General features: G+C 44.6%; 63 protein-coding genes, 4 tRNA genes and 1 other RNA gene (2 of these 68 running past the window's edge). 3 read left to right on the forward strand and 65 right to left on the reverse strand.

All coding sequences use genetic code 11. The annotated features are described in order from the left end of the window. Together EV212_RS00595 and EV212_RS00600 are read right to left on the reverse strand one after the other, a co-directional pair. Positions 1 to 88, reverse strand: the beginning of a protein-coding gene (locus EV212_RS00595; protein WP_132087301.1) for a YbjQ family protein. The gene continues 224 nt to the left of window position 1, outside the view; the window shows 88 of its 312 coding nt (coding positions 1-88); its start codon is at positions 86 to 88; its stop codon lies beyond the left edge, outside the window. Beyond that, complete coding sequence (locus EV212_RS00600; RefSeq protein WP_132087304.1) at positions 69 to 719, reverse strand: MerR family transcriptional regulator; 651 nt, start codon at positions 717 to 719, stop codon at positions 69 to 71. Before EV212_RS00600 ends, EV212_RS00595 begins: the two co-directional genes overlap by 20 nt. 149 nt (positions 720 to 868) lie before the next feature. On the opposite strand from EV212_RS00600, the gene EV212_RS00605 reads away from it, so the two are divergent. Continuing rightward, positions 869 to 951: transfer RNA gene (locus EV212_RS00605), tRNA-Leu, on the forward strand. A gap of 189 nt (positions 952 to 1,140) precedes the next feature. Here the strand turns inward: EV212_RS00605 and EV212_RS00610 are convergent. The 17 genes from EV212_RS00610 to gap form a co-directional block, all read right to left on the reverse strand. Then, positions 1,141 to 1,213, reverse strand: a tRNA-Ala gene (locus EV212_RS00610). Between the two features lie 61 nt (positions 1,214 to 1,274). Further along, a complete protein-coding gene (locus EV212_RS00615; RefSeq protein ID WP_132087307.1) occupies positions 1,275 to 2,108 on the reverse strand; it encodes a DUF6076 domain-containing protein in 834 nt (277 codons plus the stop codon). Positions 2,109 to 2,125: 17 nt separating this feature from the next. Further along, positions 2,126 to 2,386 carry a hypothetical protein gene (locus tag EV212_RS00620; RefSeq protein ID WP_132087310.1) on the reverse strand — a complete coding sequence of 87 codons (261 nt, stop codon included), beginning with the start codon at positions 2,384 to 2,386 and terminating at the stop codon, positions 2,126 to 2,128. An 11-nt stretch (positions 2,387 to 2,397) separates the two neighbouring features. Continuing rightward, positions 2,398 to 2,676: a NifU family protein gene (locus EV212_RS00625; RefSeq protein ID WP_132087313.1), complete on the reverse strand. Its 279-nt coding sequence runs from the start codon at positions 2,674 to 2,676 to the stop codon at positions 2,398 to 2,400. Between the two features lie 239 nt (positions 2,677 to 2,915). Further along, a tRNA-Glu gene (locus EV212_RS00630) sits at positions 2,916 to 2,987 on the reverse strand. A gap of 75 nt (positions 2,988 to 3,062) precedes the next feature. Next, positions 3,063 to 4,220: an SAM-dependent methyltransferase gene (locus tag EV212_RS00635; RefSeq protein ID WP_132087316.1), complete on the reverse strand. Its 1,158-nt coding sequence runs from the start codon at positions 4,218 to 4,220 to the stop codon at positions 3,063 to 3,065. Positions 4,221 to 4,237: 17 nt separating this feature from the next. Then, the gene (locus EV212_RS00640) at positions 4,238 to 6,277 is read right to left on the reverse strand and encodes a thioredoxin domain-containing protein (RefSeq protein ID WP_132087319.1); all 2,040 of its coding nucleotides are present in this window, start codon (positions 6,275 to 6,277) and stop codon (positions 4,238 to 4,240) included. Positions 6,278 to 6,429: 152 nt separating this feature from the next. Further along, positions 6,430 to 6,778, reverse strand: a transfer-messenger RNA (tmRNA) gene (ssrA, locus tag EV212_RS00645). 62 nt (positions 6,779 to 6,840) lie between these two features. Further along, on the reverse strand, positions 6,841 to 7,308 hold the full coding sequence (gene smpB, locus EV212_RS00650; RefSeq protein WP_132087322.1) for an SsrA-binding protein SmpB: 468 nt from the start codon (positions 7,306 to 7,308) through the stop codon (positions 6,841 to 6,843). A gap of 34 nt (positions 7,309 to 7,342) precedes the next feature. Continuing rightward, a complete protein-coding gene (gene rnr / locus EV212_RS00655; RefSeq protein ID WP_132088267.1) occupies positions 7,343 to 9,445 on the reverse strand; it encodes a ribonuclease R in 2,103 nt (700 codons plus the stop codon). A 105-nt stretch (positions 9,446 to 9,550) separates the two neighbouring features. Further along, positions 9,551 to 9,784 (reverse strand): preprotein translocase subunit SecG, encoded by a 234-nt coding sequence (secG, locus tag EV212_RS00660; RefSeq protein ID WP_132087325.1) that lies wholly within the window; start codon positions 9,782 to 9,784, stop codon positions 9,551 to 9,553. A 76-nt stretch (positions 9,785 to 9,860) separates the two neighbouring features. Further along, on the reverse strand, positions 9,861 to 11,399 hold the full coding sequence (gpmI, locus tag EV212_RS00665) for a 2,3-bisphosphoglycerate-independent phosphoglycerate mutase (RefSeq protein ID WP_132087328.1): 1,539 nt from the start codon (positions 11,397 to 11,399) through the stop codon (positions 9,861 to 9,863). 75 nt (positions 11,400 to 11,474) lie between these two features. Beyond that, positions 11,475 to 13,343 (reverse strand): heavy metal translocating P-type ATPase, encoded by a 1,869-nt coding sequence (locus EV212_RS00670; protein WP_132087331.1) that lies wholly within the window; start codon positions 13,341 to 13,343, stop codon positions 11,475 to 11,477. 12 nt (positions 13,344 to 13,355) lie between these two features. Continuing rightward, the gene (locus EV212_RS00675) at positions 13,356 to 13,574 is read right to left on the reverse strand and encodes a cation transporter (RefSeq protein WP_132087334.1); all 219 of its coding nucleotides are present in this window, start codon (positions 13,572 to 13,574) and stop codon (positions 13,356 to 13,358) included. Between the two features lie 172 nt (positions 13,575 to 13,746). Continuing rightward, entirely contained in the window at positions 13,747 to 14,493 is a 747-nt protein-coding gene (gene tpiA / locus EV212_RS00680; protein ID WP_207669044.1) for a triose-phosphate isomerase, read from the reverse strand. A 16-nt stretch (positions 14,494 to 14,509) separates the two neighbouring features. Continuing rightward, positions 14,510 to 15,718, reverse strand: a complete 1,209-nt coding sequence (locus EV212_RS00685; protein WP_132087339.1) for a phosphoglycerate kinase — start codon at positions 15,716 to 15,718, stop codon at positions 14,510 to 14,512. Positions 15,719 to 15,788: 70 nt separating this feature from the next. Beyond that, positions 15,789 to 16,805 carry a type I glyceraldehyde-3-phosphate dehydrogenase gene (gene gap, locus EV212_RS00690; RefSeq protein WP_132087342.1) on the reverse strand — a complete coding sequence of 339 codons (1,017 nt, stop codon included), beginning with the start codon at positions 16,803 to 16,805 and terminating at the stop codon, positions 15,789 to 15,791. Between the two features lie 164 nt (positions 16,806 to 16,969). On the opposite strand from gap, the gene EV212_RS00695 reads away from it, so the two are divergent. Further along, positions 16,970 to 17,845 carry a histidinol-phosphatase HisJ family protein gene (locus EV212_RS00695; protein WP_306812224.1) on the forward strand — a complete coding sequence of 292 codons (876 nt, stop codon included), beginning with the start codon at positions 16,970 to 16,972 and terminating at the stop codon, positions 17,843 to 17,845. On the opposite strand, the gene EV212_RS00700 is transcribed toward EV212_RS00695, so the two are convergent. The 8 genes from EV212_RS00700 to EV212_RS00735 form a co-directional block, all read right to left on the reverse strand. Next, a complete protein-coding gene (locus tag EV212_RS00700; protein ID WP_132087345.1) occupies positions 17,811 to 18,629 on the reverse strand; it encodes a DUF975 family protein in 819 nt (272 codons plus the stop codon). The two genes, EV212_RS00695 and EV212_RS00700, sit on opposite strands and share 35 nt — an antisense overlap. A 22-nt stretch (positions 18,630 to 18,651) precedes the next feature. After that, complete coding sequence (gene mnmA / locus EV212_RS00705) at positions 18,652 to 19,743, reverse strand: tRNA 2-thiouridine(34) synthase MnmA (RefSeq protein WP_132087348.1); 1,092 nt, start codon at positions 19,741 to 19,743, stop codon at positions 18,652 to 18,654. A 3-nt stretch (positions 19,744 to 19,746) separates the two neighbouring features. Next, positions 19,747 to 20,184: a Fe-S cluster assembly scaffold protein NifU gene (gene nifU, locus EV212_RS00710; protein ID WP_132087351.1), complete on the reverse strand. Its 438-nt coding sequence runs from the start codon at positions 20,182 to 20,184 to the stop codon at positions 19,747 to 19,749. Positions 20,185 to 20,195: 11 nt separating this feature from the next. Further along, positions 20,196 to 21,383: a cysteine desulfurase NifS gene (nifS, locus tag EV212_RS00715; RefSeq protein ID WP_132087354.1), complete on the reverse strand. Its 1,188-nt coding sequence runs from the start codon at positions 21,381 to 21,383 to the stop codon at positions 20,196 to 20,198. Between the two features lie 25 nt (positions 21,384 to 21,408). Next, on the reverse strand, positions 21,409 to 21,858 hold the full coding sequence (locus tag EV212_RS00720) for an RrF2 family transcriptional regulator (protein ID WP_132087357.1): 450 nt from the start codon (positions 21,856 to 21,858) through the stop codon (positions 21,409 to 21,411). Positions 21,859 to 21,922: 64 nt separating this feature from the next. Then, on the reverse strand, positions 21,923 to 23,896 hold the full coding sequence (gene ligA, locus EV212_RS00725) for an NAD-dependent DNA ligase LigA (RefSeq protein ID WP_132087361.1): 1,974 nt from the start codon (positions 23,894 to 23,896) through the stop codon (positions 21,923 to 21,925). After that, complete coding sequence (locus EV212_RS00730; protein WP_132087365.1) at positions 23,889 to 24,596, reverse strand: pseudouridine synthase; 708 nt, start codon at positions 24,594 to 24,596, stop codon at positions 23,889 to 23,891. Before EV212_RS00730 ends, ligA begins: the two co-directional genes overlap by 8 nt. Before the next feature lie 78 nt (positions 24,597 to 24,674). Further along, positions 24,675 to 25,469 carry a hypothetical protein gene (locus EV212_RS00735; RefSeq protein ID WP_132087368.1) on the reverse strand — a complete coding sequence of 265 codons (795 nt, stop codon included), beginning with the start codon at positions 25,467 to 25,469 and terminating at the stop codon, positions 24,675 to 24,677. 139 nt (positions 25,470 to 25,608) lie between these two features. Between EV212_RS00735 and EV212_RS00740 the strand changes: the two genes are divergently transcribed. Then, positions 25,609 to 25,680 (forward strand) — tRNA-Arg (locus EV212_RS00740). A 222-nt stretch (positions 25,681 to 25,902) separates the two neighbouring features. On the opposite strand, the gene EV212_RS00745 is transcribed toward EV212_RS00740, so the two are convergent. The 38 genes from EV212_RS00745 to EV212_RS00925 all read right to left on the reverse strand — a co-directional run. Beyond that, positions 25,903 to 26,931: an N-acetylmuramoyl-L-alanine amidase family protein gene (locus tag EV212_RS00745; protein ID WP_165873255.1), complete on the reverse strand. Its 1,029-nt coding sequence runs from the start codon at positions 26,929 to 26,931 to the stop codon at positions 25,903 to 25,905. 2 nt (positions 26,932 to 26,933) lie between these two features. Continuing rightward, on the reverse strand, positions 26,934 to 27,227 hold the full coding sequence (locus tag EV212_RS00750) for a phage holin family protein (RefSeq protein ID WP_132087374.1): 294 nt from the start codon (positions 27,225 to 27,227) through the stop codon (positions 26,934 to 26,936). Between the two features lie 4 nt (positions 27,228 to 27,231). Then, positions 27,232 to 27,492 carry a branched-chain amino acid ABC transporter permease gene (locus EV212_RS00755; protein ID WP_306812225.1) on the reverse strand — a complete coding sequence of 87 codons (261 nt, stop codon included), beginning with the start codon at positions 27,490 to 27,492 and terminating at the stop codon, positions 27,232 to 27,234. Between the two features lie 121 nt (positions 27,493 to 27,613). Then, positions 27,614 to 28,717: a hypothetical protein gene (locus EV212_RS00760; protein WP_132087380.1), complete on the reverse strand. Its 1,104-nt coding sequence runs from the start codon at positions 28,715 to 28,717 to the stop codon at positions 27,614 to 27,616. 16 nt (positions 28,718 to 28,733) lie between these two features. After that, positions 28,734 to 29,429, reverse strand: a complete 696-nt coding sequence (locus EV212_RS00765) for a phage baseplate protein (RefSeq protein ID WP_132087383.1) — start codon at positions 29,427 to 29,429, stop codon at positions 28,734 to 28,736. 12 nt (positions 29,430 to 29,441) lie between these two features. Continuing rightward, a complete protein-coding gene (locus tag EV212_RS00770) occupies positions 29,442 to 30,506 on the reverse strand; it encodes a hypothetical protein (protein ID WP_132087386.1) in 1,065 nt (354 codons plus the stop codon). A gap of 3 nt (positions 30,507 to 30,509) precedes the next feature. Then, complete coding sequence (locus tag EV212_RS00775; RefSeq protein WP_132087389.1) at positions 30,510 to 31,349, reverse strand: hypothetical protein; 840 nt, start codon at positions 31,347 to 31,349, stop codon at positions 30,510 to 30,512. After that, the gene (locus EV212_RS00780) at positions 31,346 to 35,263 is read right to left on the reverse strand and encodes a phage tail tape measure protein (protein ID WP_243115418.1); all 3,918 of its coding nucleotides are present in this window, start codon (positions 35,261 to 35,263) and stop codon (positions 31,346 to 31,348) included. Before EV212_RS00780 ends, EV212_RS00775 begins: the two co-directional genes overlap by 4 nt. A 192-nt stretch (positions 35,264 to 35,455) precedes the next feature. Next, a complete protein-coding gene (locus EV212_RS00785) occupies positions 35,456 to 36,043 on the reverse strand; it encodes a bacteriophage Gp15 family protein (RefSeq protein ID WP_132087395.1) in 588 nt (195 codons plus the stop codon). A gap of 5 nt (positions 36,044 to 36,048) precedes the next feature. Further along, positions 36,049 to 36,402, reverse strand: coding sequence for a DUF6673 family protein (locus EV212_RS00790; protein ID WP_132087398.1), 354 nt, complete (start codon positions 36,400 to 36,402; stop codon positions 36,049 to 36,051). A gap of 12 nt (positions 36,403 to 36,414) precedes the next feature. Then, positions 36,415 to 36,903 (reverse strand): hypothetical protein, encoded by a 489-nt coding sequence (locus EV212_RS00795; RefSeq protein WP_132087401.1) that lies wholly within the window; start codon positions 36,901 to 36,903, stop codon positions 36,415 to 36,417. Position 36,904: 1 nt separating this feature from the next. Next, the gene (locus EV212_RS00800; RefSeq protein WP_132087404.1) at positions 36,905 to 37,336 is read right to left on the reverse strand and encodes a chloramphenicol resistance protein; all 432 of its coding nucleotides are present in this window, start codon (positions 37,334 to 37,336) and stop codon (positions 36,905 to 36,907) included. Beyond that, positions 37,333 to 37,662 (reverse strand): minor capsid protein, encoded by a 330-nt coding sequence (locus EV212_RS00805; protein WP_132087407.1) that lies wholly within the window; start codon positions 37,660 to 37,662, stop codon positions 37,333 to 37,335. Before EV212_RS00805 ends, EV212_RS00800 begins: the two co-directional genes overlap by 4 nt. Beyond that, positions 37,662 to 38,069, reverse strand: a complete 408-nt coding sequence (locus EV212_RS00810; RefSeq protein ID WP_132087409.1) for a DUF6751 family protein — start codon at positions 38,067 to 38,069, stop codon at positions 37,662 to 37,664. The genes EV212_RS00805 and EV212_RS00810 overlap by 1 nt, the downstream gene beginning before the upstream one ends. After that, positions 38,059 to 38,430, reverse strand: a complete 372-nt coding sequence (locus EV212_RS00815) for a head-tail connector protein (RefSeq protein ID WP_132087412.1) — start codon at positions 38,428 to 38,430, stop codon at positions 38,059 to 38,061. The genes EV212_RS00810 and EV212_RS00815 overlap by 11 nt, the downstream gene beginning before the upstream one ends. A gap of 15 nt (positions 38,431 to 38,445) precedes the next feature. After that, positions 38,446 to 39,639 (reverse strand): phage major capsid protein, encoded by a 1,194-nt coding sequence (locus tag EV212_RS00820; protein ID WP_132087417.1) that lies wholly within the window; start codon positions 39,637 to 39,639, stop codon positions 38,446 to 38,448. Between the two features lie 14 nt (positions 39,640 to 39,653). Next, the gene (locus EV212_RS00825) at positions 39,654 to 40,187 is read right to left on the reverse strand and encodes a phage scaffolding protein (protein WP_132087420.1); all 534 of its coding nucleotides are present in this window, start codon (positions 40,185 to 40,187) and stop codon (positions 39,654 to 39,656) included. Positions 40,188 to 40,355: 168 nt separating this feature from the next. Further along, positions 40,356 to 40,634: a hypothetical protein gene (locus EV212_RS00830; protein WP_132087423.1), complete on the reverse strand. Its 279-nt coding sequence runs from the start codon at positions 40,632 to 40,634 to the stop codon at positions 40,356 to 40,358. Between the two features lie 57 nt (positions 40,635 to 40,691). Next, complete coding sequence (locus tag EV212_RS00835) at positions 40,692 to 40,991, reverse strand: hypothetical protein (RefSeq protein ID WP_132087426.1); 300 nt, start codon at positions 40,989 to 40,991, stop codon at positions 40,692 to 40,694. After that, the gene (locus tag EV212_RS00840; protein ID WP_132087429.1) at positions 40,954 to 42,492 is read right to left on the reverse strand and encodes a phage minor capsid protein; all 1,539 of its coding nucleotides are present in this window, start codon (positions 42,490 to 42,492) and stop codon (positions 40,954 to 40,956) included. The genes EV212_RS00835 and EV212_RS00840 overlap by 38 nt, the downstream gene beginning before the upstream one ends. Positions 42,493 to 42,503: 11 nt before the next feature. Further along, on the reverse strand, positions 42,504 to 43,886 hold the full coding sequence (locus EV212_RS00845) for a phage portal protein (protein WP_132087433.1): 1,383 nt from the start codon (positions 43,884 to 43,886) through the stop codon (positions 42,504 to 42,506). 11 nt (positions 43,887 to 43,897) lie between these two features. Then, complete coding sequence (locus EV212_RS00850; RefSeq protein ID WP_132087437.1) at positions 43,898 to 45,271, reverse strand: PBSX family phage terminase large subunit; 1,374 nt, start codon at positions 45,269 to 45,271, stop codon at positions 43,898 to 43,900. Next, complete coding sequence (gene terS / locus EV212_RS00855; RefSeq protein ID WP_132087440.1) at positions 45,255 to 45,953, reverse strand: phage terminase small subunit; 699 nt, start codon at positions 45,951 to 45,953, stop codon at positions 45,255 to 45,257. Before terS ends, EV212_RS00850 begins: the two co-directional genes overlap by 17 nt. 93 nt (positions 45,954 to 46,046) lie before the next feature. Next, positions 46,047 to 46,604 (reverse strand): hypothetical protein, encoded by a 558-nt coding sequence (locus tag EV212_RS00860; protein WP_132087443.1) that lies wholly within the window; start codon positions 46,602 to 46,604, stop codon positions 46,047 to 46,049. A gap of 11 nt (positions 46,605 to 46,615) precedes the next feature. Continuing rightward, positions 46,616 to 47,035 carry a hypothetical protein gene (locus EV212_RS00865; protein ID WP_132087446.1) on the reverse strand — a complete coding sequence of 140 codons (420 nt, stop codon included), beginning with the start codon at positions 47,033 to 47,035 and terminating at the stop codon, positions 46,616 to 46,618. A gap of 336 nt (positions 47,036 to 47,371) precedes the next feature. Further along, a complete protein-coding gene (locus tag EV212_RS00870; protein WP_243115419.1) occupies positions 47,372 to 47,854 on the reverse strand; it encodes a hypothetical protein in 483 nt (160 codons plus the stop codon). Positions 47,855 to 47,858: 4 nt separating this feature from the next. Next, a complete protein-coding gene (locus tag EV212_RS00875; protein ID WP_243115420.1) occupies positions 47,859 to 48,215 on the reverse strand; it encodes a hypothetical protein in 357 nt (118 codons plus the stop codon). A gap of 16 nt (positions 48,216 to 48,231) precedes the next feature. Beyond that, complete coding sequence (locus EV212_RS13385) at positions 48,232 to 48,402, reverse strand: hypothetical protein (RefSeq protein WP_165873256.1); 171 nt, start codon at positions 48,400 to 48,402, stop codon at positions 48,232 to 48,234. Between the two features lie 5 nt (positions 48,403 to 48,407). Next, positions 48,408 to 48,803, reverse strand: coding sequence for a DUF551 domain-containing protein (locus EV212_RS00880; RefSeq protein ID WP_132087452.1), 396 nt, complete (start codon positions 48,801 to 48,803; stop codon positions 48,408 to 48,410). A 15-nt stretch (positions 48,804 to 48,818) separates the two neighbouring features. Next, positions 48,819 to 49,004, reverse strand: coding sequence for a hypothetical protein (locus EV212_RS00885; protein WP_132087455.1), 186 nt, complete (start codon positions 49,002 to 49,004; stop codon positions 48,819 to 48,821). After that, positions 49,001 to 50,383, reverse strand: a complete 1,383-nt coding sequence (locus EV212_RS00890) for an SNF2-related protein (RefSeq protein ID WP_132087458.1) — start codon at positions 50,381 to 50,383, stop codon at positions 49,001 to 49,003. Before EV212_RS00890 ends, EV212_RS00885 begins: the two co-directional genes overlap by 4 nt. Before the next feature lie 13 nt (positions 50,384 to 50,396). Then, entirely contained in the window at positions 50,397 to 50,714 is a 318-nt protein-coding gene (locus EV212_RS00895; protein WP_132087459.1) for a VRR-NUC domain-containing protein, read from the reverse strand. A 239-nt stretch (positions 50,715 to 50,953) separates the two neighbouring features. After that, positions 50,954 to 53,395, reverse strand: a complete 2,442-nt coding sequence (locus tag EV212_RS00900) for a virulence-associated E family protein (RefSeq protein ID WP_132087460.1) — start codon at positions 53,393 to 53,395, stop codon at positions 50,954 to 50,956. A gap of 14 nt (positions 53,396 to 53,409) precedes the next feature. Next, positions 53,410 to 55,386, reverse strand: a complete 1,977-nt coding sequence (locus EV212_RS00905) for a DNA polymerase (RefSeq protein WP_132087461.1) — start codon at positions 55,384 to 55,386, stop codon at positions 53,410 to 53,412. Between the two features lie 43 nt (positions 55,387 to 55,429). Further along, positions 55,430 to 56,065, reverse strand: a complete 636-nt coding sequence (locus EV212_RS00910) for a DUF2815 family protein (protein ID WP_132087463.1) — start codon at positions 56,063 to 56,065, stop codon at positions 55,430 to 55,432. A gap of 19 nt (positions 56,066 to 56,084) precedes the next feature. After that, positions 56,085 to 57,266, reverse strand: coding sequence for a DUF2800 domain-containing protein (locus tag EV212_RS00915; RefSeq protein ID WP_132087465.1), 1,182 nt, complete (start codon positions 57,264 to 57,266; stop codon positions 56,085 to 56,087). After that, the gene (locus EV212_RS00920) at positions 57,263 to 57,655 is read right to left on the reverse strand and encodes a hypothetical protein (protein ID WP_132087467.1); all 393 of its coding nucleotides are present in this window, start codon (positions 57,653 to 57,655) and stop codon (positions 57,263 to 57,265) included. Before EV212_RS00920 ends, EV212_RS00915 begins: the two co-directional genes overlap by 4 nt. 1 nt (position 57,656) lies before the next feature. Next, on the reverse strand, positions 57,657 to 57,671 hold the 3' portion of the coding sequence (locus tag EV212_RS00925; RefSeq protein ID WP_132087469.1) for a hypothetical protein. It continues 231 nt past the right edge of the window; 15 of the gene's 246 nt are visible here — the last part of the coding sequence; the start codon falls outside the window, past its right edge — the gene reads right to left on this strand; the stop codon is at positions 57,657 to 57,659.

A 57,671-nucleotide genomic window follows, 5' to 3' on the forward strand; every position in this document is an offset into this window, starting at 1 on the left:
GGTGACTTGACTGAACCACGTTTCCCTTAACCAGGCCAAGGGCCTCAATTTTCTTTTCCGGTACATAATTAATACTTAGCAGCAGCATCTTCTTCTCCTCCTTCAATTTCCTGATAACGTTTCCATAAATTCCATAAAACTCCTAAAATGACCAACAATGAAATAGCTGTCATAAATACTACAAAGAATATCGGCGGCCGGTCAACCGGATCTGCGATATACATCCACACAGAAAGTACACTGACCGACACCATAAGCACAATCATCAAAAGCGACATCATTAATGGTGCAAAAAGCTTATGTTTGCGGTCTTTCATCCGTACATTCATAAAACGGGTCCCCTCCTTTTCCATATGCTCCATTTTCTCCAAATATTCCGAAGCGTTCATTGATGAAAAGTGTTCTTTACGTTCCATGAGCATCTGGCAGAAAACCTGCATTTCTTCGATATTCTTTTCCTCTCTTTCCAGAAAGATGTGATGCCTGCGAAGAGCATCCTCCATCGTCAGAACTCCAGTTTTTATTTTTCGAATTTCCTCAATCGGAATGGAAAGCTTGCGAAGCAGTTTGATTTTCTGAAGTAAAAGCAAATCCTCTTCTGAATATTCCCGATAGCCGTTCTGAGCATTTCTGTCCGGTTTCAGCAATCCCTCCTGCTCATAAAAGCGGATATTTTTTTTCGTGATTCCTACTTTTTGCTCCACTTCATTGATTTTCATTCCAATACCTCCTTGCGATGTAAAAAGCATACACCTTCTACCTTGTGGAAGGTCAACCCTTAATGTAAGTTTTTTAAAAAATAAAGAAAATATATAATTTTGTTGACAAATCAAAAAATATCCCGTATAATATCATTTGTGTTTAACGTGCCGGCGTGTCGGAATGGCAGACGAGGCAGACTCAAAATCTGTTGTGGGCAACCACGTGCGGGTTCAAGTCCCGCTGCCGGCATTCTTTAGATATCCTTGAAGCCTTGATTTTATCGGGTTTCAGGGTTTTTTTCTTTTTCAGGTTTGGAAACTCTAATCACTTCATAATTCATATGTAGTATATCCCAACATTTGTTTTAGAACCCAAAAAAAGCAGGGTGAAAGGAATTAAAATATTTTCTTAAAACTCCCTTCAGCCTGCTTTATTTTATGGAGCATACGGGATTCGAACCCGTGGCCTCAACAATGCGAATGTTGCGCGCTCCCAACTGCGCTAATGCCCCGCTGAATCAATTATAGCACCTATTTTTCCAATTGACAATGAATTTACATTATACATTTTATTTATTTTTTCAGCCAGACCTTATAGTCTTCCGGATCTAATTTCCCCTGACGGGCCAGTTCAAGTCCTTCTTTTGCTTCTTTGTACCATGCTTCAAACTCTTCACGACTCATATTTGCTGCCTTTTTTCTGGGTTTCGTCATGCGGGCATAATGGGCTTTATAGGCACGGGTATAGGCCTGGAGAAGTTCGTCTTTTTTAACAGTTTTTTCGAATGTCTTTGTATAACCCACATCGGCGCAGGTCTTTCCATCGCTTGAAAACACGCGGGTACAATAATCCACATTACTCCGCCGCGGTATGAAAAACCGTCCGCAGTTTTTGCAGACCTTAATATTCTGATGCCGCCGCATCATCTCGATCAGCTCACACATAAGACAGTCTTCAAATCCCATAAGAAAATAGTCAATCATCCACCGGTTTTCATTTTTTACTGTTTGATTGACCAATGTCCCACTGGAATAAAACGGATGGCGTAGAAAATAATGGGCAGCCTCTTCGTTCATCTCCGACGGTCCATGTACGAGAGCATCCAAAAGCTTTTTATAGATTCCCTGAAGCTCCTCAAGCTTTCCCAATGTCAAATCTGTGGACGCATCGTCATCACAGTCCTTTATGGTCAATGTCTGTATCCGCTCATCATTCCATGAGGAAAAGTAGGGATGCATTTCCTGCACCTGTTCAGTTTCAAGACAAACCTTTTTTAAATCCATATAAATAAAATCCAAAAGGCTTTTTCCGAGGCGGCACGGAGCAGATGTCGTATGAAAATAAATAATCTCATCCGTCAGATCCATATAAACATGTATATAATTTTTTTTCGTTTCCTTTAACATCCGCTCTGCCTCCAATATTATCTCTGTTTTATCTCTGTAATCAATTGTTCCATCTGACTTTCCTCTGAAACTTTAAATGTATCACCGATTACCTGAATCTTTGATATGTCTGCGCAACGTGACGGACATCCGCAGACTACAAGCAGATGATCGTAAGTCACTTCCGGCTGAACATATTGAAATTCTGCCTCCGGGCAACGTTTTTTTACGGTGTCAAAAAATGTGGTGCGATCATATCTGGGATTACATCCACCGCAATATTTTACTCCAAAAACCATAAGTCACCTCGTCAATGTCTCAACAGACTTTTGGCAAAATCAATCATCTCGTCACTAACGCCGGCTTCCAGCCGTACTTCCTTGACTTCTTTTACCTGTTCCATAACTTCTTTTTTAACAATATCTTCTGTCGTAAATAAAGAAGAAGGACAGTTTGAACACATACCGGTCAATTTAAATTTAAGCACGCCGTCAGTAAAATCCAAAATCTGGATATCGCCTCCATGGCCCTGGAGATAAGGGCGTACCGACACATCAATCACCTGACGAATTTGTTCAAGAACTTCCATTATTTCTACTCCTATCAATCTTTAAATTCTTTACTATCATTTTAATATAATCCCGACGAAAATACCAGTGGGATTGAGCATTTTTCTATCTCTGCAACATAATTTCTTTTTCACTGTACATAGTCATATCACTTTTACAAAGGGACTCACCGGTTTCTGAATAAAAAAATAGCCAGATAAAATCTGACTATCTTTTAATCACAATATTCTGCAAAACAAGCCTTTTAACAAGTCTGTAACAGCCTGTAGGGGAATCGAACCCCTGTTTCCGCCGTGAGAGGGCGGCGTCTTAACCGCTTGACCAACAGGCCTTAGTCATACCGACTTGTATATTCTATACCATGTTGGAAAAGAAATCAAGCTTTTTTTACAAATAATTTAGTATATTATTCTTTTCTGCACATCGGAAGTGTATTATTAATCCCCTTTGACATAAGAATCTGATGAATATCGATCACACCGTTGTCAAAACTTGCCGCACAGGAAGCCAAATAAAGTTCCCACATTCTGGCAAAGACTTCACCTTTTGTATCAGCAACTTCCGAACGACACTTTTTAAAATTTTCAATCCAGCAGAGCAGCGTGCGATTATAGTGTCTGCGAAGACTTTCCACATCCAGAGTATGAAAATCAAATTCAGGAAGCATATTGATCATTTCTCGAAGGCTAGGAAGCATGCCTCCCGGAAAAATATATTTTTTCATCCAGGCGTCTCCTGAATATTCCTTTTGCCCGCTGATGAAGTGTAAAAGAAATAGTCCGCCAGGCTGCAGGACCTGATGAACATTTTTCATAAATAGTTCGTAATTTCCGCGTCCCACATGTTCCAGCATACCAACACTGACCACACGGTCAAAAAGCATCCCACATTTTTCCAGTTCCCGGTAATCCATCAATCGGACATCCAGCAAGTCTTTTAAACCTTCCTTCTGAATATCCTGCCGAAATTTCTCATATTGTTCACGACTCAGTGTAATTCCCACGCCCCGGACACCATATTCCTTTGCCGCCCGCTTAAGCAAAAACCCCCATCCACACCCAATATCTAATAGGCTCATCCCTTTTTCCAGATGAAGTTTCTCCAGGATGTGGTCTACTTTATTCACCTGAGCCTGGTAAAGACTATCTGTTTCCGACTTAAAATAACCACAGGAATAACTCATCGTCTCATCCAGCCACTTTTGATAAAAGTCATTTCCAATGTCATAATGGTAGGACACTTCTTTTTTCTGATTTGTTTTACTTTTGGAAGAATCCATCAGTTTTTTTAATGCTTTTCTGTCTGTCGTAAATTTCCCCAGTTGTCCCATAAAAACATCCAGGACTTCATACAGGTCATGATCCACATTCAGATTTCCCTGCATATAAGCTTCTCCAAGAGCCAGCGACGTACTTGTCAAAAGACTTTTCTTGTCCGGCATCTGCGTCATAGTCACTGTAAATTGTGGATCTCCCTGACCGAGCTTCATTCGTTCCGTGCCGGTCTCGAGAATAAAGGATACAGGAATAATATTTTCAAAATAGGATTTTACAAATCCATTCATCCAAAAACCTCTTTTCTTTAAAGGATATTTGAATTATTCCCTATAATCCACGTTTTAACCACTTCTTCCGATGTCACAGGCATCTTACACATTCCATTTTCACAAAGATAATAGGTCGGTCCTGCCTCAGGCATCGGGTATGCCGCCGTAAATGGCGCACATTTTAAAAGTTCTTCTTCATTTCTCTCCGTCTTAACAATGACGCTGATTTCATCTGATGCACACAGATTCACATATTGTTTTAATTCTTCAGGAATATCTTTTTTAACCACACAGACAAGCTCTCTGTGAGAATAGAATGCTATAGACAAAGCCATCAAAGCAAAACTATAGCCCACCGGATACCTGCGGATTTCACCGGTACAAAATCGAATCTGACGCTCTGCGGCCTCCTGCCATACTTTTTCTGCCGTCAACAGTGCCAGTTTCTGCAGAACCATCGCTGCAACCGAATTTCCGGAAGGAATGGCGCCATCATAAGTCTCTTTTGGCCGGGAGATTAATGCTTCTCCATCGAAGGCTGTCATATAATATCCGCCCTTCTCCCGGTCTTCAAATAATTCCTGCATCTGCTTTGCACGCAAAACAGCCAACGATAAATAATCCATTTCGAATGTAGCCTGATAAAGTTCAAGCAATGCAAGAGCATAAACTGCATAATCATCCAACTGACCTGCATTGGCAGCTTCTCCGTCCCGAAATCGAATATACAATCGCCGCTTTTCATCGGTCATCTTCTCTTCGATAAATTCCTTTGTCCGGACTGCCGTTTCGAGATAAGAAGGCTCCCTTAGAATATTTCCGGCCCTTACAAGGGCAATGATAGCCCAGGCGTTCCACGATAATAATATTTTATCATCCTTATGAAGCCTGGTCCGTCCCAGACGATAATCATATAATTGTTTTCTCCATATTCCATATCGCCTGAAATCCGTAATATCTGCCGCTGGATTTCCAATTGTATTCGGGATACTTTTTCCTTCAAAATTTCCCCTGTCCGTAATATGATAATAACGGCAGAATTTCTCTCCATCCTCACCACCAAGAACCGACTTTACCTCTTCCGGTGTGAAAACATAATATTTTCCTTCCACACCTTCACTGTCCGCATCCTGACCGCAGTAAAATCCACCGTCCCACAATTCTCTGAGCATATAATCGGCTGTATTCCGCGCCACTTCCCCATAAATTTCTTTCCTGGTCCTACGGTAAGCTTCCGCATAGGTCCACAAAAGCAATGCATTATCATAGAGCATTTTTTCAAAGTGAGGAACCAGCCATTGTTTGTCTGTCGAATATCTTGAAAATCCTCCGCCGATATGGTCGTGGATTCCGCCCCTGGCCATAGCCTCCAGCGTAATTTCTGTCATTTCAAGAGCTTCAGGAACCTTTTCCAACTCAGCATACCGCATCAGGAAAAGCAAATGATGAGGAGTCGGAAATTTCGGTGCTGTGCCAAAACCGCCCCATTCCCTGTCGAACTGTTTCTGAAACATATCATAGGCTTCCGCTAAAATAGTTTTATCCGGTGTTCCGGATACACCGTTTTCGTCCTGGCGTCCCTGAAGCATAACATCCATAATCTTTTCTGCGTTATCTTCCAACTCTTTTCTGCGCGTTTGCCACAAAACGGCCACCTGCCTGAGTATATCCGTCAGTCCTGGCTGGCCATAACGGCTGTCTTTCGGAAAATAAGTCCCGCAAAAAAAAGGTTTCTGCTCCGGTGTCATGATAATTGTCAATGGCCATCCTCCAGAGCCGGTCAGAGCCTGACAGACCGACATATAAACCGCATCGATATCCGGCCGTTCCTCCCGATCCACTTTTATAGAAACAAAATTTTTGTTGAGCAGCTCCGCTACCTTTTCATCTTCAAAAGATTCATGGGCCATCACGTGACACCAGTGACAGGTCGAATACCCAATGCTGAGAAAAATCGGCTTGTTTTCCTCCTCTGCCTTTTTAAAGGCCTCATCACCCCATGGATACCAGTTTACCGGATTGTCCCCGTGCTGCAGAAGATAGGGCGATTTTTCATTTTTTAATCGATTTGCCATAAAGGGCCTCCTCATTTTATTGGAAAAGCGATACCACTTAACAGTATCGCTTATAATATGTCCAGAACTATTCTTCTACATTCTCAAAAATTACTATAAAAAATCCTTATATTCAAAATGAAAATGCCTGGAAATTTTACATTTTCAGGCATTTATGGAGCTGCGGGGAGTCGAACCCCGGTCCGAAGGCACATCCGTCCAGGCATCTTCCATCACAGTCATTCTATGAACATTCCCTCAGTCAGACGCCGAATGACAGGCTTCCGACCTTAGTAGCTTCATATATCTTCCGATGCCTCAAAGCTTTGGCAGCGGAGGGCCTCACAAGTTCGATGCCAGATTCTCAGACAGTGAGCGATCTGAGACTGACAAGCTGCAATTAGGCAGCTAAAGCGTAATCTTCGTTAGCTTTTATATTTAAGTTCCAGGTTATTACGCAGTCCCGGAGTCTGCAAATGGCTTCCCAAACTTCCACACCCCCGTCGAAACCAGTACAACCCCTTATAAAGTTGATGGCTAAGACTAACGATGTCTTTTTATCATAATCAAAAACCATGCAAATGTCAATAGAGATTTTTTACCTTAAAATCTCTCTCGGCCTCTCTTCTCTGGTCTTTTTTCGCAATGCTGTCTCGCTTGTCATAAAGCTTTTTACCCCTTGCCAGGCCGATCTCCATTTTTACCAGACTGTCCTTAAAATAAACTTTCAACGGTACGATCGTATACCCCTTCTGGGCCACCTGGCCGAGTATCTTTCGTATTTCATACTTATGAAGCAGGAGCTTCCGAACACGGAGCGGGTCTTTATTAAATATATTGCCCTTTTCATAAGGGCTGATATTCATCTGATAGACAAAAAGCTCTTCGCCTTCCGGACGGACAAAGGCTTCTTTCACGCTGCACCTGCCCATTCGGAGCGACTTGACTTCTGTCCCATGCAAAGATATTCCTGCTTCATAGGTGTCTTCAATAAAATAATCATAGTATGCTTTTTTGTTGTTGGCTATTAATTTAATTCCTGCTTTGCCCATATGCTACCTCATTTCCGCACCTTACGCACATTATCTATTGTACATCATCTGCCAGTAAAAAATCAACGGTTCGTGTGACTTTATCTGCATTTGCGATACAGATTTTCAATTTCTGTCCAAGGCGGAAAGTCTGACGGCTCATTTCGCCCTGCAGTTCATATTTATTTTCATCAAAAATATAATAGTCATCCAGGTCCTGGAGACGAATCATGCCCTCGCAGGTGTTCGGCAGTTCCACATACATCCCCCAGTTGGTAATGCCAGAAATGACGCCTTCATGGATCTCCCCCAAATGTCTGGACATGTATTCTACCTTTTTAAGTTTATCTACTTCCCGTTCCGCCTCATCGGCCCGCCGTTCCGTCGTGCTTGTATCCGTCGCCACAGTCGGAAGCAGTTTTCTGTAATGCTCCAGCCGTCGTTCACTCAGTCGGCCATCAATCTGCTCCTTAATGATCCGGTGAATCTGCAGATCCGGATAACGGCGGATTGGTGATGTAAAGTGGGTATAAAACTTAACTGCAAGACCAAAATGTCCTGTATTTTCTGTCGTATATTTGGCCCGCATCATGGAACGCAGTACCAGACGGCTGATCATCGCTTCTTCCGGCGTATCCTCAATCTTTCCAAGAAGCTTCTGAAACTCCTTTGGATGGACTTCTCCTGATTTAATCTTCAGGTAATAGCCAAAGTTTTTAAGAAACACGGTCAGTTTACGAATTCTCTCCATATCCGGCGTTTCATGGGTCCGGTAAAGGAATGGCACTTCCTGCCAATAAAAATCTTCAGCAATGGTTTCATTAGCTGCCAACATGAAATCTTCAATAATCTTTGTGGCCGAATTTCTGTCATAAGGCTTTACATCCACTGCCCTGCCGCGCTTATCCAGAATAATTTTGGATTCGGGAAAATCAAAGTCAATGCCGCCGCGCACCCGCCGCTTTTCCCGAAGTTTTTCCGCTGCTTCAGCCATTGTCTCAAACATCGGAACCAGTTCCTGATACTCCCGCATGACTGCTTCATTTTTATCCTCTAAAATCTGTTTTACCGCCGTATAAGTCATTCTCCGGTCTACATTAATAACTGTCTTTGCAATTTCATGATTTAAAATATTACCTTTATCATCCAACTCCATAATACAGCTTAATGCCAGCCGGTCCACGCCCGCATTCAGTGAACAGATACCATTGGAAAGCTTATGGGGCAGCATGGGAATGACCCGGTCTGTCAGATAAACACTTGTCCCCCGTTTTAAAGCCTCTCTATCCAACGGTGAACCTTCTTTCACATAGTGGCTCACATCGGCAATATGAACACCGAGAATATAATGTCCATCGGAATTTTTCCGGATAGTTATGGCATCATCCAGATCCTTCGCTTCCTCTCCGTCAATAGTGACTGTCTGCCAGTTTCGTATATCCTTACGGCCATCGTATTCCTCCGGAAGAACCTGTTCCGGAATGGCCGCCACCTGTTCCATTACTTCCTCCGGAAACTGTTCCGGCAAATGATAAGCCCGGACAATTGAAAGAATGTCAACGCCCGGGTCATTGACGTGCCCGAGAATCTCTATAATTTCACCTTCCGGATTTTTATTCTTTTTACCAAAACCTGTCAGCCGGACAACAACTTTATGACCGTTGACCGCACCCATCGTATGATTTTTATCAACAAATACATCTTTGGCAATTTTCTGATTATCCGGCACGACGAAGCCGTAATTTTTACTTTTCTGGAATATACCGACCATCGTTTCATTGGCCCGATTTAATACTTTAACAATAATGGCTTCACTCCGCCGTCCGTCGCCTTCCTCAGATATTTTTTTAATGGCCACCTCATCACCGTGAAGGGCATCCAGTGTATTTTCCTCCGAAACATAAAAGTCCCCTTCAATTCCTTCCACATGAACAAAGCCAAAGCCTTTTGTATTTCCTGAAAAAATGCCTTTCAGCAATTCCGGGTCTGCGATTTTATAACGCCCCTTCGCATCAATATCAATCTTCCGTTCGGAGATCAATTGATCCAATACAAGCTTCAACTCATCTCTTTCCCGGCGCGGCACTCCCAGAGTGCTGCACATTTCTTTTAATTTCATCGGATGATAGTTGGAATCCTTCATAAATTCCAGTATGATTTCTTTTCGCGCTTCATATATTTCTGTGTGCACAGGCACACCTCCTCTCAAAAAAATAACACCCTTCCTTTAGAAAGAGTGTTATCCTTAAATATCAATTCTATTCTACCAATTCATATTCAAAACGACGGTTAAAACAAAGAATACAACGGTTAAAATGGTTGTCCACTTTACAAGTTTACCTTCCATAGAACGACCTTTATTCTTTCCCCAATAGCTGTCTGCCATACCGCCGACAGTCCCTGTAAATCCACTGGACTTGCTTTCCTGGAGCATAACCAATATAACTAACGCAATACAAATCGCAATGAAAACGACTGTTACGATTGTTCTCAGCATCGCCTCGATACACCTCCTAAATCACTCATAACAGTTTATCATGTTTTTGACAAATAGTAAAGAACTATTTTGGAAACTATTTGATCAAAAGTGATTTTCCAGTCATTTCCTTTGGCTGTTCCATATCCATTAAATCAATCAATGTCGGAACGATATCCGCCAGGCATCCGCCGTCACGAAGTTTGTAAGATGGGTCCGCATTCACCAGAATAAACGGTACCGGATTGGTCGTATGGGCCGTAAATGGTTCGCCGGTTTCCTCATCGATCAACTGTTCACAGTTTCCGTGATCCGCACAAATAAACATTACGCCGTCTTCTTCTTTGAGTGCTTCTACCGCCCGGCCGACACAGCTATCCACTGCTTCCACCGCTTTAATAGCCGCACTTTCCACGCCTGTATGTCCAACCATATCCGGGTTGGCAAAATTAATGATAATGACATCATATTTCCCGGAATGAATGGCTTCCACAAGGCGGTCACACACTTCATATGCGCTCATCTCCGGCTGGAGATCATAGGTCGCCACCTTCGGAGAGTTGACAAGAATCCTGTCTTCGCCAGGATTTGGCGCTTCCACACCGCCGTTAAAGAAAAATGTCACATGGGCATATTTTTCCGTCTCGGCAATACGAGCCTGAGTCATACCGTGTTCTGCCAGATATTCACCAAAGGTTTCATCGATAGAAACTTTGTGGAAGGCAATGAATTTGTTCGGAATCGTCACATCATATTCGGTAAAGCAGACATAGACCACATCTGCCCGTTCTCCCCGGTCAAAGCCGGTAAAATCATCGCTGCAGAAGGCACGGGTCAATTCTCTCGCCCGGTCCGGCCGGAAGTTAAAGAAGATAATGGAATCTTTGTCATTGACCGCAGCCACCGGTGCCCCATTCTTCATAATGACTGTCGGAACCATAAATTCATCGGTAATGCCCTTTGCATAGGAATCTGCCACCGCCTGCACTGCATTTTCAGCCGTCTCACCGACACCGCGGCGAATCGCATCATAAGCCTTCTCTACCCGTTCCCAGCGGTTATCTCTGTCCATCGCATAATAACGTCCGGAAATGGAAGCAATCTCACCAACACCGATTTCTTTCATTTTTTCTGCAAGCTCTGCCACATAATCTTTACCGGAAGCCGGAGGTGTGTCACGTCCGTCCAGAAAAGAATGTACATAAACCTTTTTCAGGCCTTCGCGTTTTGCCAGCTCTAAAAGGCCGTAGAGATGGGTATTATGGCTGTGAACACCGCCGTCGGACAGCAGACCAAATAAATGGAGCGCCGAATCATTTTCCTGACAATTTTGCACTGCGGCTAAAAGGGCTTCATTCTTAAAGAAATCTCCATCCTGAATCTCCTTGGTTATCCGGGTCAGCTCCTGATAAACAATGCGGCCTGCGCCAATATTCAGATGTCCTACCTCTGAATTTCCCATCTGTCCCTCCGGCAGACCTACAGCCATACCGCTGGCATAGCCTTTAACAAAAGGGTAATCCCTTTTAAGACCATCAAGTACCGGGCTGTCTGCCTCCACAGCAGCATTTCCCTCTGATTTATCTCTCAGACCATATCCGTCGAGAATCATTAACACTGTTGGTTTTTTTCTCATATCTTTCACCTGTTTTCTTTCTGATAATGATATAATATTACCAAAGGCCCTGCAAAAATACAAGGCCCTTACAATTTATTTCATTTTCATTACCCGCATGGAATTTAAGATGGCGATAACTGCAACGCCCACATCGGCAAATACAGCCCCCCACATATTGGCAATGCCAACTGCACCCAGAACAAGGATAATGGCTTTTACTGCCAGTGCAAACACAATATTTTGTGTCACAATTTTTAAAGTATGCCGGGCAATCCGGATGATAGACGCAATTTTTAACGGATTATCATCCATCAGGACAATGTCTGCTGCTTCGATGGCCGCATCAGAACCCATGTTTCCCATAGCGATGCCAATATCTGCTCTGGACAAAACCGGTGCATCATTAATTCCGTCGCCGACAAAAGCCAGCTTTTCTTTCCCAGAAAGATCACCCAGAAGTTCCTCCACCTTGGCTACCTTATCAGCCGGAAGCAGGTCTGCGTAAACGATATCAATACCAAGCTCCCCGGCCACTGCTTCTCCCACTTCAGCTTTGTCTCCGGTCAGCATGACTGTCCGACGGACACCGCTGGCTTTCAGGGCTGCAACAGCTTCTTTTGCCTCCGGTTTTACCCTGTCGGCAATGACAATCGAACCGATATATGTTCCGTCCACGGCCATATAAATGACGGTTCCTATATCGTCATTGGTTTCATAGACAATGTGTTCTGCTTTCATCAACTTGGCATTCCCTGCCAGGACAAGCCTTCCGTCAATCCTGGTGCGGATACCATGGCCCGGGATTTCTTCTGTATCAGTCACTTTTTCCATAGACAAAGTCTTTGAATAAGCTTTTTTCACCGCATTGGCAATCGGATGTTCCGAATAACTCTCTGCCAATGCCGCCATTTCCAGAAGTTCCCTTTCGGTCACTGCCGTCGGATAAATACCTGTTACTGTAAATTCGCCCTTTGTTAAAGTTCCTGTTTTATCAAAAACAATGGTCTCCATCCGGGCCAGAGCTTCCAGATAATTACTTCCTTTAACAAGAACGCCAACTCTCGATGCCGCACCGATACCGCCGAAAAAACCAAGAGGCACAGAAATGACAAGGGCACATGGACAGGAAATGACGAGAAAACTGCAGGCCCTCAGGGTCCAGTCACTCCAGCCTCCACCGAGGATCAGTGGAGGTATTACCGCAAGAACTACTGCAGCCACTACCACGATCGGCGTATAGTACCGGGCAAATTTCGTAATAAAGTTTTCGACTTTTGCCTTTTTACTGCTGGCATTTTCCACCAGTTCAAGAATCTTTGCCACAGTAGAATCATCAAATTCTTTTGTTACCCGTACCTGTAAAAGCCCGCCGCCGTTGACACAACCACTGATGATTTCCGCACCTTCAGAAACCTGACGCGGTACGGATTCTCCTGTCAGCGCGGATGTGTCTATAAAAGAACTTCCCGATGTAACGATACCATCCAGAGGAATCCTTTCTCCCGGTTTGACAACGATAATGTCGCCCACTTCCACATCATCCGGGTCCACCTTCTTCAATTCACCGTTTTCCTCAATGTTCGCATATTCCGGGCAAATATCCATCAACTCAGTAATCGACTGTCTGGAACGATTGACCGCATAATTCTGGAACAATTCGCCTACCTGATAAAACAACATAACAGCCACGGCCTCTTCATATTCCCGAACACCGAAGGCTCCAAAGGTCGCCACACACATAAGAAAGTTTTCATCAAATACCTGCCCATGGGAAATATTGCGTATCGCCTTATAGACAATATCCCATCCAACAATAATATAGGCAATGAGATACAAAAGGAAGCTCACCGGCAGTTGGGACTGAAAGTTAAGCTTCCCCATGTGTTCGGCAACGAAAAGCGGCACAAAAATCACGGCGGCCACGATGATACGGGCCAGCATATTTTTTTGTTTTTTCGTCATAGCCTGCCTCCATTATAAAACGATCTGGCAGTCCGGCTCAACCTTATTGCAAACCTTGACAACTTCCTGCATAATCCGGTCAAACTGATCCTCTTCGGCAATAATGGTCATCTTTTGTGTCATAAAGCTTACATTCGCATCTTCCACACCGTCAATCTTTTTGATGGCGTCTTCCATCTTTGCAGCACAATTAGCACAATCCAGATCGATTAATTTAAATTTCTTTTTCATAATATTCACTCCTTAAAATAATTTCATATGATTAATTGTTCATATATTTATATTATATCCTCTATGCTCATATAGTCAATAGCTTTTTCAATATTTGATTAATAAAATTTAAAAACGGCTCTCCTGCAAAACATACAGAAGAGCCGCTCTCCCTGAATCAAATACGACTTATTTATTTGTAGTTTACGATAGCCCCGAAATCTTTTTTAAGGCTGGCGCCGCCCACAAGACCGCCGTCGATATCGGCCTGAGCAAAAAGCTCCGGTGCGCTGGAGGCAGATACGCTGCCGCCGTACTGAATACGGATAGCTTCTGCCGCTGCATCTCCGTAAAGTTCTTTAATGCATGCACGAATTGCAGAGCAAACTTCCTGAGCCTGTTCTGTGGTAGCTACTTTACCTGTTCCGATGGCCCAGATTGGTTCGTATGCAATAACAGCTTTAGATGCCTGTTCTGCAGTAACATTTAAGAAGGCAATCTTAATCTGCTGACGAATCCAGTCGATGGTAATCCCCTGTTCTCTCTGAGTAAGGGATTCACCACAGCAGATGATTGGTGTCAGACCATGCTCAAAAGCTTTTAATACTTTTTTATTGACAGTCTCATCGGTTTCTGCAAAATATTCGCGGCGCTCCGAATGACCGATGATCACATAGTCCACACCGGCGTCGGTAAGCATATCCGGCGCAATTTCACCGGTAAAAGCGCCCTTTTCTTCAAAATACATATTTTCCGCGCCAATATGAATGTTCGTACCCTTCACAGCTTCTACTGCCGGAATGATATCGATGGCCGGTACACAGAATACCACGTCCACATCTTCGCTGACAACCAGTGGTTTTAATTCTTCAATTAAAGCGACAGCCTGAGAAGGTGTCATATTCATTTTCCAGTTTCCTGCAACAATTTTTCTACGCATGACTTCCAATCCTCTCTTATTTATCATCTGCAGCAACAACGCCCGGTAAATCCTTGCCTTCCAGGAATTCAAGAGAAGCACCGCCGCCGGTGGAAATATGGGTCATCTTATCACCAAATCCAAGCTGATTTACAGCCGCTGCCGAATCACCGCCGCCGATAATGGTCGTTGCGTCGGTTTCTGCCAGCGCTTTTGCCACAGCGATCGTTCCCTTGGCAAGGATTGGATTTTCAAATACACCCATCGGTCCGTTCCATACAACGGTTTTTGCCGTCTTAACCGCTTCTGCATATTTTTCAGCAGTCGCCGTTCCGATATCCAGCCCCATCATATCAGCCGGAATTGCATCGGAAGGAACAACCGTTACAGAGACTTCCGCATCGATTGGATTTGGAAAATCCTTTGTGATCGTCGTATCAATCGGAAGGTAAAGATTTTTGCCGAGTTTTTCAGCTTTTTCCATCATTTCTTTACAGTAATCCAATTTTGAATCATCCACCAGGGATGTACCGATCTCATAACCTTTAGCTTTAAGGAATGTATAAGCCATACCACCGCCGATGATCAATGTATCACATTTTTCCAGAAGATTGGAAATAACATTTAATTTATCCGCAACCTTAGCTCCGCCAAGGATAGCAACAAACGGACGTACAGGATTGTTGACTGCATTGCCAAGAAAATCGATTTCTTTCTGCATGAGATATCCGACGACGCTTGTCTCCACATATTCAGTCACACCTACATTAGAACAATGTGCCCGGTGCGCCGTACCAAAAGCATCATTTACAAAAACATCGCAGAGAGAAGCAAGTTCCTTGCTGAAAGCTTCGCCGTTCTTTGTCTCTTCGATACGATAACGGGTATTTTCAAGAAGGATAACGTCTCCATCCTTCATTGCTTCAACAGCGGCTTTCGCGTTTGGTCCGACAACTTCATTATCCGCTGCAAATTTTACTTCCTGTCCAAGAAGCTCAGAGAGTTTCACAGCTACCGGAGCCAGAGAAAGTTCTGGTTTCGGCTCACCCTTCGGTTTTCCTAGATGGGAACATAAAATAACCTTTCCGCCATCATTGATCAATTTTTTGATCGTCGGAAGTGCTGCTGTCAGACGGTTTGTATCTGTGATCACACCATCTTTTAAAGGTACATTAAAATCACAGCGGCACAGCACCCGCTTTCCTTTTACATTAATATCATCTACTGATTTTTTGTTTAATCCCATGTTCATCGCCTCCATAATTATAAAGAAGGTCCGGTCCAAAAGGCCGGACCTTTTAAGGTCTCACTGAATCTTATGCTAATTCAGAGAAATATTTGATTGTACGAACCATCTGGCTTGTGTAGCTGTTTTCATTATCATACCAGGACACAACCTGAACTTCGTATAAATCATCGGAAATCTGGCAAACCATTGTCTGTGTTGCATCAAACAAAGAACCATAAGTCATACCTACGATATCGGACGAAACGATTTCGTCTGTATTATATCCGAAGGATTCATTCGCCGCAGCTTTCATCGCTTCGTTGATACCTTCTTTTGTAACGCCTGCCTTTTTAACAACAGCTGTCAGGATGGTTGTGGACCCTGTTGGTGTAGGAACACGCTGAGCGGAACCGATGAGTTTGCCGTTCAGTTCAGGAATAACAAGACCAATAGCTTTTGCTGCACCTGTGGAGTTCGGAACAATATTCACTGCTGCTGCACGGGAACGTCTTAAATCGCCTTTTCTCTGAGGTCCGTCCAGAGTCATCTGATCACCTGTGTAAGCATGAATCGTGCACATGATACCGGACTGGATCGGTGCATATTTGTTCAAAGCATCTGCCATAGGTGCCAGACAGTTGGTCGTGCAGGATGCTGCGGAAATAATGGTATCTTCTGCTTTTAATGTTTCATGGTTTGTATTATAAACAATTGTTGGCAGATCATTTCCTGCTGGAGCAGAGATAACAACTTTACGGGCTCCGGCATTAATATGAGCCTGTGCTTTGTCCTTGGATGTATAGAAGCCAGAGCATTCAAGAACAACATCGACTTTTAATTCTCCCCATGGGCAGTTATTTGCATCCGGGAACGCATAAATACGGATTTCTTTACCGTCAACTGTGATTGAATCTTCACCTGCTGTCACTTTATCAGCCAGTGCATATCTACCCTGTGAAGAATCATATTTTAATAAATGGGCCAGCATAGCAGGGCTTGTCAAATCGTTAATAGCTACAACTTCATACCCCTCAGCGCCAAACATCTGACGAAATGCCAGACGACCAATACGACCAAAACCATTAATTGCTACTCTTACTGCCATAATTTTAGTTCCTCCTAAATTAGATTATATTATTATTATGATTCTATTTTACCCAATTACGGAATAAAATTCAAGTTAATTTCGGATAATATTTGTTATTTATTTGACAAATAAAGAAAATTTTATTATATTTAGCTTAAACAAAGAATACTGGAGGCTTTATTATGATCACAAGCGATATACATATGCATTCATCTTTTTCGACCGACTCGGAATCATCGATGGAAAACATGATCCAGGGCGCCATCGATAAAGGATTGACAACCATCTGCTTTACGGAACATCTGGATTATGAATATCCTTCCCCGGACGGCACAATTTTATTTGAGGTGGATATGGACACCTACGAAAAAAAATTATATGAATTAAAGGATAAATATAAAAAGAACATCGAAGTGCTGTTCGGCATAGAATTCGGGCTTCTTCCCCACCTGGCCGGCCGCTATGAGGCTGTGGCCAAAGCCCATGATTTTGATTTTATCATTGGTTCTTCCCATCTGATCCCGGCGCCATGGTATAAAAAAGACCTCGATCATATCCACAAATATGGCACCGCTCCAAAAGATATGATTCACGGCGACCCCTATGAAAAGGAATTCTGGGAAGACCGGACTGTTGAAACCATCTGTGAAAAATATTTCCAGACAATCATTGATAACACGGCTGCTTATCAGAATTTTGACACTTACGCCCATATCGACTATTTGATTCGTTATGCCCCGGAAAAAAATAAAGGCTATACTTATGAGAAGTATGCCTCTATTATTGACAAAGCATTAAATACGATCATTGAACATGACCTGGCACTGGAGATCAATACAGCCGGTTATAAATATGGCCTTGGTCAGCCCAATCCCCAGGCGGATATTCTGTCCCGTTATCTGGAGCTGGGCGGTGAAAAAATCACCATCGGAGCCGATGCCCATAAGCCCGAACATATTGCCTATGATTTTAAAAAAGCCGAAGAGCTTTTAAAAACCCTCGGCTTTAAATATTATACCGTATTTAAAAAACGTCAGCCTGTGATGTTCCCGTTGTAATCTGGTTTTTAAGCACCTCATACAGCTCGGCTTCGGTGGCTCTCATGTATGGATTTGTCCAGAGAACATTCAATACGCCCCAGGTCAATGCTCCCAGCAGAGCCCAACCGAAAAAGGACATATCCAAAACAAAGGTATTCCATTTATGCCCCATCATCATCTGACGGCTTAAGTTTAAAACTTCCCTGGTCGGCATATCCGGATGTTCTGCAAGAATATAATCTACCATCCGGTATTCATAAGTTTTAATAATACCCGGAATCACAAGCAACAGCGTCCAGAGAAACACATAAAATCCCCGAAGGAACATGGTTTTCACTACCGGGAGAAAATCATTTCGATTAAATGCAAAGGCCAGCTCGCCAACGCTGGTCTTTTCTGTTCTGTTCCGATAGAAAAAACTGGCCATTCCAACCTGAATCGGATTGACAATAAAATAATTCAGACACATACGCACGATTGCCAATACTATTCCATAAAACAGCACGGCAGAAGTCACAACACTGGTGAACATCCCCGCTCCGGTTTCAGAATAGACAAAGCTTTCGACATAGTCCCGAATCTGCGGCAGTGCATATTCCTGCACATCAAAGGACATATCATTATCTCCCATGTTGCCTGTCGTCTCCTCTGTACTCGAATTGGACGATGAAGCTGACGAACTGCCATTCGTTCCCAATGCATACTGAAGCACAAGGAATATAAGACAGACAGCTACTGCCGCCCAATAATAACCGCGCAAGTTCTTCTTTGCTCTCTGCTTTAAATCTGCTCTTATCCACATAGGCTTACCTCCTTGACCGCTTTCAGTCTTTAACCGCCTCAATCACGCCGCCACCGACAACATATTCCCCATCATACATGACAAGGGCCTGTCCCGGCGTAATGGCACGCTGAGGCTCGTCGAATTCACAGACAAGAATTCCGTCTTCCGCCCTGTGAACAGTCGCCATGGCTCCCCCATGGGCATAGCGGACTTTTGCATGGACACGGACTTTTTCTCCTGCTTTGGGCTCTGGAATGGACATCCAGTTCACATGAGAAGCGGTCAGTACGGACTTAAATAGATCTCTGCTTTCACCAATGACCACTTCATTTGTCTCCGGGCGAATCTCCGTAACAAATACCGGATATCCCATGGAAAGGTTCAGTCCCTTTCTCTGACCTATCGTATAATGGGTAATTCCCTCATGCGTACCGAGGATCTTTCCGGACGAATCAACAAAATTTCCCTTCGGCAATTTCCGTCCTGTATATTCGTAGAGAAATTTTTGATAATTACCATCAGGAATAAAACAGATATCCTGACTGTCCGGCTTGGATGCCACGAGAAGGCCCATTGCTTCCGCCATCTGACGAATTTCTTCTTTCGTATAATCTCCATCCGGCATCAGCGTTTTGGAAAGCTGTTCCTGGGTCAGATTATAGAGCGCATAGGTCTGGTCCTTTCTGGAAGGCGCTTTTTTCAGAGTATATCTGCCATTTTCCAGCCGGACCACTTTGGCATAATGTCCCGTGGCAATGTAGTCTCCTCCAATGGACATGGCTCGATGTAAAAGCGCTTCCCATTTGACATACCGATTGCACCGGATACACGGATTTGGCGTTCTTCCCCGAAAATATTCCCCGGCAAAGTCATCCATCACCCACTCTTTGAATTCTTTTTTAAAGTTCATCACATAGTAGGGGATGTCCAACTGACTGGCCACCCGTCGTGCGTCATCCACCGCGCTCAAGCCGCAGCAACCGCCATTTTCTTCCTGGATGGCTGTTTCTTCATCCTGCCATATCTGCATCGTCACGCCGACGACATCATAGCCCTGCTTCTTCAGAAGCATGGCGGCCACAGAAGAGTCCACACCGCCGGACATCCCGACAATGACTTTTTTATTTTTCATGGACTAATAATCCTCTTCAACTTCTTCTTCACCAATATCCGACTTCGGTTTGGAAAGTCCGTCAATTTTAATGCCATTTTTCTCTGCATAATCCCAGAGAGCCGCATGAATAGCTTCCTCAGCCAGAAGAGAACAATGAACTTTAACCGGAGGCAGACCGTCAAGCGCTTCCATAACAGCCTTATTTGTAACTTCCAGAGCTTCGTAGATGGTTTTTCCCTTAACGAGTTCTGTAGCCATACTGCTTGTCGCTACGGCAGCACCGCAGCCGAATGTCTTAAATTTCACATCCTGAATAACCTGATTTTCATCAATATCAAAATAAATACGCATGATATCGCCGCATTTTGCATTTCCAACCGTACCTACACCGCTGGCATTTTCAATTTCTCCTACGTTCCTCGGATTCTGAAAATGATCCATTACTTTTTCACTGTACATAAAAACTCCTCCTATTTGTTCTTTTTTACAAAATCTTCGTATAACGGAGACATCGCTCTGAGACGTTCTACAATGCCTTTCACTTTATCAACTACATAATCCATCTCTTCCATCGTATTATCTTCACCCAGGGTCAGACGCAGTGAACCATGCGCGATTTCATGGGGCAGACCGATTGCCAGAAGTACATGAGACGGGTCCAGTGAGCCGGACGTACAGGCAGAACCGCTGGAACCACAAATTCCCGCCATATCCAACATGATCAGAAGAGATTCTCCTTCAATAAACTGGAAACTGAAGTTGGCGTTATTCGGCAGTCGTCGGTCTTTGTCACCATTCAAACGTGTATAAGGAATTTCCGCCAGAATCCGGTCGATCAAATGATTTCTCAGTTCAGTTTCTTTCTTAGTCCGATCGTCCATGGTGGCTACAGCAATTTCTACCGCTTTGCCCAATCCGACAATGCCCGGTACATTTTCTGTCCCGGCCCGGCGCTTCCGCTCCTGAGCGCCGCCATGAACAAAGGAACGAATCTTCACGCCCTTGCGGATATACAGGAAGCCAATCCCCTTTGGTCCATTCAGTTTATGGCCGCTGGCGCTGAGCATATCAATATTCAGCTCATCAACGTTGATCGGAATCTGCCCAAATGCCTGAACCGCATCTGTATGGAACAGGATGCCATGTTCACGGGCAATGGCTCCGATTTCTTTAATCGGCTGAATCGTTCCAATTTCATTATTTGCAAACATAACAGAAATCAAAATTGTTGTCGGACGAATGGCTGTTTTTAATTCGTCCAGTTTAATGATGCCGTTTTCATCCACATCCACATAAGTCACTTCATATCCGCGCTCTTTTTCAAGATACTCGCATGTATGAAGAATCGCATGGTGCTCGATTTTGGATGTAATAATGTGATTGCCTTTATTTTTATAAGCCTCGGCTGTTGCTACAAGAGCCCAGTTATCAGATTCGGACCCGCCAGCTGTAAAATAAATGTTGGCAGCGTCTGTCCCAAGGGCTTTGGCTATAATCTCGCGGCTTTCTGTAACTACTGTTTTATTTTTGGCTCCCAGATCATAGACCGTGGAAGGATTTCCGTAATTTTCAGTAAAATACGGCAGCATAGCTTCTACGACTTCAGGTCGTGTCGCCGTCGTTGCTGCATGATCCAGATAAATAATCCTCTTATCCATCTTATCTTCTCTCCATTCATATATATTATTTTGAGCAATATGCTTTTTGACCGGTTTCGTCTTTAATTTCCGGGCTGTTCGCAACGATCTCCTCCAATGTCATAGAGTCCATCGTATCATTAATACTATTATTTATACGCTTCCAGACATATTTGGTGACACAGGAATCAAATTTGGCGCATTTGTTTTCACTGTCCGGACAATCGACCACGACCATCTCTCCTTCCAGAGCCCTTAAAACATCCCCTACGGAAATCTCTCCCGCTGGTTTTGCCAGCTGATAACCGCCATTAGTTCCCCGGATACTCGAAATCAGTCCAGCTTTTTTCAGTTTGGCAAACAACTGTTCCAGATAGCTTTCAGATAACCCTTCCCGGTTGGCAATAGTGCTGATCGATATGGGTTCTTCCTTTGAAAACAAAGCCAGATCTACCGCTGCTCTCAGACCGTATCGGCCTTTTGTTGAAAGTTTCATACTCTCACCTCTTATATCCGAGTAATTTACTCGGATTTATGTTCATAGGATATCACCGAACTCTTTAACTGTCAATACGATTTTTCTCAATAAGCTCTAAAAATTCGTCTTCTGTGATGATCGGAACGCCAAGTTCCTTCGCTTTTTTGTTTTTTGATGAAGCTGAAGCTGCATCGTTATTGATGAGATAGTTCGTCTTTGAAGAAACGGAACCTGCCACTTTACCACCTCTCGACTCAATCAGCGCTTTGACTTCATTCCGATTGGCAAAATGATGGACGCTTCCCGTAATAACAAAGGTCATATCCTTTAATATCATCTCATCTTCTGAAAGAAATTCTTTCTCAAGATGTACTTCTGAAAGAAGTTCCTCGACGCGTCCCCGTATTTTTGAATCCGCGAAAAAACTTTCCACATTTTTTGCAATGATCGGTCCAATGCCTTCAATGGTCGTTATCTCTTCCGCATCTGCCGACATCAAAGCAGCTATATCATCTTTAAAATACCGGCACAGCAGTTTTGCGTTCGAAAGTCCCACGTTCGGAATCCCAAGGCTGTATATGAACCGGGCCGTCGGTATATTGCGTGATTTCTCTATGGCCTGGATAAGATTTGCATAGGACTTCTCTCCCATCCCCTCCATTTCGATAATTTCTTCTTTATGATCTTGCAGGTGAAATACATCTCTCAAGCCGTGAATAAACCCCTTCTGAACAAATTTTTCTAACGTGGCTTCCGACAGGCCCTCGATATTGAAAGCATCCCGGGAAACAAAAAGGGATAACCCCTTGATATGCTTTGCCTCACAGTCCGGATTTGGGCAGGTCAGCACTTTTACATCATTTTCCTGTAAAATTTTCGTGGGCTGATGGCAAACCGGACAAACTTTCGGAATTTCCAGTGTGCCACTCCGAGTCAGATTTTCGCTGATCTGTGGAATGATCATATTGGCTTTATACACCATCAATTCATCACCAAGTCCCAGTTCCAGACTCTCCACAATACTGACATTATGGATACTGGCCCGGGAAACCGTCGTTCCTTCCAACTGAACCGGTTCAAAAATAGCCACCGGGTTAATAAGTCCTGTTCGCGACGCACTCCATTCCACCTCAAGGAGCTGTGTTTTTTCTGTCTCATCGGCCCACTTAAAGGCAATGGAATCTCTCGGAAATTTCGCCGTTGTTCCCAGAGAACGACTGTAGGCAATATCGTCCAGCGTCAGTACCAACCCGTCCGACGGCAGATTGCTGGATTTTACATGCTCTGAAAACCACTGAATTTCTGCCTCAATATTTGCGGCATCTACCTTCTTATATTCCACCGTTTCAAAGCCGAGATGGCTCAGCCACTCCATCTGCTCTCTTCGGGAGTTATGAAAATCCACGTCTTCCGCTTTTACCAACGTAAAAGCATAAAAATAGACGCTTCTCTGCGCTGTGATCTCGTTATTTAACTGACGTACCGAACCACTGCACAGATTGCGGGGATTTTTATATTTTGCCTCCACATCTTCAATACTCTCGTTCAATTTTCTGAAATCCGAATATTTGATCAGAGCCTCGCCCCGAAGTACCAATTCGCCTTCATAAGAAATCTTATGGGGCAAATTTCGGAACACTCTTGCATTATTTGTAATAACCTCGCCGGTGATACCGTTACCCCGGGTGACCGCTTTGTAGAGCTCCCCCTTCCGGTAAGTCAGTACGATGGTCAGACCATCCAGCTTCCATGAGAGCAGCCCTTCATGGTTCCCAATCCATGTACGGAGCGCTCCCGCATCTTTCGTCTTATCCAGCGAAAGCATTGGAGAATCGTGATTCTCCTTTGGCAGCTCGCTGAGCACTTCATAACCCACATGGATAGACGGACTGTCAGCCAGCACCGTTCCTGTTTCTTTTTCGAGAGTGAGGAGCCGGTCGTAGAGCGCATCATATTCATAATTACTCATAATTTCACGGGCATCCTGATAATAGGCTTTGGAAGCTTCATTCAATCTCTGAATTAATTCCCGCATCTCTTTCAACAAATCATTCATGGACGATTCCTCCCCGCAGTTCTCTCAGCTCACGGCCTTTAATCTCCCGCCACTCGCCTTCTTTAAGGTCTCCCAACTGAATATTCATAATCCGTATACGTTTTAATGTAACCACGCGGAAATTAAAATATGCGCACATGCGCCGTATCTGGCGATTCAACCCCTGAGTCAGGATAATACGAAACGTATAGGCGTCCACCTTTTTGACTTTGCATGGTCGTGTCTTTACGCCTAATTCGGAAAGCCATACCCCCTCACTCATTCCCCGGATAAAGTCTGCTGTAATCCGTTCCCGCACACGAACTTCATACTCCTTTTCGTGGTAATTTCTGGCTTTTAAAATTTCATTCATCAGTTCACCATCATTGGTCAGCAAAATCAACCCCGTGGAATCTTTGTCCAGTCGGCCCACCGGATACACCCGCTTCGGATATTTCAAATAGTCAATGATATTATCTTTTTCTTTGCTGGAGCAGACAATTCCTGCCGGTTTATTCATGGCAAGCACAATCTTTTCTTCTCTGGCCGCACTGACCAGCCTTCCGTCAAAAAGGATTTCCTCTGTACCGTCTACCTTTTCGCCCATTCCGGCAATATGTCCATTGATCGTCACTTTCCCGGCCTCAATATGCTTATCGGCTTCTCTCCGGGAACAGATTCCCTGACCACTTAAATATTTATTTAATCTCACTTTTTCCATAATTATCTTCCTTTATCCCAATAAAAGGTTTCTACTACCTCTGGTAATAGAAACCTTTTATCTCAAATCTTAAAGTGTTTATTCAGCAGCTTCTGTCTCCACCGGCTGAGTCTCTTCAGCTGAACTATCTGTTTCTCCGGTTTCAGCCCCTTCACCTTCAACACTTTCGCCCGTTGTTTCGTCGATCACATCGGAGGTCGGAGAGGATAATCCGTCAATAAAATTCCTGAGAGTTTCATCCTTCGCACAGGCAGCTTCTTTTTCCTGATATACCGTTGCCATCAGATCTTTGACTTCATCATCTTCATAAAGCTTTGCAATATAAGCCTGAGTCTCCGAATCATATTCATAGGTTGCCGTGGCCCCGTTCAGCTCTCCACGATAGATGTAGTATGTACCATCTGCGGTACTCTTTACATAAACCATCGTCAGGTTCGGTGCCGGTGTGTTGATACCGCTGATTTTCAGCTTATCATAAATAAATACAAAATAGGAATTCGCTTCCAGGCCTTTCTTCGTATAACATACTGTATCCGAATAACTTTCGATGATCTTGGATGTCGATGAAAGAACGTCACCGCTGATCTCATCCTTTGTATTATAAATCCCCTTTAAAGCGTCCACATCACCGTTGGTCAGTGCTGTACGATATCTTTTGATCAGATCGTTGACTTCCGGATACTTATCTTTTAAAAGACGATCCTTGGAAACCTCATCCTCATTAACAACAACACTTTCCGAAGCCTTTACTGCGGATGTCTGTTTCTCTTCCGATTTATTCTTCATAGATAAAACGACACCGGCAATTGCTGCTGCGATCACAACAATTGACAACAGAATAATGAGTATTAATTTACTACGGCTTGTCTTCATAGTAATCCTCCTTTTCAATTCTCTTTATTGTACCAAAAAAAGGCGTTTCCGTCAACCATCTTGGCTTTTTGATAAAACAATATGAGATTTTTTCAAAAAAACATTGCAAATTTTTTTCAATTATAGTAGAATACTATTTGCACCCGTAGCTCAGTGGATAGAGCAATGGCCTCCGGAGCCATGTGCGTGGGTTCAATTCCCGTCGGGTGCATTTTTTAATTTTATCAGAAAAACCAACAGACACCGATAAACACTGGTTTTGTCGGTGTTTTGTTTTTGCGAAAAATGTTATTCGAATGCTCGTTTTTACGGAATTATGCAACACAATGCAACACGAAATGCAACACGACTTTCTACTATATAACATGTCAAATTCTTTCATTCATTTTCCTTACAAAATAAGGCCCCCGGAATCCCGGGAGCCAAAGATACATTATTCAATCCAGGCTTTAAACTTATCCACTGGTATATCCATTGCGCCGGCGTAACCGTCCATTGTATCACTCACCTCGTCATCATACTGCACGGGGTAAAATTCATCACCCTCCAATGATGATACGCAATACACGGCTTTCTTGTATTTATATCCGTCTGGTGTGATGTAATATAATTCGATGGCATCAATTGGGCTTCCGTCACCAATGACTCCATTCTCCAGATCATTGATGTTATAGGATTTTCCAAATGTGATCGCCGGCAACCATCCGCTATTCAGCGTGTGTGCCCGTGCCCGGATACTGCCCTTATCCACGCAAATACCGAGATACCGGATAGGTACACCATCACCTTCTCCGGCCCAGTCTTCATAATTCTTAACCCTTGGCCACCACCGGTCTGTAAAAACCTGATAATAACAATTGACCTGTCCGAGGTCTTTTTTAACCGGTGTCTTGTTCGGCTCGGCCGGCTTTGATGGTGTTGTATTTCCGGCAGTCTGTGATAAGCCTAAGGCCTTTAGGATGCCGTTTGCGATACATTTTACAATGTCATTATAACGATTCGCAAAAAGAGCATTGTCGGCCGGATTGTCGATAAATCCCACCTCAGCCAGCAAAGCATCCATGGTCGTTGAATTTAACACAGCAAGGTCCGGACGAATCTTGCTGCCACGATTCTCAAATCCAATGGCGGCCATTCCAGCATTGAGAGCATCCGCCAAAATCTTCGTTCTTCCAGTGTTGGCATAGATACATGATTCATATCCGCTCGCGCTTCCATTGAAAGAATTCCTGTGAATGGATAAGCAGATATCGGCGCCAAAATTGTTGCAATCATTAATGTAACCATAATAGTCGGTATCTACATCCGATGTCCGATTATACCGGATTGAGTGCCCTAATTTGCTGAGTGCAGCGCCGACATCCAATGTCAATCTCAATACATCATCTTTTTCTTTTCTTCCATAACCACATGCTCCTGGGTCACTTCCGCCGTGACCTGCTACCAAATAAATTTTTGCCATTACTATTCCTCCTTCGTTGCCTGTTTGATTACCTGATTTACATATGTACTGAGACCGGCCACAAGAATGCCCTGCGTGATGGCCGTAAATGCCGCCATTGCAATGTCCTGTAGTGTGCCGCATAAACATGTCGCAAATACCCAAATGGTACATAATACAATCCCGATAGCTCCGTTGATCAGTGGGATATATTTGTCCTTCACCGCCTCAGCCTTTTTCAGCCCAACACCGGCAAAATACAACACCATTGCTACGATCAATAATTCTGGTTTTACATAATTAACAATCTGCTCCATAAAATCATCCTTCCTGGTCATGTGCCTGTTTATTTATATGTTTTTCAATCTTGTCGATTGCTTCCGTTACCGGCCCGTTGCACCCCTGCTCCTTCAATCCCTTCAAACACGCGAGGATGCCATAGGTCAACAGGCACTGCTCACTCTTCATCTTCTCAATTTCTTCATCCTGTCGATTCTGTTTCAGATACCAACGGTACACTGCAAAAACGACAGAAAAAATGGCCGTAACTGCGGTAAGCAGACTTGCGGCCGTAATAATCATATGAGTGTCTATGTACACTGGATATTACCTCATTTCATGATTTTTCCTACAAAATAAAAAGACCATGTCTGGTCCCGCTCTGATCTCCATATATATCCTTCTTTGCAGTGATCGATATTTCCTAGCTGCTAAATGCAAAAGATGCGTTGATGATCAAATATCTTTCACCTTCCAAATTTCTCGCTTTGACAACGATACTTCCATCTGTTTTTATCCTTCCGAGCATAAGCGCTTTTTCGGCATCGTCATGTATTGAAATAAGTGTCTCATTGATCGGGGCAACACTCAATACACCAACTAAAAGGTCATTATTATTAGCCATTACATTGCTTCCAGATTTTATATACATATTGATCGTGGCGATATTTGCACAACTATAAGATATATTTGACGTAGCGACAAATGAAGCTGGATTTGTTGTAAAATTGACCTTTGCGGGAATAAACTTCTTATCAACATCCGCTTTTTTATAATAAAGGGAATCATGATTATGGCTTGAATTTGCTTTTCCATTCAGCTTTGCGTCTATTTCAGATTCTGTATAATACCTTCCGTCATGATCACTGCTGCTCTTATGCGCTGATATGCTGTTGATGACCTCCGTCAGCTTCGAATACAAGGTCGTTGTCCCGGACCACAGGACGGTCCTGGCATGGGCGTGGGCAAAAACCCTTCCGCCAAGCTTTTTCAGCCACCCGGCCTTTTTGCCATCATAACTCCCGTCCAATTCGACCATATCTGCCACACTGCAGAGGGTTTCCAACTGCCCTTCCACCGATGTGATCGCTGCATCCGATATCGTGACCACATACAATGCTTCCTGGTGCAGCATACCGCCGCTATTGATATCTGCGAATGTAAGCTCTGGAAGCGCCGGTGTATCCGTTGCTGGTGTGCCTTTCACAACCACAAGATCAAAGCTTTCGATTCCTGTATCGGATGTTTTGGAGTACTGGATCGCAATGATATCCTTTCGGTATTCACCCTGACTGCCGTTTTCAATCACCAACTCTTCATAAAACCCGGGTTCGATACATCCTCTCCGCCCCTGAACGACAATGATCCCATCCAGGATCCGTATCTTATTTCCGGAAATTATCTGATAACTCAGATTGTTTCCATTGTTCAATATATAACTGTCCGGACCGATCAGACCCTGATGATGCAATCCGACCTGGCTGGCCTTCACATGGGCCACCCCTTTATAACCATCGATTATCTCCATTCTATTACGCCCCTTTCTATGCTGTTCGCTTCCACATGTAGCAGGTTATGTATGGTTGCATGATTGATTGTGATGCACTTAATTTACTATCTGTTGCAGGGGATGATTTTCCTGTATCGCCGTGAGAGTGGGAATTACCGCCCCCCAAGTTTCCAGTGTTGCCGCTTACCGAATGTGTATGGTTTGGAGCAGTATTAACAGCCCCGGCCACTGTTTGTGCATCCACATAACTGCCAGCTGTCGAAGACGCTGCTGATGGGTATGCACCTTCGCCATGATGATGTGTTATAGAGCTTAACAAAGCCTTTACTACCAAAACGTGGGAATGTGCTCCACCATTACCGCTTGTTATATCTACACTATGACGGTGAGATGGTATTTCATTCACGGTCAACGTGTGGCCGGATGTAGTATGAGAATGTGAATTTACTGTGTGACTATGAGCCAAATTCACCGTTTTGGCTCCTCCGATCTTTTCTGCTGTTTGAAAGTCCGTATCTGATGTATCTACACCTATTGGTACGCGGCCACCTCCCCATGCTATCCATGTCCCTCCAAACAAAGTGCCAGGATTGACATTGTTCACGCTCATATAGATGCTCCCAACTGGATAAACCTTATCAAATGTCAGGTTACTGCCAGTTTTTGAAGCCACATAAGCTTTCATTTTCTGCCACAGCCGTTCGACGCCTGCATCATCTAAAAATCCCATAGGCCCACTCCTTTACACGCAGATGGCATCGATCTCCGCCTCTGTGATCGCTTCTATCACGCTCCCCGTGTTCCCACCGCCGACTCGGGGAGTTTCCTTCATTTTCCCACCAACTTTATACTGAGTCTTAATGCGGCCCCGTTCGATCTTGATGATCTTCTGGGTGATCTCCCGGCGGATAAGGAATCCTGTCGTATACTCCCGGCCGCCAACGATATCTCCGATATCTGCAACCACATCCGCGACCTCCACGGTCATCTCTTTATAGTCTTTTAAGCTTTCCAGCCGTTCTGTCCCGCCTTTGATAAGCTCTGCTTCCGTCTCAGCATTTCCGTAATCATACACAGCCACCCGCTCATCCATGCCGAAAAAGGCCTGTGTCCGGCCGATATTGCCGTCCGCATCGGTATAGAGATGGACGACCAGCCGATCCGTCAATTCACCCTGGCCAAGGCAGATCAGATGGTTGATGCCACGGGTGTGATCCTTCGTAGTGAACCGTACCCTGCTGTCCTCGCTAAATTCCAGGCTGTCTGAATGATCCACGATGGGCATGGCCTGGACCTCAACGGTAAATCCATGCCGTTCCCCCTGCCGGAGCTTGATGTCCAACCTGGCTCCAAATTTACTCAGCATCTTTATGAGCCCGGTCAAAAGGTCCGTGTACCGGTCAAACTGGTAAGACGTTATCTGTATGCCGCTGTCTGTTTCCGGAACAGCAAAAAGGCCCGGGAACATCCCGTCCACAAGGTCTTTCATGATGGCATTCGCTTCACCAGCCACCATCCGGTAAGCGCTGCCTTCCGGCGGCTCAATGATCTTTTGAGATAACATCTTCCGCCAGACATCCCCGGTGATCCTGACGGTATTACTGGCTGGAACCGTCTCCGGTGTGGAGACCGGGCCGCCATATTCCGTATCGGGGATATAGATGTAAGCTACCCGGCTGTATATGTCTTCCCATTGCCCCAATGACACCGAAAACTGATAATCGTTGGTGCCGCCGATATCCATGTCCATATCCAGTTCAACCTGGCCCAGTTCTTTTTTATCTTTGTCCGCAAGCATGAAATCCATGACCTACCTCCATTCCGGTTCGGACCGCTCGATAAACAGTGTCAGGTCAAAACCAAAGGCGTTGTTCCAGGTGATCTCGTTCATTCCCGGTATTATCGGCTCGAAAATAGATTTCGTTCCTCGGCGCCGGTTGTCAAACTCACTCAGGACAGCGCCATCGTTTAATACACGCTTCACAGTCTTATCACGACTGTCGATCAAAAGATATTGTCCAGCTTCCAGCGTGGTATACACCTGGCGGACGATGCCGCCTATCGTCACCGCCGGATTGATAGCCGGACCGTAAATCTTTAAAAGGTATTTACACGGCGCATAATGGTCAAGATTGATATGACCGACAGAAATGATATCTGGAGCATAATCATAATCATAGTCGTATGGATAATCCAAATATGGATAACCTGTATCGCTGCCAACAGGATGGAAGGCCTTGATAGATTCAGTGACCCACTGGGGATTGCCGCTTACAATAAAAATGGTATTGTCCAAGAAATTGCATCCATATTCCCACTCTGTCTTTTCACTCCCGAAAATATAACACCTCATATATTGCCCATTAACATACAGACGACCCGGTGTTAAATTGACCACGTCTGAATCAACGACACTATAAAAATGATTAAGCGAGTTATAGTATTCATCCATTGTTCGTGCAGCGACAGTAAGAACAACATTTCTCTCGGACACCTCTGAATTAAATCCTTGAATCACCCCTCCATGGGATGCATTAAAAAATGTATAAGACTTTTTATAATTAAGGATATCCCCCGTCTGAATTCGATATGGCCACTCTACAAGATTGAGTTTTTCTCCCCGAGCATTTAAATAGTATATCTCCATCATACGCCTACAATCTCTCCTATCAAACGGCCAAAGTCCCGACCGTCAACTTCCACCTTGACCCCCGCCCGGATCAGGGCTGCCACAATATAACTGGCCATTTTTTCATAATTTATCAACTCCTGATTGTTTTCGAGTTCCACATTTTTATAAATTTTATTAACAAATTCAGAGGATAAACTTTCACCAATCGCATGATTTTCAGCTGCAACTGTATCACGCATACGCTTAACAAGCCCAGAAGCATCAATCCCAGTAAAATCTAACGCACCAAGTGCCGTCTCGGAAATCTGCTCTGCAGCCGCTTCAACTTCATCCTCTTTATCCAGAATTCCACCGATATAGCCATCATCAAAGTCGTGTGCCAGCTTACGAGTCTTTTTGGACGGTGAAGCAGATGCTTGTGTTGCCTGGACAGCCGCAATAGCTTGTGCTGCCATTGAAGCCGCCGCCGCTACTGCTGCACTGAGACCGCCGTAAATACCATTGGCATAGCCGTTTGCAAAATCAATTCCAAGTCCATATGTTCCGTCAGAACCGATCCTAAGTCCGTTGACTGAATTGTCCCCAATTTCCTGACCGGTTGACCGAGACAAATCCTTCAGTGCTGCCATCGCTCGAATAAATTCATATACGGCCAGATTTGCTATTACACTGAAATGGCTATCTACTTCTGACGCATCCACACCACTATTCGCACCATCGCCAATAGATGAACCGGCTGCATTTGCCGCACCAGTCTGCGCATTCATACTACTTGCAAGGTTGCTTCCAGCCGCTCCACCAGTGCTCTCAAAATGTCCTTCAACGCCCTGTGAATCCAGCCCTTCGTTCAAGTTCCTTCCAGTTCCGGCACCAGCCGCATATTCTTCTCTCCAGTGGGCCGTTGTCTCTTGAATAGCCGCATTCGCTGCATCACCGGCAGCCTTCTCATGGTGTCCTGGAACATCGGCAGAATCAAATCCTTGCTTGCCGTTCTCAGCAAAATCCTTGTTTGCCGCATTATACGAAGGGGTATGACCAGCCGTAGTCGTGACAGCTGCTTGACCGGCGGTATCTGCCGCTCCTTGAAACGTCGGGGCCAGTTGATCCAGTTCCCCTTTGGCCGCAAATACCATCTGGTTACACTGATCGACCATCTCCTGTGTAACTCCCGGCATTCCCGCTTGAAGGGCTGCAAGCATCATCGCCACATTATTTTCCAAATCGCTTACCTGCTGTGTCAGCTGTTCCCGGTTCGCATTTGTTGCCGTCAACATTCCCTCAGAAACTGTCGCCAAAGCCTGCTGAATCTGATCAGCGCTCTCTGAATGTACTGCTGCCAACAGCTGTTCACTGGCACCCATCTCATCGATGGACACCTTTGCCTGATTTGTTGTTGCCGAATACTCAGCAACCTTCCCTTGCATAAAATCATACTTTGCATTGGCATCATCCAGTGTCTGGTTACATTCATCAATGGTAGTATCTAATTCGCTCACAACAGACTGGGCAGCTTCCATTTCACCCCGACATTTATTGAGAGCCTCTTCTGTTTCGCTGGTGGCCGATCCAGAATTTAATAATTCCTTTTCATACTGAGCAACCACTGTGTTATAGGCCGACTGTTTCTCATTCAAAACTTCCATCGCATCATTCCGCGCTTGTTCAGCCTCGGCAAGATTCATCTCAGCTTCCCAGATACTCTGGGCAATCGGAACAAGGCTTTCCTGCGCCGCTTTGGCCATGATCATATCTTTACTAGCCTCGGTAACCGCCACGATTGCATCTTTATTCATATTAAGATACCCGGTCTCTTCATCTATCACCAGATTTAATCCAGGAATCTTACCATTGAGTTCGTCTACGATGGCCGCCATCGCCGCCTTGTCTTCAGCGCTTTTATTTTCTTTGTCCGATAATTCAAACAGCTTCTGTGTGAGAATATCGATCGCACCAGCTTCCGACATAGCACCGTCGTAAGACTGCTGACGCTGTTCGATACTTCTCTGAACGGACTCGTTAGTCTTACTTAAGCTCTCCATAAGAGTTTCATTCTCTTCCACCCAAGCGGTCGTCTCTAAAGTTGCTTCTTCCTGAGTCGCACAGTAAGCAATGATACCAGCTGTCAGAACGCCCACTGCTGTCAAAGCAAGTCCCAAAGGTCCCCCAAGAATAGACAGTGCAGCATTCCAAGCGGTCGTAGCCGCAGTGGCCAACGTAATCTTTCCGGTAATAACACCAACAATAACCTCTTTTGCCGATAATGCGCCTGAAGCAGCCAGTATTTGCGCCGCATTTGCAGCTTCTGCAGCTGTGAGCATTGTCAACGCCGTATCAAAGGCCGTAATCAATGGTGTTATTGATCCTACAATCTTATAAGCGCCAAAAGCCGTAGCTCCTGCCGCTACTAGCGGCACGACGATTTCTGCGTGTTCTCCAAGAATGTCCAAAATATCAACTGCCAGTTCAATAGCCGGCACAAAGATCTTTCCAGCTGTTGTAGCCAGATTTTCAAACATTGTGACCGTCGTACCAATGGCATTTTTTATACCGCCAGAGGTCAAAGACTTTGCCATCTTATCAATCGCATCTTTTACCGGCTTTTGGACCGACTTCGGAAGCATGTCTGCCAGACCATCACCAAGTGCTTTTGAAATCTCAACGGCAGCATTCCATATTTCATTCTTATTTGCTGAAATACCTTTGGTAAAGGCTTTAATAAATTGGATAGCCGATTTGATCATCTTCGGCGCCTGTTTTGTGGCTTCCGTTGCCATGTCGGCAAATATAGTTCCCGCCTCTTTGACAGCCCCTTTTAAGCCGCCATCTGTAAATGCTTCCGATAACTGGTCCACGTATCCAATCCCTGCTTGGACCGCTTCGCGAAGTTCAACATCTACACTTTCATAAACCTGAATGCCCAATCCTTCAACAGCGGACTGTAATAACGTGATATCGCCTTTCAGGTTATCGTTCATGACTCCGGCCATCTCTTCGGCTGCACCGCTGGCATTATTGATAGATAGTGTTAGCTTTTCAAAATCCTCGTCAGAGGCATTTACGATTGCCAAAAGCCCCGACATAGCCTCCTGTCCAGCAAGAGAAGACGCCATCTGAACTTTCTGTTCTTCTGATAAGCCGGCAAACTTGGTCCGAAGGTCAGCCATGACATCACTAAGCGGGCGCATTGTTCCATCTGCATTTGTCATGCTAAGTCCAAGCTCATCTATTGCCGCCGCCGCATCTGCCGGCGGGTCTGATAATCGGGTAAACATTGTACGTAATGCTGTACCCGCCTTTTCACCCTTAATGCCAGCATTTGCCATTAATCCAATGGCAACCGCTGTATCTTCAATACTGTAGCCAAGGGCTCCAGCCAAAGGTGCAACATACTGAAATGTTGCGCCCATCAGTCCAACATTCGTATTAGAATTGGACGCTGCTTTTGCTAAAACATCTGCAAAATGACTGGAATCTGATGCCTGAAGTCCAAAAGCGGTCAAAGCATCTGTTACAATATCGGATACACTAGCTAAATCTTCTCCCGAAGCCGCAGCCAAGTTCATAATACCCTCAAGGCCGCCTAACATATCCTCAGTAGACCATCCGGCCATAGCCATATATTTTAAAGCTGCCGCTGATTCTGTCGCCGAAAACTTTGTCGTGGCGCCCATTTCCTTTGCTTTCGTTGCCAGTTCTTCAATCTGCTCTCCTGTGGCACCAGATATAGCTTCTACTTCTGACATACCTGTCTCAAAGCTGCTTCCGGCTTTTACGGAATAGCCTGCAAAAGCTGTCAATGCACCACTTGCTACCGTTATGGCCGCCGTGGTTGCTTTTAACCCCGTTGATGCCAGACTCCCAAGCTTCGATATATCTTTTTCAATCCCTGAACTGTCTAATCCAGTTTCAATAACAACCTTGCCATCTGCCAATATCCTCACCTACCTCGAGTAAAGACACCGGCACATCGGCACACATCTTTAAATCTTTAATTCAAATTCTTTTTTGCAATCCTTATTTTTGCACTTCAAAAAAATGCCCTGGCATTTGGCACCCGGTATTTTAAATACATTCACCGGATAGCCGCAATGCGGGCATTTCACTTTCACCTTTTCAATTTTTCATCACCTCTGAAGGATGTGACTGATATCCCCACCATTTATAAGCGCTTCCTCGATTTCTTCAATCATCTGGCTCTTATGTTCTGGCATCGGAAGTTTATATTGTTCTTTCATCCTTTTATAAAACCGCTTCTGGTCATTGGTCATCTTCCCGGTTATTTCCATATTCCGGTACCCAATGATCTTCGTTATCTCGTTATCATCACCCAAAGACTGAAATAACGACCGGAACTTCCACCAATGCATATAAGGCAGTTCCTGCAGATCGATACTATACTGAGACAAAAATGCCGAATAGATATAATCACCGTCACAATCAAATCGATACAACGGCTTACGTGATCGTTTCTTTTCATCCTTTTTCCCACAGGAATAAAACCACATGATCTGCTCCAACGCTTCTACTATATTCTTTGGAATAGATGGATAGCAAAGCTTAAGCATCCGATAGATTTTCTCTTCATCAGACAGTATATCATCCTGCAACGTAAGTTCCAGATTAACAAAAATACGATAGTCCGTATTTATTTTAACTTCCACCCCGTCAATCTGAACTGTCTGTGGAAGTCTCTCAGTTAAAAGAGAACTCATTTACATCACTTCTTTTTCGGACGATACTTTTTGGCTGCTACATCTGAAAGTTTTTTCATTTCAGCAATCTGTTTATCCTCCGAATCACGGATTTTAGAAAACACGTTCAACGCAGTCATCATGTTTGGACGACTACCGCAAATCTTTTCGCCCATTCCTGCACCAAAAAGTATATCGCATCCCTCAGAAACCACCGAAAACATCTTTCTCATAGCATCCCCCGGCTTCGTTTCTGCCAGTTGAACCACTTCTTCCGATGCTGCAACGATATTACTTTTTATATCCGCATAATAATCGGCTGTTTCTGCATCATAGATGTCAAAATCAACTTCTACACCATTGTCGAATTTAACCAACATAAAATCCCTCCTTTATACAGATGCTGTAAATGTTTTCGAATTTGTATCAAAAGTTCCTTCGGTCAAGTTCCCAATCTGAAGCAGATTACCAGACGCCGCCATCTCACCGTCATTATTTTCAAAATTTGAAATTTCAACAGCTACGTGAAATTTTCTCGCATGATAGGAACTTCCTGTATCTCCAACCTTCTGATCCAGATCCACAATCACATAATCTGTCTCAGCATCACCGCCAACTTTTTGAAGTTCACCAATCTTGCAAATAAAATCAACTGCTTCCTCACTGCGAATCTGATCTGTATTAAATGAAGACGACCAATCATACCCCGTAACTCGTTTGGTCTGGGCTTTGTCATTAATGTACCGTTTAGAGCTTGTCTGCGCCGAAGGAGATTCATTCAATTCCGAAAAACCGGCACCCATAAAAGCATATGTAGAATCGGTGCTCCCTACGTCAATATAGTTCGCCTGCATATATCTCTGTCTTACTTCACCTGACATCTTAAATCATCCTTTCCTGAAAATATGTTAATTTACATTGTATCTGATACTGAGCCAGGGTCTCATCCGCATTATAAACATACCCCGTTGTCTCAGCAAAAATCTTTCGTGGTGTCTTTTTATCGTCCAACACCGGTAGTTTACCCTGTAGCGTACTTTGTTCCAGCCAGTCAGCAAACCGTTCATAAAAACCGCTGTTGGAAATATTTTCAATGGTATCCGGACCATAATATTCCCGGCTGGCAAATACAAAGGCAAACTGTCTGACAGAACTGCCACCCATGTATTTTTTTACAATTGGATTCACCGGCGTCGGCTCGATCATATAGTTAACTGCATCATCATCCATATAATTAACATTCACAGCCTTAGAAAATTCATCCAGAAACGGACAGCCCTGAATGAAATCCCGAATACTTTCTATAATCGTCATCCTGGTTTACCTCCTGCAAATCTTGCTACTGATTGAACAACCTCATCGCCGCGATCAGCCCACATCCGCCTGTCCCACAACTTTCCACGAAGTCCGCTGCCGCGGTTCTGCTCATATTGCTTTTTAGAATATACCTGTGGGTACATAATAGTATCCACATTTTCGATTGCCGAATTTTTCAGCATCCCAGATTTCATGGGGACATATGGGTCTGACAGCCTTCGGACCTCATGAGTAAAAAAGCGCTGTGCATCTCCATTTTTATTCAGCCCTCTCTTAAGCAATATTTGCTGTGTAGGATTCATCGTCAATTTTACTCTTGCCATCAGGAGACACCTCCAATTCGAAAATGTGGATTATTACCACGGCGATTATCCGAAAACGAATTCACCCGTGCGACGTACGGATATTTATTCAACAGATCCGAAGCCTGACGTATATCGTCATCCACCAGACCCCTGACAACCAGATCGTCATTCTGAATCGTCCAATAGCCGTCTGTATCTTCCGACTGCTTCCATTCTGAATGATCAAGAAACTTTCTATCTGTCACTGACTCTTCCGGGACCCGAATCTTGTAGATATCTGCACTGTGTACACCTGACTGGTCAACAGATGTTTTCTGATCTGTATACCAATGGACGTTTCTAATCTGTGTCCGGACATACTCGGTCAATTTTGTAACCGGATTGCTTTTTTGATTATAAATGGTTATGTCTGCATTAGTAATCATAAGACGCCATCCTATTGCGAAGCGTAGTATCCGCCAAATATATATCCGCTGCTTCTATCATCCGTAAGCGTCTTGAACTCTCGCCGCTGTCCACATAAGTGACGGAATATCCATCGTTATTCTCGGATTTAATATCCCGATGTTTATCCAAATTGTAGACCGCTTCTGCCGTTGCGCAGATGGAAAGCTTCACAGCCTTTAAATCATCCGGACGCAGATCATATTTATGAATCCTCCCGAAAGTAATTTTGTTAATGAATGCTTCGGATTCCACACTTTTTCTATCAAAGGCACTTTCGGGTATGACTGTACCTTTGAATGTATTTGTATAAAAATCATAATCAACATTTATCCATGCCATACCCTTATCCTCCCATTATTCCTTCGGGATCAATGTTACCGCCTTTGTGACCGCAGAAGATGCAACGATAACTGTCTCCGTAATCTGGCCAAATCCTGCTTTACGGATCTTCGCCGGATATGTGCCGGCGCGAAGATTAAATTCGGCTTTGCCAGAACCATTTGTCTTTAATCTAGAGCCGTTGACGTCGATAATGGCTCCTTCAATTGCTGCCGGTGTCGTTTGATTGTCACTTACGGTAAAGGTTACCTTCTGTGTAGTTACTGCTGTAGCTGGTTCCAAATAAGCAAATGGGCAACCTACGCGGTCTTCATCCATACGTGTTGCCGGATTCGGAAGCGCCCACCCCATACGGAACACAACACGAAGTGCAACCATATCCTGCTGTGCCAGGTTATACACGATTTCTTTGGTCACAGGGTCCTGGATAACTCCCTGATCAAGAATCTTAACGGTCACATCCTGACGAATAGAATATACAGCCTGTTTAAAATCTCCAACGACCATCTGAGCTACTGTATTATCAAAAGCACCGTTCTGAGGAAAATACATCGGTGCGCCATCAAGTGCGTACTGTGTAGAGCCCTGCATATCAGACTTAAAGATAAGACTGCCATCCGTTGCCCGGATGCCTCTGAGTTTTGCTCTCATACCCATGGCTGCCAAACATCCGGTCGCCATATAACCGTCTTCCTCGACCTTAGATATAACACCACCCTCACCCATAATCAGGTTATAGTAATCAGGACTGGAACCAACAGCAACATTGTTCCCCGCCTGTCTTGCGGTCGTAATGATATCATTGCGCCATGCCGCCGGACGGTTAACACCAAATACAACAGCACTGTCAACTCTCTGACCGATAGCTTCATTGACTCTCGGTGTAATCTCACCAAAAATATCAAACTCTGCATCATCCAGGACAGCTTCCGGAATAGGTACGATAACAGCTAACTCTGCTGCATCAAGGTATACATTATCCCATGCCTGCTTTGTTGTCTGCTTCATTCCTGTATCACCATCCACCCAATAGGCTGTTGGAAGAAAATCCAACACACGGATTCTCGTCTGATTACTTGTCATATTTGGCAACTTACGTGCCATACTCATAAATACAGACTGTCTTGGCGCATCCTGAAAAACGGTAGAAACAACCTGCTGGCGGATAATCGCCTCGGCATTTTCTCTATTTGTAATATTTACTGGCATTTAAATTCCTCCTTTTATTCTCGCCCCAATAAGCTCCTAAGTGCATTATTGGCCTGCGTTTTTAAATCATCAGATTCTTTGTTCGGCCCAGGCGTCACCGATACAACCCTTGGGATATTCACATCCTGGAACAGATAAGCATTATCCTTCTTTACTACATCTAATGCCGCCTTGATATCTGTTTCCTGATTTTTACTTGCTTTGAGTTTTTCCACATCGAGAAATGGCATAATTGCTTTAATATCACGAGGATTATAGGCCGCTGCCGTTGTTCTTAACAGGTCATTAAAATCCCTGTCTGCAATCTGCTTATTATACTCCGCTTCCTTCGTGGCCAGTTCAGTTGTTAAGCGCGTGATTTCACCCTGAAGTTGTGTTGGATTCACGCCTTCAAAGTTTTTTAAAGTTGCCTGCGCTGTGCTGAGCTGTGTCTGCAATGTATCGCGCTCCCCCTTAAGTCTCTCAATATCCCGACCGTTTTCGGCAAGAATCTGTGTGATAACGTTTTGGTCTGTAATTCCAAGACCACTTAAAAATTCAGTTCTCATTGTATCCATCCTTTCGCATTAGGTTATTTTTAGGTGTGTAACCGCCCACCGGCGAAGCGACTGTTTTAGGTCTAATCTGCTGACCAATTTCGAATATAAAAATAACACCCAGATTTCTCCGCGTGCTTCCTGCTGTTTAACGGACAGCTCCGAGATAAAAGGATCACCTTATCCTTTCTCATATTCTTTTTTAAATCGATACTTCTTGCAAACACATACATTTCCCGTATCATCCAGAATAATGTAATCTCCAAGTTTTGCTTTATATGTGCAAGCCGGCGCCCGAATTGTACAACCGTAAACTTTAGACTGTCCGTCTATAATCGCCCGGTCAATATAGGCCTTCTCACTATTCAAAAGATTTCCAAACCACTCAGGTCCTGTAATTTCCGAATCTCTCGTAAATACAAAAGCCTCTACCGGCATTGCTCTCCGAATAAAATTCATAGGTTTCACCTCCAAAAAATGGCATAAAAATGCCACTGGTTTTTTGCCCAGTGGTATTTAATACGTTTTAAATTCGATAGAAATGGCTCCATCATTCATCGTCCATTCAGCCCAGTAAATACAATCAATCCATTGATCAGACTCATTGTATTTTTCCCATTCGTGCTGAAATTCTTCGGCTTTATCTAAGGGAATCAGCCAACCACGGATATCTTCACCCTCCATATCGTCTAAGAAAAATTCCCGGCCTTCGCCGCAATCGGCAAAGAATACCATCCCCAGAGAAGCTGCCTTTGATTGAACGATCTCCCAAAATCTATTAAATTTTTCGTTTTCCTGCGTTCTTAACCCTCGCATTTTCTACACCGCCCTTCAAAATGGTTACAAATTCTTTTCCTCGTGTCACGACGACATCAGGGCCTTTAATATAAAACTGACACAAACCTTCCTGAGACCGCCAATTGCCTTCCCTTACTTCGTCTGCATTTTCAACAATATCCAGAATAAAGTGCCGCATTCTTTGCCTGTCCACAGAACTTTGTGGGTTCAAACCATATTCTTTTGTATGTTTGCCAACCTTCTTACCAAACTGTTTATCGGATATATTGATTATATCACTATTTTCAACTTTTTGATACCGTATATTCGCCTGTACTGCTTTCTGGCTGACTGATTTATTAAATCCAACAATCCGCCCCTGATTGTCTTTAACTGCATAGACCTGCAGCCTTGAGGAATCCATCGGACGTTTCGTCTTCCGGCAGAAGTCCTTCAAGTCTGTCTCCTGAGCTTTAAGACAAACGGATTTGTTTTCAAACGCCATCTTAAGTTTCTCTTTTAAAACAACATCTTCTGTAGTTTCCATAGCAGCATTGCAGGCCGTCAATTGACGTCTGGTCTCACGGATCTTTCGCTCCATAGAACGCTGCATCTGACTGCATTCATAATCCGTCAACTTATTGCCATTATATTCATACTCTCTAGCACCATAACTTGCCAGCATTTTTTCCGTATACGCTGGAACAGATACCCCTGGCCAGAACGCATGAAAGTTATGCCGACAGTTCCACCCACATAATCCGACACCGGTACCATATCCCGTTTCCGAAAATGGCGGATACATATTACTCTTTCCGGATATACAAAAAACCTTGCCCTGCCAAACTTCATGTGAAGGCCTGGCGCCACTATGCGCCGTTGTCTCTACAAAATCGCAGCCAGATTCATCGCAATACTCCAAATTGATCTTGGCTGCCGTCTGATTAACCCCGGTTAGCACTGCTCGTCTGACGGCTACATCGATTTTATCAATATGGCCAGAAGGATATAAAACTGTAGCACCGTCTCTTGCTACCGTCAATATCGCCCGTTTTATAGCTTCCTGATTGGACAGAACACCACTGGACACCTGCAAGTAAGCAAGGTTCGTAGCATTGTAATAGGCATTCTGAGCCCTTATTGCCGTTGTAAGTGTAAGATTCGTTAAATCTCGGCTTGTCTTTTCCAAACCCGCTTTTAACAATTTTATCATCGTTTCGGATTGCTTCAACTCAATCGGCATCAAGCCCATCTGAGACATGATATCGTTCTCATACCGGATATTCTCTACGCCGGCATCCTCAAACAATCGCTTAAGCTCATCCTCTGCATACCCAGTCACCTCAGAAATCCGCTCAATGACATCCTCATACAGAGTACCCATTTCCTGTGCCTGTTTCATCTGCCATGCCGCCGTTTCTGTTACCATCCCAGTCTTTACAATCCGCCGGGACACGTCCTCGATGATGGATTCATTCAAAGCATCATACATAGCCAGAATATCATCTGTTAATCCATCTAAATATTCCGGTGTAAGCAATGTATCACCACCTATTCATCATCTGGAAAGCCTTTTGGCTGCGCCGGTATCATTTTTAGCGCTTCTTCTTCTGTGACGCCATACTTTTTTGCAATGTACAATTCCTTACGAATCATTCCAGATACGGCGTCTTGTTGCATGGACAAAAGTTCTTTTTCTTTATCTACGACAATTGAATCATCCCACCGGAAGTTCATCTCATATGTACAGATTGGTGCCAGATTGTAAATCGTCGCATAAAAGTCCATCGCTCTAACAAGGTCCTCCAGCGCTGTTTGTGTCGCTTTCTGTATTTCACTCACTGCAGTGTAAGAACGCTGTTTACTTGCCTTTATTTCCTCCGCTGTCTTATCGACATTCTGAGGGTCTGAAATCGTACCGTAGGCAAGATTGCACTGAAACTCGATTAATTTTAATTGTTTATCTAATCCCCTGTAATAGCTTTCATCCCGGATATCCGGGGAATATGTATCCAAAAGCGGTTTGTCCTTTGCGCCGGAATTGTACTCAACAGATCGGTACAATCTCTCTTTTCCGCCAGGATACTCATAAGCATCCCTGGTTTTATCATACTTCAATAGGCTGTCGGCAATATGCACTGCAGCTTCCTTGGCATCATACTCCCAGTCAATCTGACTATAGCGTTTATCTGCAACTCGAATTGAATCAACTGCCTGAGCATATACAGAAGTACCAAGCGGACTATTCGTGTCCTCTGCATTTACAGAAGGAATTCTTAGATATCCAAAAGGCAGCCTGTCGACGCCTTCATATACTGCACCAGGCGACAACTTTGACCATCGGTCTACAGCTTCCAAGGGTGCCGGTACACCAAGGCTGTAATCATTTGTACTGACAAATGCCTTATTGGTGATATGCAAATGCTCTCCTTTCATCTCATGCATTTCCAACCGAGTATATATATTTTTCCCACGCCGTACCTGTTCAGCAAACACACATTGTGTCATATGCCCAGAGCCGTCAAAGCTAATAGGGAAAAAGCAATCTGCCTGGACATACTGCACTGAAATTCCTTTTTGGGTTACGTAGGGTTTAAAAACCATACCGCCTTTTGCACAGGCGAGCTGTACATTACGTCTCAAATCATTGAGAACACTCTTATATTGCTCGTTCAAATAATCTGCCCTTGGACTCCCAATAACTTCAGATTCAAGTTCAAGTGTAACCAGCCGGGAAAATTCTGACGAAATAGAGGATGGAAGATTCATTCCAAATACTTTTTTATTGTCAACCCACCAGGGACGATTCTCAAACAGTGCCGTCCACAGCTCAATCTGATTTGCCATTTTTGAAGTCACACACACATCTATCTGTGTATCCGAACTCTTATTTAACGTTTTTACGATCAAATCAAGCATCGTTGTAAACTTCAAATTTCTCACCTCTATTCATACTTAATCAGTTTTGTAATATACCGTTCAATGGTATATTCAAAAGCATCCAAGCTATCAATATCACTTGTCCCATCATCCAAACGGATATTTTTAGTAATCTCGTCCGGGTCCCATACAGCACTGCAAAATGCAGCAACAAGGCTATCACACATGAGATCCATGTAACTGTACCGGCCCTGTGCCATCAGTCGAGTCGTCAGTCGGATCCGGTCATTAATTTGTTCTTTCAGGGCGTTTTCAACGCGTATCCAACCAAGACCAGCTTTTCGGAGTGATGACTTAATCCCAAGAATTAACGTCTGTTCAGCACTATCGCAATAAACTGCTGTGATATATCCATATAAATTAATTACCTTTAAGCAGAAATCTACAAACATCTGTCCGAGCTGTTCTGGATCGATCTCAATCTGATTTCCATTCTCATCTTGGCAACCATGCCATTCCGAAGCCAACGAAACGACTTCATTAAATCCTCTTGTAATCGCTGTTGCTGAAAATGCATGTCCTGATCCGGAGCCCCCAAAGTCAATTGACAAGATAATCTCCATGATATCTTTCGGTTTTTCTGTTCTTCGAAAACGGAATGCCTTACTATTCGTGTCCTCGGCAAACTGCCTATAAATGAGGCCCTGCGCCGTCACGCGCATTCCCTTAATATCCTGCAGATACCAGATGCTCCCCGGTGTATACTGGCTTTCAATCTCACGGATCCGTTCCGGTGTAAGATTGATATTGTCGTACAGCGTACAGTGCATATAATTATAGCCGCCTATGAGTTCCCCCGCAGCGGCCTGTTTCGCATATTTATCAATATATTCTTTGTATATCGGTGCATTTGGATTATCTGGGTTCAAATCCCAGAACACCTTACGCCGATGAGCAGCAATCGTACGGTTAAAAGCTTCTCTGATAGTGTTTTTATGATGCAGATTGATTTCCGTTGCAATCCACATTCCGTAAGAATTACCTCGAATTTTTTTATAGCTATCCTCTTTTCCGCCGCCGGCAAAAATAATGATTCGCTGCCGATACTTTGTTGCCGGACCTTTAACATACAATGCCTCATTATCTTTGTACTTTCCCCAGTGACATTGCCCACGAAATATCCATTCAAGGCCGAACCCATTAGCATCGCCAATATTAAGTTTGGCATTACCGACAGTTGAACCAGTAGCTAAATGTATACGGTCCATTGTTGTTTTAAGCTCATGAGCAAACGCAAATACATTATCTACCGTCTTTCCGGCTCTGACAGCTCCCTCAGCCACGTTATACATACAGCTTTCACATTCCCGGATATATGTTTTATGCTTTTCACCAAAATTGAAGGCTATCGTCTTTTTCTTCTTAACTGCCTGAGCCATAGATATCACCCTCAATTTCATCCATATCTTCAATTTCCTGATTATTTCCGGTAAGCTTATCCGTCTGAGCCTTCATGTGGGCGATTCGTCCAATCTGCTCCTCAGAAGCCAACTCCCAGTTTTTATGCAATAGCTCATCATATTGCTTAATCAAGCTACGCAACTCTGATTGTGCTCTGGCCTGTGCTTTCAAAAAGTTTGCCTGCTTATCCCAGGCCTGCTGGACTTCCCATTTCTCGCCCATGATCTTACCGACTTTAACTTCTACTTTTTCCGTCGTCTTGTCATCACGATCGCGCACATACATGATTTGCTGTGCCCGTACAATAGCCGCATAAGCAATCTGTATATTATCCCATAAAATATCCAGAGGATCCAAAGTCATCTGATTAATGATGTCCTTCGTTTCCTCTGGAAGATATTTTGCAAAAAGCCCATGCTTCTCCGCATTTTTATTTCCTGGTGGACCAGTGGCATTATGATTCCCTGGCTGACCACCTTTTTTTCTTTCCGAACGTTCGCTTTTTTTACCCGAGCGTTCGCTTTCCCATTTGTGTGTACTCTTCCATCGCCGAACTGTCCCCTCCGGAAGATTTAGCTGACTTGCAATCTCAACTAATTTCATTCCTTTTAAATACAGTTCTTTCGCCTGAGTTATTCGTTCATCGGGTTTCCGCGGCATCATCACCACCTCTCATTCGTCGTTTTGGGAGCCGGTGCTCAAGTCACCTCAGCTCCTTTTGGATAGAAGAAAAGAGACACCGGAGTGCCTCTTTTACATTGCCGTATTATTCATCTTTATATACTTTTCATATGTCTTAGACATACTCGTTGTCTTAAAAATAGCTTTAGTAATTTTTTCGTATGGCTTTTTCCTTTTATAAACCCTCAATATCTTTGTTAACATTTCCAAAAAGAAAATCGATGGCTCTATACACAATTTCCCAAACCATTTAAACTTTCTATTAAAATAATTAATAAAAATTTCAAATGATTCCTCATAAATTTTTGCCATAAATGAATCTTCTTTTATTTTATTTATAATAATTTCCACTGACTCTTCATTCTCTACTGTTGTGGTAACTGTCGTAGCAAAAAAATCAGTAAACGAAATGTTGTTTTTAATTAAATAGATTTCTACGTTAATTAAGCCTATTAAGTATTGATATTCCTCTGTTTCTTGTTTTCCTGGACAATTCATAGCATAAAGACTCACCTCATCTCTATATCTATACAATCCAAAAAGAATCCTATCTTTTTTAGGCAACACAAAGGCATAATAACTTATTATTGCTATGGCTATTATTCCAAATAACATATAATTACTTAACATGCTCTCGCCTCCTAATTACCTAATTCTGATGAAGTATGTATGTTTATCTTTTCTTTGCCATGTATAGCTTCGCTTCTCACCGTAGCCATTCTTTTTATTTCATTCCGTAAAAAAATAATATACAAAATCATAGATACGCATGCAAAAAATAAAAATGCAACAATACTAACCAATACAATTATTAAAATATTATCATTTTGAATTAAATATGATAAAAAACCATCATTCAATAAATGCTCTGCATAGTCATAATCTTCAGGTAGATGTAAGACAAATATTATATCTCTAATGATAAACCATAATATCGCCAATGCCGCTACTTTACTAAGACTAATAAAATTAAAAAAGCCATCAATCAACGCCTTAACCACATCCCACACGTTTGTTTGTGGCCGTATATCATTTCTGCTTTTATTCTTCTTTCGTGCCATTTATATCATATCCTACTTATTCATTAATGTTAATTATTATAACATTTTAAAGCACACATTTCTATAACTTTTTATATTTTTTAATAACAAAACGCCCCGTATTTCTACAGGACGTTTCAAAAATATATATGGGGAGATCTCTTTACAGAGAAATCGGAAGTGCCGGAATCGAACCGACCTCACGGATTATTGGTGCACCTCACCGTAGTATCTGCCATGATACATAACTTCCGAGTCATCCGCCAGGCTGTGACACTCTGGCGGACACAACATTAAACTTTTAAGGAGATACATTTAATGAAAAATTCATCTAACACAACTTCCATTTTAATTAAATCATATTTTTTCGGGACATTGGGGGACATTTTGAAAAAATCTTTGAATTCTTTTCTTCACATTCTCATCAGAATAGCTTTTTTTCCTCTTTGGAAACATATAGTTCATTTTTTCGGCCACCTTCAGATACGTCAAGTTATCTATGAAATATAACCGGAACATCATCCGCAGCTCACTCTTATCTATGCTGTTTATGTACTCCTCCGCCTGAATGGTAAGCTCCATAAGCTCTGCCTCTTTCTGTTCAAGCTGGTATATATGTTTTTTTAATGCTGATTCCTTCCGGGATATTGCTGCCACCGGCCGGCCCTGAATCTTTACTGTCCGGATAGGCTTCTTGCCTTTCTTCCCGCAAGTAACTGAATCCGATACAACCAGCTTATTCAGCCGGTCCAATTCTTTCCTATCCTTCTCGATTCTCCTCCTTATATCCTTAATCTCTTCCTTCATAGCACTGTACTGGACCAAGATGTTTTTGTCCATCCTTTCAATCCTCCTTCACCCGTGGAAAATACTGTCGTTCACGATGATATTTTTCCACTTTTCTTACTCGCCCCAAAAGATTTGTCATTTGGTCCAGTGTCTTTTTGTGCTGCGGATCCTGAAAAAACTTGACAATCTCTTCGTATTCCTCGACCATATCCTTATAATCCCTCCGGGCTTTCCGGCTCCTATGAAGCTTTGTACAGATCTTACTTCGTTCTTTGGCCGAAGATTCAAATTCTATGGCATGAAGGAAATCTTGCAGTTTTTTCTCTTCTCGACGCATGTTGTCCAAAGCGCATGCATAAACCTTTCTGCTCTCATCCACGAAATCAAGAAAAGCCTTTATATTTTCTGACACCACTTATATCACATCCTCACATAAACCTGTCCATGACCTTCTCTCGCCAGCTGCTATGCTCTATCTGGCAGGCCGTAACCTGTGTACTGGTTCTTCCCAGGCTACATCCGTTTTTCTCCCGGTACTCAGCATCGCACCGGGCGCACTCTGTTGCCGGCCGTGATGCTGTTATTGTTGTATCAAGCATTGTTCTCACTCCTTATATGGTTCTGGTAATGGCATCCAGGCAACGACGTCGTCCCATCCATTTATGTCCCATGTATATGCTTCACCATCTTCTGTATTTTCCAGAAAATATCTTTCGTCTATGGTTACATATTTCCCATTGGTAATGAGTACCTCTTCTTCGTAATCTGGCAACCTTTCACTCACCGGAATCCACCGATTCTGCTGCCGCAACTCTGCCAGCTCCTTTGCCATCTTTTGATATTCTTCATTAATGACTTGGAGCTGATCTGGTGTGATACCGGTATCCTCGTAGTCTTCCAAAACCGCTATCGCATTATAGATATCCTGATTATTGCCATAAACCTCTTTGTTGCATAAGCACAAATTCCCTTTACTATCTCTTGATGTTAATCTCTCCATCGTGATTCCTCCCAACTATCTGTGCCACACTTTACAGACACAAGCTTTATGTATAAACATCTCCGTTTTCCGTTTCGTCTTCACATACTCCACGCCCAATGCATCCTGTTCTCTGATCTTTTCGCCGCACCCTTCGCACTGGGGATACTCCCCAAGATGGCAGTTATAATATCTCTCAACCATTTTTTTTACGTCTATCATAATCCCTCCCTGATTGCTTTTATCCTTGCTTTGAGGCTTTTCATCACCCAGTTCTGTACATCATCTTTTCTCTCTAAGGCCTGCATCACGTCCTCATCCCTGGTTCCGGAACACACCAGATGATGGATGATGACCTTTTCCGTTTGCCCCTGTCGGTGCAGCCGTTTATTCGCCTGGGTATATAACTCATAGTTCCATGTGAGCCCGAACCAGATAACATGATTCCCACCTTGCTGGAGGTTCAGGCCATAAGCACTGCTGGCCGGATGCGTCAGAAGCACATCGACCTTCCGGTCATTCCAGTCATCCTCATCCTGTATCGTCTTTAGCTCCCGGATGCGTAACCCGGATTTCTCCAAAACCTTCAGGAGCCGTTCCCGGTCGTGCTGAAAATTATAAAACACCAGTACTGGTTTCCCTTGAAGAGACTCAATCAGCTCCACAAACGCCTCAAGCTTACAGCCATGGACTTCGTGTGCCTCATGGTCATCATCATATAACGCTCCGTTGGCCAGCTGTAACAATTTATTGCTCAATGCCGCCGCACTGGTCACGCTGATGTCCGTTTCATCCTCAGGAAGCTCCAGGACCATTTTCCGTTCCAGCTCTCTGTAAGCCTTCTCCGCCTTCGCATCTAAGATGACCGGTACCTGATGATAGATGATATCCGGAAGCTGCAGATAGTCTTCCGCTTTCATGCTGACGCAGATATCCGATATCTTCGCCAGGATACTGTCTTCACTTCCAGGCTTGGCCTTGTAATTATACACGATGTTGTTTCCCCGGTCTCCCGGGTCAAAATATCGTTCCCGGAACTGGGTATATCTCTTTCCAAGCCGTTCTCCGCCATCCAGAAGGAATACCTGGGACCACAGATCATTGAGTCCGTTTGGTGACGGCGTCCCGGTCAGTTCCACCAGACGGACGATATGGTTCCCTATACTGGCTAAGGATTTGAACCGCTTCGCCTTGTGGCTCTTAAAACTGCTGGACTCATCGATGACCACCATATCGAACGGCCAGCTGTTCCGGTAATAATCCACCAGCCAGGAAACATTTTCACGATTGATGATATAGATATCTGCCGGTGTGTTCAACGCCCGTATCCGTTTTGCCTGGCTGCCAAGCACTGGTGATACCCTTAAGATTTTCGTATGCTCCCATTTATCTTTCTCCTTCGTCCATGTTCCCTCCGCCACTTTCTTAGGGGCAATGACAAGAACCCTTCGGACCTCAAACCGGTTATACATCAATTCCCGGATGGCCGTCAGTGTGATAACTGTTTTTCCGAGGCCCATATCCAAAAACAATCCGATTTTTTTTATCTCAATAATCCGGTCAATGCAATGCTGCTGATAAGCATGCGGCCTGAATAGCATCTGACATCACCTCTCAAAGTTCATACCTGCAATCCAGCGCCTTGCTGATTTCTTCGTACCCGTTATCCTGAAAAAACTGGCTCAGGCCGTCGATCCCTTTCACGACCTCGACATGCTGTCCAAGGCTTTTCAGACGGTCAATCTGGACCTTCTGCAAGGCGCTTAGTTTTCCGTTATCGGCCTTAAGCTCCACAAATATCGGCTTCCTGTTCGGGAATACTACGATGCGGTCCGGCACTCCGCCATTCCCTGGACTCACCCACTTATAGGCCCGGCCGCCCAATTTTTTCACCTCGGCCACCAAAATCTTCTCAATCTCTTTTTCCTGCATTTTTCACTCCCCCTCTGCACTACATTCCGCTACATCCGTCACACACACGTGTATGTGTGTATATATTAGGCGGGTCAGGCGGTATTAGGTATATCTATTATTATTTATTTTTTTATTCATATATAAAAAATGTAGTTGTGTAGTTAGTCTTTAGTTTTTATTGGATTTATGCGGTTTCCGGGCTACTACAATACTTGTAGTCTTATTGTAGAAATGTAGTTTTTCCCAAAACTACATTATCACCTGATTTCATTTGTAGTCTTTTCGTTTGTAGTCATTCTCTCGAACCCTCTTTGGGAACCATACAGACGGTATTTCCTTGGCGTCCGCGTTTTCTGCCACCCTTTGATCCCGGACAAGACCTGGTTGATCTCACGGCTGTCTCTTTTGTTCATGTACCTCGGGTCGCCTCCAAAGCATTCCGCCCATATTTCTGCTGCGCACGTCTTCTCCCTCCTTACCAGCGTCTTTCCTTCTGGCACGCGCATATTTCCATTCAAAAAGGTCCTTCGGTCCATCAGGCTCATATCCTCCCAGTTATCGGGGATTTCCTTCTCCAGGAAATCAATAATAATCCCTTCTTTTCCCGAAAGCTCTTTATGTTCTTCCTGTGCGGCCTCCGCTAAGATTTCAATCTCTTTTGGCAGGAACAGCTTTTCCCCGAACTGCCAATACATATATGCTTCCGCCCATATCAGGTCCAATTCCTTCGGCAGCTGTTCCCAGATAGATTTTTTCGCCGGGTATACGCCGACATCTACTGGCCAGAATCGGCGGTTCCCCGTGGTGTCTTTAAGAAATTCTGTGTCATTGCTGGTACCAAAGAACACGCACCGCCGCGGATATCTCTCTGTCCGGCGCCCGTAAGCCGCCCGGTAGATATCATCTGTCTTACTCAAAAACTGTTTGATGACCTGAGTCTCCTGCTTCGTGAATGCTGTCAATTCACCCACTTCATTAATCCACGTTCCCTGAATGAGTTCAGCGGCCTCTTTTCCCTCAAAGGTCGTCAGGGAGTCCGAGAACCACTCCCCGCCGAGGATACTCAGAAAAGTACTTTTACCGATACCCTGGGGGCCGACAAAGATGGGCATATAATCATACTTTACGCCACCGGTAATCGCCCGCGCTACAGCCGCGCATAAAGACTTCCGTATGACAGCGCGAGTGTAGGGTGTATCCTCTGCCCCGAGATAATCGGATAACAGTGTGTCCAAACGTTTAATCCCGTCCCACCGGACGCTCTGAAGGTAGCGTTTCACGTCATTGATACGGTTCTGAGCGCTGACGAGCATCAGGGCATTGTCTAGCTTTTCCCTTCCTGTAAGGCCATAGAAAGTTTCCATATACCGATAAAATCCAGCATCATCTACGTCCTTCCACCGGCGTTTCTCATCCCGGTTATCCCATGGGAGCCTGCCAAGGGTCATACCGCAGCTGGCAAATTCGTCGGTGACGATCTTCCCTTTAAGCAGCGGGTCATTCTCAAGAACGATGACCGCATTGTTGATCGTTTTCTCATACCGGCCATTGGCATCTTTTGTGAGCCGGACGAGCCAGCTAAGATCATAGTCGTCTTCCGTCGATCCTGCTGTCTCTGAGGCTGATCTAAAGGCTTCTTTTGCCCGCGTAAAACGTTCCTCGGACATTCGATCTGACACCTGCGCATCGTCTAATGCCAGACGGCTCATCGCCATAAAAGAAGGCAGCTTGTTGACTGGTGTCCCTTCTTTGGCATCCTTATCCTGGTCACCGTATTTATGTAGGCGTACCAAATCAAAAGCATTGACGAGCAGTCCTGAACATGGATCCGTGGCATGATGGCTATAAAGAAACATATCGCCGTCATAGATGATAGCTCCGCCCTGTGTAGTTCCGCCGGTATAGGTGTATCGTCCTGCCACTGCCGTCTCTTCATACATTCCCGGGATAAACTTATCCATAGCCTGTGTGATGGTATATGTACGGCAGAATGCACCGATAACGCCCCGTTTGGCTGTTGGGTCTTCCTGCTTTGCCAGGCGCCGTCTCTCAATAGCTTCCACTCCCGGCACCTGCGGCCACTGGGATACGTCTGTCCAATCACCATACATATCCAGGAGACCTTGTAGACTACAGAAGGGATTGTCATATACCTTGTAGATATATTCCCCATCTGAACAACAGCTTGCCCAATACATGAGCCGTGATATATCAAATGTCGTTGGGTCACAGAACTGTATGCCGATGAGTGACGCAAGCTTTCTTGCAGCCGGCTCATACTCGTCTGGGGCCGCCGTCTCATCTAAAGGGATGATGACCCTCAGCCTCGGCGCATAACCTGTGTGCTTCCTGGTACTGTAGACCACCGCGGCACAGCCGAGACCAGATACCCGTTTTAAGATATCTTCCGCACCTCCAGCCGGTATATTATCCAAATCCAGTGTGATCAGGTCCCGGCCTTCGACGTAAACTGCTTTGCGCCGGTCATTTTTAAATGTCCCGCCGACAAATCCACCGACATCCTTAAGTTCTGCCTGTCGTGCCTTTCCTGCTGACAGATATTCCTGCATCGTCTCACTGCTCCGCACCGGAATCTTCAGCTTGTCGACAAATTCCGACCAGAGGATAGAACATTTCGGCCAGTGTGTAGCCTTCCGGCTCCCGCCGGTGCTGATCATGAGTTTTCTGTTATTCTGCAATCCTATCCCCCCTGCTAATCTTTCATATAATACGTGCTTTCAAATCCAGCGCCTTTTAGTATCAGTCCTGGCGCCCAAGGTATCGGCTCGGCCATCAGGTCGCATATCTCGTCCACAGATACATCCATCGGTGCGTCGATGATAACCTCATCGTGGACGTGAAAGACCACCTGTAATCCTTTATCATCGATCCGTTTTAATGTTTCAGCCAGGCAGTCTCTTGCAATGGCCTGGACGATATTTTCCGTCATCTTCCCGCCATAGGTGGAAGAGATCTCCCATTTGTGTGTCTGCTGTCCGACAGAATAGTAATGAACAGCCATTTTCCCGAACTGGTTTTCCTGCAGGAAAGGCCTTGGGTAAAAAAGCTTTCGACCACTCGGGAGCCGTACTGTCAGGAAACACTGACCATAGATCATATCCCCTTCCAGTGAAAATATGAGGCCGTTGATCGCCTGAGACTGCGCCGTCTGCATCACCGCAAGCGCTGCCTGTTCGATCTTATACCACAGATCACAGATACGCCGATTTGCACTCCGCCACCGGTGGACGATATCCGGAAGCTCTTCTTCCGTAAGTCCCATGCTGAGCGCCCCCATTGCGATCAGGGCATTGACGCCGCCCTGATAGCCCAATGCGAGTGTCGCCACCTTACCTTTTTGACGTAAGCCGTATTCCGGATTCCCCTTACTTATCTTTTCTACCGGGACGTGGAACATCTGTGACGCTGTTGCCTCGTAGATCTTCCCATGCGTTGCAAACACTTCATTCACCCACTGTTCCCCGGCCAGCCAGGCGATAACGCGGGCTTCGATCGCTGAAAAATCCGCCACGACAAACTTGTGGTTTTCTGATGGTATGAAGGCTGTCCGGATCAGCTGAGAGAGGGTATCCGGAACATTCCCGTACAGGATCCTTATCCCCTCATAGTTTTTCGCCTTTACAAGATTTCTGGCGCCATCCAATGTTTTTATATAATTTCTGGGAAGGTTCTGCATCTGCACTAAACGTCCGGCCCACCGGCCCGTCCGGTTGGCCCCATAATACTGGGTAAGTCCCCGTACGCGATCGTCATCGCCTTTGGCCGTTTCCATTGCCACATACTTCTTAATTGAAGTCTTCCCAAGCTGTTGGCGTATCTCAAGCACTCTTCGTGGCCCGCTGGATATATTGTTTTTTAACACTTCTTCTACAGTGGCCTTCTGGAGATTTGGAATATCCAGACCAGAATCCTTGAGCCACGCAAGAAGCTGTGCCGTGCTGTTCGGATTTGGCAGACCGGTGAGCTGGTAAGCTTCGTCGATGAGTCTCTGGGAACTTATGGCGTCCACTATAAGGGCTCCGGATATCAGTTCTTTATCGACACGCACGCCGTAAGCATTCATCCGGACATCCATCTGCCAGAGCCGGACTTCATCTTCCGGCATCGGGAACAGGGAAAGCCGCTGCAATATCTCATGCTCCGTGACGACATCTTGCTTACAATACTCCTTAAACAACGTCCATTTTTCAGGTGCATGCTTTGGAAGATTCCACGTCCGCCCGCCGTTTGTTTTTGTCGGTTTACACGGTACACAAAAATACCGGATAAGGGCCTTGCCCACAGACAGCTTTTGTTTATCTTGTGGGAGCCCGATGGCCTTGCCCGTGGCATCCAATCCGGCCGTATACCCGCAATACAGGCCGTGAGCCATCGTACACCGCCACTGCTCCAATGGCGTCTCATATCCGGCCTGATTCAGGCAATACCACTCGAAAGCCGCGTTATATGCATGTTTTTGCACATATGGATTCGATAAACATGCTTTGATAAACTCAGGTATTTTTTCGCCACACGCCAGGTCAACGATCTCCACTGGAGAGTCATCCATTTGATAAGCGAATAAAAGTATCCCAAAATCTTTATCCTGGGCATATCGGTAAAGTCCTGTCTTTCCAATATCGGCGCTGCTCTTTGTTTCAATATCTATACTCAGATGTCTGATTACCATTGTTATCACCTATTAAACAAAGGGGCCTAAAGCCCCTTATCTCTTAAAATGGAAGTCCTGTAATGGGATTGATTCCAGATACAGGCTGTTGTGGCATTCCCGCGCCGGCCGCATAGTTCTGAGCTGCAGGCTGCTGAGGCGCCCCGAATGCCTGTGCTGCAGATACATGCCCGCCGCCTAAAACTTCGCCGTCTTTAAGCTTCTGCACCGGCCCGAGTCCGCACCCGATACCTTTTTTACCACCGAAAGAATAGGGATAAAACGTCACATTTACCCGGCCATAGATCCCACTGTAAACTTCGGACTGATTGATGATCGGATTTCCTACTTTATCTACGATTTCCGGCGGATAATCTACTTTTGCACTGGCTGTGAACACCCAATGTCCTTTACACTCCGGTCCAAAAGGCATCCCGTCCGATGGCCGCACACCATCTCCGTCATAGACCGGTGTCGGGACCACCGGTGGGCACTGACCATTCCATTTCTCGGTCACGCCGCGCTGCTTAGCCGCTTCGATCGCCGCATTAATGCGCCCCATCGTCGCCGTGTCCGTCTTCGGCACTAAGACCGTAGCACTGAACTTTTCCTCCTGTCCCTGCATTGCTGCGTATGGTTTGAACAGATGTACATAACTCAATCTCACTTCTCCTGTAGTCACATTGCAAATATTATCCATAATGATCTTCCTCTCTTTCTCACTGGTCTACGCCGCTCGGAGCAAAAGCTTCTGCAGCTGATACTTTATTCGTAATCGCCGGCCTTTTATCCGATGACCTCACTAAGGCCGGCTTTCCAGGCCGCTTAACGACCATATCGCCCACCAGCCCATTAAATTCTTTTTTACCAACAACTTTTTCAACTTGGGCCAATGTCAACGGCCGTTCTTCCCAGAGCATGGCTCTGTCTACGCCTTGTTCCTGCAGCATTTCAAAAGCCTTGTCCATGTCTGTCCAATCCCGTGAACCCCGTCCTTCTACTGCTTTCCATCCCGGCACATCACCTCCGGCCAGACATTCCGATAACGCCCACTCCTGTAGATCCTTCTGGTACTTTACTACGTCCTCAAGCTCAGCCAGCCGCTTTCCGGCTTCCACTGCACTGATGAGCGGCGGGAGTTCCCCGATATCAAATGCCTTTTTGACATTGTGATCCGAACGTGCCCGGCATCTCGCTTTTGCCCGGCAGAATCGGCAGGTGTCCGTTCCCGGCGCATAATCGCCTTCGCCCTTCCAGGCAAGCGCTGCCCTCTCTCTGACATACTCGCCCCACTTTAACAACGCTTCAACGGTATACTCCCATTCGGAGATGTTGTCCAGTCTCGGCTGTACGATCGACATGCGGATGTGCTTGATCGGATAAAGCATCTTATAAGCCTCATAAGCACCAAGAGCGTATAAAGATAACTGGGCGTTTTCCTCGGCGGATACCATTACGCCTTTGCCATATTTAAAATCAATGACGTGAAGCGTTTCCCCGCTGATCAGGATACAGTCAGCTGTCCCAAATCCGTCCGGCACATAAGCGCTGTAATCCACCCGCATTTCAATGACCGCATATGGGGCGGACTCTAAAGAGAGCGCTGTCTGTTTGATATAGTCCAGATATTCATTTGTATACCGGTCCATCTCATCCTGCCACAGAGCTTCTTTCTTGAGCTTATTCAGCCGCCGGGTATACTTCTGTCGTCCAAAGTCCACGGTGTAAAAATAGTGCCGCACCTTTATTTCGGCAAGCTCATGGGCCAGAGTCCCTTCTGCCGCTGACTCTGATGCCGTATCCGGAAACTGTTCTTCCAGCCGGGCACTCGGCGGGCACATCAGCCATCGATGCGCCGCGGAAGCGCTCAACACTGCATGCTTACGCCCTTCATGATTCATATCTGAGCCCCCAATCCGCGCAGAGCCGTGGCAAAAGCACCGTATTGTTCCACCGGCAGCTCTGGGAGAGAATTCACGCCAAACTGTACCAGGAGCTGTTGAAGCTCAGCTTGATGCCCGCTGTTCATCAGCGCCATTCCTGCCCGCGCAAGATCATCCATAGAATATGTAGTTGCTGAAGTCGGTACCGCGGCAGCTGGAGCCTGCTGCACCGGCGGAGCTGCCTGCGTCTGTACCGGAACTACTGGCGGAACCGGGGCCTGCTGCGGCGCTTGAACCGATGGCTCTGTTGCAGGGCTCCCCGACGGCACCTCTGGTGTCGCTACATAGGTTTTGTCAATAAACTCTTTCATTTCCTCTAATGAATCAAATGTTACGTGAATCTGCATGTTAATTATCCTCCCT

It is taken from the genome of Frisingicoccus caecimuris, from assembly GCF_004340975.1.
GTDB lineage: Bacteria > Bacillota > Clostridia > Lachnospirales > Lachnospiraceae > Frisingicoccus > Frisingicoccus caecimuris.

Bases quoted from the DNA above. Each gene is read 5' to 3' on its own strand.
- EV212_RS00600 (WP_132087304.1), bottom strand. From the start codon at position 719: ATGAAAATCAATGAAGTGGAGCAAAAAGTAGGAATCACGAAAAAAAAT.
- EV212_RS00615 (WP_132087307.1), bottom strand. From the start codon at position 2,108: ATGTTAAAGGAAACGAAAAAAAATTATATACATGTTTATATGGATCTG.
- EV212_RS00620 (WP_132087310.1), bottom strand. From the start codon at position 2,386: ATGGTTTTTGGAGTAAAATATTGCGGTGGATGTAATCCCAGATATGAT.
- EV212_RS00625 (WP_132087313.1), bottom strand. From the start codon at position 2,676: ATGGAAGTTCTTGAACAAATTCGTCAGGTGATTGATGTGTCGGTACGC.
- EV212_RS00635 (WP_132087316.1), bottom strand. From the start codon at position 4,220: ATGAATGGATTTGTAAAATCCTATTTTGAAAATATTATTCCTGTATCC.
- EV212_RS00640 (WP_132087319.1), bottom strand. From the start codon at position 6,277: ATGGCAAATCGATTAAAAAATGAAAAATCGCCCTATCTTCTGCAGCAC.
- smpB (WP_132087322.1), bottom strand. From the start codon at position 7,308: ATGGGCAAAGCAGGAATTAAATTAATAGCCAACAACAAAAAAGCATAC.
- secG (WP_132087325.1), bottom strand. From the start codon at position 9,784: ATGCTGAGAACAATCGTAACAGTCGTTTTCATTGCGATTTGTATTGCG.
- gpmI (WP_132087328.1), bottom strand. From the start codon at position 11,399: ATGAGAAAAAAACCAACAGTGTTAATGATTCTCGACGGATATGGTCTG.
- EV212_RS00670 (WP_132087331.1), bottom strand. From the start codon at position 13,343: ATGACGAAAAAACAAAAAAATATGCTGGCCCGTATCATCGTGGCCGCC.
- EV212_RS00675 (WP_132087334.1), bottom strand. From the start codon at position 13,574: ATGAAAAAGAAATTTAAATTAATCGATCTGGATTGTGCTAATTGTGCT.
- tpiA (WP_207669044.1), bottom strand. From the start codon at position 14,493: ATGCGTAGAAAAATTGTTGCAGGAAACTGGAAAATGAATATGACACCT.
- EV212_RS00685 (WP_132087339.1), bottom strand. From the start codon at position 15,718: ATGGGATTAAACAAAAAATCAGTAGATGATATTAATGTAAAAGGAAAG.
- gap (WP_132087342.1), bottom strand. From the start codon at position 16,805: ATGGCAGTAAGAGTAGCAATTAATGGTTTTGGTCGTATTGGTCGTCTG.
- EV212_RS00695 (WP_306812224.1), top strand. From the start codon at position 16,970: ATGATCACAAGCGATATACATATGCATTCATCTTTTTCGACCGACTCG.
- EV212_RS00700 (WP_132087345.1), bottom strand. From the start codon at position 18,629: ATGTGGATAAGAGCAGATTTAAAGCAGAGAGCAAAGAAGAACTTGCGC.
- mnmA (WP_132087348.1), bottom strand. From the start codon at position 19,743: ATGAAAAATAAAAAAGTCATTGTCGGGATGTCCGGCGGTGTGGACTCT.
- nifU (WP_132087351.1), bottom strand. From the start codon at position 20,184: ATGTACAGTGAAAAAGTAATGGATCATTTTCAGAATCCGAGGAACGTA.
- nifS (WP_132087354.1), bottom strand. From the start codon at position 21,383: ATGGATAAGAGGATTATTTATCTGGATCATGCAGCAACGACGGCGACA.
- EV212_RS00720 (WP_132087357.1), bottom strand. From the start codon at position 21,858: ATGAAACTTTCAACAAAAGGCCGATACGGTCTGAGAGCAGCGGTAGAT.
- ligA (WP_132087361.1), bottom strand. From the start codon at position 23,896: ATGAATGATTTGTTGAAAGAGATGCGGGAATTAATTCAGAGATTGAAT.
- EV212_RS00730 (WP_132087365.1), bottom strand. From the start codon at position 24,596: ATGGAAAAAGTGAGATTAAATAAATATTTAAGTGGTCAGGGAATCTGT.
- EV212_RS00735 (WP_132087368.1), bottom strand. From the start codon at position 25,469: ATGAAGACAAGCCGTAGTAAATTAATACTCATTATTCTGTTGTCAATT.
- EV212_RS00745 (WP_165873255.1), bottom strand. From the start codon at position 26,931: ATGGCAAAAATTTATTTGGTAGCAGGTCACGGCGGAAGTGACCCAGGA.
- EV212_RS00750 (WP_132087374.1), bottom strand. From the start codon at position 27,227: ATGGAGCAGATTGTTAATTATGTAAAACCAGAATTATTGATCGTAGCA.
- EV212_RS00755 (WP_306812225.1), bottom strand. From the start codon at position 27,492: ATGATTATTACGGCCGCAAGTCTGCTTACCGCAGTTACGGCCATTTTT.
- EV212_RS00760 (WP_132087380.1), bottom strand. From the start codon at position 28,717: ATGGAGATAATCGATGGTTATAAAGGGGTGGCCCATGTGAAGGCCAGC.
- EV212_RS00765 (WP_132087383.1), bottom strand. From the start codon at position 29,429: ATGGGATTTTTAGATGATGCAGGCGTCGAACGGCTGTGGCAGAAAATG.
- EV212_RS00770 (WP_132087386.1), bottom strand. From the start codon at position 30,506: ATGGATTTCATGCTTGCGGACAAAGATAAAAAAGAACTGGGCCAGGTT.
- EV212_RS00775 (WP_132087389.1), bottom strand. From the start codon at position 31,349: ATGATGGAGATATACTATTTAAATGCTCGGGGAGAAAAACTCAATCTT.
- EV212_RS00785 (WP_132087395.1), bottom strand. From the start codon at position 36,043: ATGAGTTCTCTTTTAACTGAGAGACTTCCACAGACAGTTCAGATTGAC.
- EV212_RS00790 (WP_132087398.1), bottom strand. From the start codon at position 36,402: ATGTTGGTTAAATTCGACAATGGTGTAGAAGTTGATTTTGACATCTAT.
- EV212_RS00795 (WP_132087401.1), bottom strand. From the start codon at position 36,903: ATGTCAGGTGAAGTAAGACAGAGATATATGCAGGCGAACTATATTGAC.
- EV212_RS00800 (WP_132087404.1), bottom strand. From the start codon at position 37,336: ATGACGATTATAGAAAGTATTCGGGATTTCATTCAGGGCTGTCCGTTT.
- EV212_RS00805 (WP_132087407.1), bottom strand. From the start codon at position 37,662: ATGGCAAGAGTAAAATTGACGATGAATCCTACACAGCAAATATTGCTT.
- EV212_RS00810 (WP_132087409.1), bottom strand. From the start codon at position 38,069: ATGATTACTAATGCAGACATAACCATTTATAATCAAAAAAGCAATCCG.
- EV212_RS00815 (WP_132087412.1), bottom strand. From the start codon at position 38,430: ATGGCATGGATAAATGTTGATTATGATTTTTATACAAATACATTCAAA.
- EV212_RS00820 (WP_132087417.1), bottom strand. From the start codon at position 39,639: ATGCCAGTAAATATTACAAATAGAGAAAATGCCGAGGCGATTATCCGC.
- EV212_RS00825 (WP_132087420.1), bottom strand. From the start codon at position 40,187: ATGAGAACTGAATTTTTAAGTGGTCTTGGAATTACAGACCAAAACGTT.
- EV212_RS00830 (WP_132087423.1), bottom strand. From the start codon at position 40,634: ATGAATTTTATTCGGAGAGCAATGCCGGTAGAGGCTTTTGTATTTACG.
- EV212_RS00835 (WP_132087426.1), bottom strand. From the start codon at position 40,991: ATGCGAGGGTTAAGAACGCAGGAAAACGAAAAATTTAATAGATTTTGG.
- EV212_RS00850 (WP_132087437.1), bottom strand. From the start codon at position 45,271: ATGGCTCAGGCAGTTAAGAAGAAAAAGACGATAGCCTTCAATTTTGGT.
- terS (WP_132087440.1), bottom strand. From the start codon at position 45,953: ATGCCGCGGAAACCCGATGAACGAATAACTCAGGCGAAAGAACTGTAT.
- EV212_RS00860 (WP_132087443.1), bottom strand. From the start codon at position 46,604: ATGTTAAGTAATTATATGTTATTTGGAATAATAGCCATAGCAATAATA.
- EV212_RS00865 (WP_132087446.1), bottom strand. From the start codon at position 47,035: ATGGCACGAAAGAAGAATAAAAGCAGAAATGATATACGGCCACAAACA.
- EV212_RS00870 (WP_243115419.1), bottom strand. From the start codon at position 47,854: ATGGACAAAAACATCTTGGTCCAGTACAGTGCTATGAAGGAAGAGATT.
- EV212_RS13385 (WP_165873256.1), bottom strand. From the start codon at position 48,402: ATGCTTGATACAACAATAACAGCATCACGGCCGGCAACAGAGTGCGCC.
- EV212_RS00880 (WP_132087452.1), bottom strand. From the start codon at position 48,803: ATGGAGAGATTAACATCAAGAGATAGTAAAGGGAATTTGTGCTTATGC.
- EV212_RS00885 (WP_132087455.1), bottom strand. From the start codon at position 49,004: ATGATAGACGTAAAAAAAATGGTTGAGAGATATTATAACTGCCATCTT.
- EV212_RS00890 (WP_132087458.1), bottom strand. From the start codon at position 50,383: ATGCTATTCAGGCCGCATGCTTATCAGCAGCATTGCATTGACCGGATT.
- EV212_RS00895 (WP_132087459.1), bottom strand. From the start codon at position 50,714: ATGCAGGAAAAAGAGATTGAGAAGATTTTGGTGGCCGAGGTGAAAAAA.
- EV212_RS00905 (WP_132087461.1), bottom strand. From the start codon at position 55,386: ATGGTAATCAGACATCTGAGTATAGATATTGAAACAAAGAGCAGCGCC.
- EV212_RS00910 (WP_132087463.1), bottom strand. From the start codon at position 56,065: ATGGATAATATTTGCAATGTGACTACAGGAGAAGTGAGATTGAGTTAT.
- EV212_RS00915 (WP_132087465.1), bottom strand. From the start codon at position 57,266: ATGAATCATGAAGGGCGTAAGCATGCAGTGTTGAGCGCTTCCGCGGCG.
- EV212_RS00920 (WP_132087467.1), bottom strand. From the start codon at position 57,655: ATGCAGATTCACGTAACATTTGATTCATTAGAGGAAATGAAAGAGTTT.